The sequence below is a fragment of the Micromonospora sp. NPDC048839 genome (assembly GCF_040649915.1).
Lineage (GTDB): Bacteria > Actinomycetota > Actinomycetes > Mycobacteriales > Micromonosporaceae > Micromonospora.
Map to the genome: position 1 here is coordinate 57672 of NZ_JBEZGL010000002.1, position 57518 is coordinate 115189.

The 57518-nt window shown below is 71.2% G+C and carries 49 protein-coding genes and 1 pseudogene (1 of these 50 only partly in view); 25 read left to right on the forward strand and 25 right to left on the reverse strand.

The window, feature by feature from the left end; genetic code table 11:
• Nucleotides 1–250 precede the first annotated feature (250 nt).
• From AB0C25_RS03465 to AB0C25_RS03480, 4 genes are all read left to right on the forward strand, one after another.
• Nucleotides 251–1465 (forward strand): chitosanase, encoded by a 1215-nt coding sequence (locus AB0C25_RS03465; RefSeq protein WP_357369163.1) that lies wholly within the window; start codon nt 251–253, stop codon nt 1463–1465.
• A 129-nt stretch (nt 1466–1594) separates the two neighbouring features.
• The gene (locus tag AB0C25_RS03470; RefSeq protein WP_357369165.1) at nt 1595–1987 is read left to right on the forward strand and encodes a MerR family transcriptional regulator; all 393 of its coding nucleotides are present in this window, start codon (nt 1595–1597) and stop codon (nt 1985–1987) included.
• On the forward strand, nt 1957–2304 hold the full coding sequence (gene trxA, locus AB0C25_RS03475) for a thioredoxin (RefSeq protein ID WP_357369167.1): 348 nt from the start codon (nt 1957–1959) through the stop codon (nt 2302–2304). Before AB0C25_RS03470 ends, trxA begins: the two co-directional genes overlap by 31 nt.
• A gap of 40 nt (nt 2305–2344) precedes the next feature.
• Nucleotides 2345–3106 (forward strand): MBL fold metallo-hydrolase, encoded by a 762-nt coding sequence (locus AB0C25_RS03480; protein ID WP_357369169.1) that lies wholly within the window; start codon nt 2345–2347, stop codon nt 3104–3106.
• 248 nt (nt 3107–3354) lie between these two features.
• Here the strand turns inward: AB0C25_RS03480 and AB0C25_RS03485 are convergent, their stop codons facing one another.
• Nucleotides 3355–3993, reverse strand: coding sequence for a TetR family transcriptional regulator C-terminal domain-containing protein (locus AB0C25_RS03485; protein WP_357369171.1), 639 nt, complete (start codon nt 3991–3993; stop codon nt 3355–3357).
• A 67-nt stretch (nt 3994–4060) separates the two neighbouring features.
• Between AB0C25_RS03485 and AB0C25_RS03490 the strand changes: the two genes are divergently transcribed.
• Nucleotides 4061–4534 (forward strand): DUF1453 domain-containing protein, encoded by a 474-nt coding sequence (locus AB0C25_RS03490; protein WP_357369173.1) that lies wholly within the window; start codon nt 4061–4063, stop codon nt 4532–4534.
• 38 nt (nt 4535–4572) lie between these two features.
• On the opposite strand, the gene AB0C25_RS03495 is transcribed toward AB0C25_RS03490, so the two are convergent.
• On the reverse strand, nt 4573–5004 hold the full coding sequence (locus AB0C25_RS03495; protein ID WP_357370106.1) for a cold shock domain-containing protein: 432 nt from the start codon (nt 5002–5004) through the stop codon (nt 4573–4575).
• Between the two features lie 181 nt (nt 5005–5185).
• Here AB0C25_RS03495 and AB0C25_RS03500 point away from each other — a divergent pair, with 181 nt between their 5' ends.
• Both AB0C25_RS03500 and AB0C25_RS03505 read left to right on the forward strand, forming a co-directional pair.
• Entirely contained in the window at nt 5186–5692 is a 507-nt protein-coding gene (locus tag AB0C25_RS03500) for a nitroreductase/quinone reductase family protein (RefSeq protein WP_357369175.1), read from the forward strand.
• 252 nt (nt 5693–5944) lie between these two features.
• Nucleotides 5945–7837, forward strand: coding sequence for an ABC transporter ATP-binding protein (locus AB0C25_RS03505; RefSeq protein WP_357369177.1), 1893 nt, complete (start codon nt 5945–5947; stop codon nt 7835–7837).
• Between the two features lie 84 nt (nt 7838–7921).
• Here the strand turns inward: AB0C25_RS03505 and AB0C25_RS03510 are convergent, their stop codons facing one another.
• The gene (locus AB0C25_RS03510; protein ID WP_357369179.1) at nt 7922–8467 is read right to left on the reverse strand and encodes a PepSY domain-containing protein; all 546 of its coding nucleotides are present in this window, start codon (nt 8465–8467) and stop codon (nt 7922–7924) included.
• A 162-nt stretch (nt 8468–8629) separates the two neighbouring features.
• The gene (locus AB0C25_RS03515) at nt 8630–9079 is read right to left on the reverse strand and encodes a GNAT family N-acetyltransferase (RefSeq protein ID WP_357369181.1); all 450 of its coding nucleotides are present in this window, start codon (nt 9077–9079) and stop codon (nt 8630–8632) included.
• 100 nt (nt 9080–9179) lie between these two features.
• Here AB0C25_RS03515 and AB0C25_RS03520 point away from each other — a divergent pair, with 100 nt between their 5' ends.
• Entirely contained in the window at nt 9180–10061 is an 882-nt protein-coding gene (locus AB0C25_RS03520; RefSeq protein ID WP_357369183.1) for a LysR substrate-binding domain-containing protein, read from the forward strand.
• Nucleotides 10062–10095: 34 nt separating this feature from the next.
• On the opposite strand, the gene AB0C25_RS03525 is transcribed toward AB0C25_RS03520, so the two are convergent.
• Genes AB0C25_RS03525 through AB0C25_RS03535 form a run of 3 tightly spaced genes read right to left on the reverse strand, consistent with a single transcriptional unit; the run spans nt 10096 to nt 12660 of the window.
• Nucleotides 10096–10650 (reverse strand): DUF5872 domain-containing protein, encoded by a 555-nt coding sequence (locus AB0C25_RS03525; protein ID WP_357369185.1) that lies wholly within the window; start codon nt 10648–10650, stop codon nt 10096–10098.
• 28 nt (nt 10651–10678) lie between these two features.
• Nucleotides 10679–11968: a HAMP domain-containing sensor histidine kinase gene (locus AB0C25_RS03530; RefSeq protein WP_357369187.1), complete on the reverse strand. Its 1290-nt coding sequence runs from the start codon at nt 11966–11968 to the stop codon at nt 10679–10681.
• The gene (locus AB0C25_RS03535; protein ID WP_357369189.1) at nt 11965–12660 is read right to left on the reverse strand and encodes a response regulator transcription factor; all 696 of its coding nucleotides are present in this window, start codon (nt 12658–12660) and stop codon (nt 11965–11967) included. The genes AB0C25_RS03530 and AB0C25_RS03535 overlap by 4 nt, the downstream gene beginning before the upstream one ends.
• 102 nt (nt 12661–12762) lie before the next feature.
• Between AB0C25_RS03535 and AB0C25_RS03540 the strand changes: the two genes are divergently transcribed.
• Entirely contained in the window at nt 12763–13227 is a 465-nt protein-coding gene (locus tag AB0C25_RS03540; RefSeq protein WP_357369191.1) for a septum formation initiator, read from the forward strand.
• 92 nt (nt 13228–13319) lie between these two features.
• Here AB0C25_RS03540 and AB0C25_RS03545 read toward each other — a convergent pair whose 3' ends face one another.
• The 3 genes from AB0C25_RS03545 to AB0C25_RS03555 form a co-directional block, all read right to left on the reverse strand.
• A complete protein-coding gene (locus tag AB0C25_RS03545; protein WP_357369192.1) occupies nt 13320–17258 on the reverse strand; it encodes a polysaccharide lyase family 8 super-sandwich domain-containing protein in 3939 nt (1312 codons plus the stop codon).
• 106 nt (nt 17259–17364) lie between these two features.
• Nucleotides 17365–18441, reverse strand: coding sequence for a hypothetical protein (locus AB0C25_RS03550; RefSeq protein WP_357369194.1), 1077 nt, complete (start codon nt 18439–18441; stop codon nt 17365–17367).
• Complete coding sequence (locus tag AB0C25_RS03555) at nt 18438–18785, reverse strand: PadR family transcriptional regulator (protein WP_357369195.1); 348 nt, start codon at nt 18783–18785, stop codon at nt 18438–18440. The genes AB0C25_RS03550 and AB0C25_RS03555 overlap by 4 nt, the downstream gene beginning before the upstream one ends.
• Before the next feature lie 85 nt (nt 18786–18870).
• Between AB0C25_RS03555 and AB0C25_RS03560 the strand changes: the two genes are divergently transcribed.
• Nucleotides 18871–19275, forward strand: a complete 405-nt coding sequence (locus tag AB0C25_RS03560) for a hypothetical protein (RefSeq protein ID WP_357369197.1) — start codon at nt 18871–18873, stop codon at nt 19273–19275.
• Between the two features lie 54 nt (nt 19276–19329).
• Here AB0C25_RS03560 and AB0C25_RS03565 read toward each other — a convergent pair whose 3' ends face one another.
• Together AB0C25_RS03565 and rpsD are read right to left on the reverse strand one after the other, a co-directional pair.
• The gene (locus AB0C25_RS03565) at nt 19330–23265 is read right to left on the reverse strand and encodes a ThuA domain-containing protein (protein ID WP_357369199.1); all 3936 of its coding nucleotides are present in this window, start codon (nt 23263–23265) and stop codon (nt 19330–19332) included.
• A gap of 237 nt (nt 23266–23502) precedes the next feature.
• The gene (gene rpsD, locus AB0C25_RS03570) at nt 23503–24111 is read right to left on the reverse strand and encodes a 30S ribosomal protein S4 (RefSeq protein ID WP_357369201.1); all 609 of its coding nucleotides are present in this window, start codon (nt 24109–24111) and stop codon (nt 23503–23505) included.
• Between the two features lie 113 nt (nt 24112–24224).
• On the opposite strand from rpsD, the gene AB0C25_RS03575 reads away from it, so the two are divergent.
• A complete protein-coding gene (locus AB0C25_RS03575) occupies nt 24225–24884 on the forward strand; it encodes a DUF2470 domain-containing protein (RefSeq protein WP_357370108.1) in 660 nt (219 codons plus the stop codon).
• 141 nt (nt 24885–25025) lie between these two features.
• Here AB0C25_RS03575 and AB0C25_RS03580 read toward each other — a convergent pair whose 3' ends face one another.
• The 3 genes from AB0C25_RS03580 to AB0C25_RS03590 all read right to left on the reverse strand — a co-directional run bounded on the left by AB0C25_RS03580 (nt 25026) and on the right by AB0C25_RS03590 (nt 29333).
• A complete protein-coding gene (locus tag AB0C25_RS03580; RefSeq protein WP_357369203.1) occupies nt 25026–26486 on the reverse strand; it encodes a hypothetical protein in 1461 nt (486 codons plus the stop codon).
• A complete protein-coding gene (locus AB0C25_RS03585) occupies nt 26483–28330 on the reverse strand; it encodes a dynamin family protein (RefSeq protein WP_357369205.1) in 1848 nt (615 codons plus the stop codon). Before AB0C25_RS03585 ends, AB0C25_RS03580 begins: the two co-directional genes overlap by 4 nt.
• A gap of 115 nt (nt 28331–28445) precedes the next feature.
• Nucleotides 28446–29333 (reverse strand): IniB N-terminal domain-containing protein, encoded by an 888-nt coding sequence (locus AB0C25_RS03590; RefSeq protein ID WP_357369207.1) that lies wholly within the window; start codon nt 29331–29333, stop codon nt 28446–28448.
• A 294-nt stretch (nt 29334–29627) separates the two neighbouring features.
• Here AB0C25_RS03590 and AB0C25_RS03595 point away from each other — a divergent pair, with 294 nt between their 5' ends.
• From AB0C25_RS03595 to AB0C25_RS03620, 6 genes are all read left to right on the forward strand, one after another.
• Nucleotides 29628–30884: an Hsp70 family protein gene (locus AB0C25_RS03595; RefSeq protein ID WP_357369209.1), complete on the forward strand. Its 1257-nt coding sequence runs from the start codon at nt 29628–29630 to the stop codon at nt 30882–30884.
• Nucleotides 30885–30889: 5 nt separating this feature from the next.
• Nucleotides 30890–33454, forward strand: a complete 2565-nt coding sequence (locus AB0C25_RS03600) for a LuxR C-terminal-related transcriptional regulator (RefSeq protein ID WP_357369212.1) — start codon at nt 30890–30892, stop codon at nt 33452–33454.
• A 46-nt stretch (nt 33455–33500) separates the two neighbouring features.
• A complete protein-coding gene (locus tag AB0C25_RS03605; protein WP_357369214.1) occupies nt 33501–35417 on the forward strand; it encodes a nitrate- and nitrite sensing domain-containing protein in 1917 nt (638 codons plus the stop codon).
• Nucleotides 35414–35863, forward strand: a complete 450-nt coding sequence (locus AB0C25_RS03610; protein ID WP_357369216.1) for a roadblock/LC7 domain-containing protein — start codon at nt 35414–35416, stop codon at nt 35861–35863. The genes AB0C25_RS03605 and AB0C25_RS03610 overlap by 4 nt, the downstream gene beginning before the upstream one ends.
• Nucleotides 35841–36221, forward strand: coding sequence for a DUF742 domain-containing protein (locus tag AB0C25_RS03615; RefSeq protein ID WP_357369218.1), 381 nt, complete (start codon nt 35841–35843; stop codon nt 36219–36221). The genes AB0C25_RS03610 and AB0C25_RS03615 overlap by 23 nt, the downstream gene beginning before the upstream one ends.
• Nucleotides 36222–36295: 74 nt before the next feature.
• Nucleotides 36296–37039 (forward strand): cellulose binding domain-containing protein, encoded by a 744-nt coding sequence (locus tag AB0C25_RS03620; protein WP_357369220.1) that lies wholly within the window; start codon nt 36296–36298, stop codon nt 37037–37039.
• 73 nt (nt 37040–37112) lie between these two features.
• Here the strand turns inward: AB0C25_RS03620 and AB0C25_RS03625 are convergent, their stop codons facing one another.
• The 3 genes from AB0C25_RS03625 to AB0C25_RS03635 form a co-directional block, all read right to left on the reverse strand.
• Nucleotides 37113–38045, reverse strand: coding sequence for a DUF4394 domain-containing protein (locus AB0C25_RS03625; RefSeq protein ID WP_357369222.1), 933 nt, complete (start codon nt 38043–38045; stop codon nt 37113–37115).
• Between the two features lie 252 nt (nt 38046–38297).
• Nucleotides 38298–38894: a hypothetical protein gene (locus tag AB0C25_RS03630; protein WP_357369225.1), complete on the reverse strand. Its 597-nt coding sequence runs from the start codon at nt 38892–38894 to the stop codon at nt 38298–38300.
• Nucleotides 38895–39008: 114 nt separating this feature from the next.
• Complete coding sequence (locus AB0C25_RS03635) at nt 39009–39602, reverse strand: hypothetical protein (protein ID WP_357369227.1); 594 nt, start codon at nt 39600–39602, stop codon at nt 39009–39011.
• A 64-nt stretch (nt 39603–39666) separates the two neighbouring features.
• Here AB0C25_RS03635 and AB0C25_RS03640 point away from each other — a divergent pair, with 64 nt between their 5' ends.
• Both AB0C25_RS03640 and helR read left to right on the forward strand, forming a co-directional pair.
• The gene (locus AB0C25_RS03640) at nt 39667–40047 is read left to right on the forward strand and encodes a YccF domain-containing protein (RefSeq protein WP_357370110.1); all 381 of its coding nucleotides are present in this window, start codon (nt 39667–39669) and stop codon (nt 40045–40047) included.
• Between the two features lie 153 nt (nt 40048–40200).
• Entirely contained in the window at nt 40201–42330 is a 2130-nt protein-coding gene (gene helR / locus AB0C25_RS03645; RefSeq protein ID WP_357369229.1) for an RNA polymerase recycling motor ATPase HelR, read from the forward strand.
• Between the two features lie 19 nt (nt 42331–42349).
• Here the strand turns inward: helR and AB0C25_RS03650 are convergent, their stop codons facing one another.
• Both AB0C25_RS03650 and AB0C25_RS03655 read right to left on the reverse strand, forming a co-directional pair.
• Nucleotides 42350–44371, reverse strand: coding sequence for a PQQ-dependent sugar dehydrogenase (locus tag AB0C25_RS03650; protein WP_357369231.1), 2022 nt, complete (start codon nt 44369–44371; stop codon nt 42350–42352).
• A gap of 239 nt (nt 44372–44610) precedes the next feature.
• Nucleotides 44611–45162, reverse strand: a complete 552-nt coding sequence (locus AB0C25_RS03655; protein ID WP_357369233.1) for an RNA polymerase sigma factor — start codon at nt 45160–45162, stop codon at nt 44611–44613.
• A gap of 58 nt (nt 45163–45220) precedes the next feature.
• Here AB0C25_RS03655 and AB0C25_RS03660 point away from each other — a divergent pair, with 58 nt between their 5' ends.
• The gene (locus AB0C25_RS03660) at nt 45221–46576 is read left to right on the forward strand and encodes a serine/threonine-protein kinase (RefSeq protein WP_357369235.1); all 1356 of its coding nucleotides are present in this window, start codon (nt 45221–45223) and stop codon (nt 46574–46576) included.
• Here the strand turns inward: AB0C25_RS03660 and AB0C25_RS03665 are convergent, their stop codons facing one another.
• Nucleotides 46577–47281, reverse strand: coding sequence for a hypothetical protein (locus AB0C25_RS03665; RefSeq protein WP_357369237.1), 705 nt, complete (start codon nt 47279–47281; stop codon nt 46577–46579).
• A 296-nt stretch (nt 47282–47577) separates the two neighbouring features.
• Here AB0C25_RS03665 and AB0C25_RS03670 point away from each other — a divergent pair, with 296 nt between their 5' ends.
• The 3 genes from AB0C25_RS03670 to AB0C25_RS03680 are packed head-to-tail and all read left to right on the forward strand — an operon-like array spanning nt 47578 to nt 51545.
• Nucleotides 47578–49566, forward strand: coding sequence for a serine hydrolase domain-containing protein (locus AB0C25_RS03670; protein ID WP_357369239.1), 1989 nt, complete (start codon nt 47578–47580; stop codon nt 49564–49566).
• A 42-nt stretch (nt 49567–49608) separates the two neighbouring features.
• Nucleotides 49609–50898: a histidine kinase gene (locus AB0C25_RS03675; RefSeq protein ID WP_357369242.1), complete on the forward strand. Its 1290-nt coding sequence runs from the start codon at nt 49609–49611 to the stop codon at nt 50896–50898.
• Nucleotides 50895–51545, forward strand: a complete 651-nt coding sequence (locus AB0C25_RS03680; RefSeq protein WP_357369244.1) for a response regulator transcription factor — start codon at nt 50895–50897, stop codon at nt 51543–51545. Before AB0C25_RS03675 ends, AB0C25_RS03680 begins: the two co-directional genes overlap by 4 nt.
• A gap of 50 nt (nt 51546–51595) precedes the next feature.
• On the opposite strand, the gene AB0C25_RS03685 is transcribed toward AB0C25_RS03680, so the two are convergent.
• A complete protein-coding gene (locus tag AB0C25_RS03685; RefSeq protein WP_357369246.1) occupies nt 51596–51757 on the reverse strand; it encodes a hypothetical protein in 162 nt (53 codons plus the stop codon).
• 45 nt (nt 51758–51802) lie between these two features.
• On the opposite strand from AB0C25_RS03685, the gene AB0C25_RS03690 reads away from it, so the two are divergent.
• The gene (locus tag AB0C25_RS03690; RefSeq protein ID WP_357369248.1) at nt 51803–52600 is read left to right on the forward strand and encodes an SAM-dependent methyltransferase; all 798 of its coding nucleotides are present in this window, start codon (nt 51803–51805) and stop codon (nt 52598–52600) included.
• 56 nt (nt 52601–52656) lie between these two features.
• On the opposite strand, the gene AB0C25_RS03695 is transcribed toward AB0C25_RS03690, so the two are convergent.
• From AB0C25_RS03695 to AB0C25_RS03705, 3 genes and pseudogenes are all read right to left on the reverse strand, one after another.
• The gene (locus tag AB0C25_RS03695; protein ID WP_357369250.1) at nt 52657–53460 is read right to left on the reverse strand and encodes a cellulose binding domain-containing protein; all 804 of its coding nucleotides are present in this window, start codon (nt 53458–53460) and stop codon (nt 52657–52659) included.
• Between the two features lie 218 nt (nt 53461–53678).
• Nucleotides 53679–54020 (reverse strand): annotated as a pseudogene (locus AB0C25_RS03700) (crosslink repair DNA glycosylase YcaQ family protein); the annotation flags it as partial.
• A 33-nt stretch (nt 54021–54053) separates the two neighbouring features.
• Nucleotides 54054–55304: a phosphodiester glycosidase family protein gene (locus tag AB0C25_RS03705; RefSeq protein ID WP_357369251.1), complete on the reverse strand. Its 1251-nt coding sequence runs from the start codon at nt 55302–55304 to the stop codon at nt 54054–54056.
• A 330-nt stretch (nt 55305–55634) separates the two neighbouring features.
• On the opposite strand from AB0C25_RS03705, the gene AB0C25_RS03710 reads away from it, so the two are divergent.
• Nucleotides 55635–57518, forward strand: the beginning of a protein-coding gene (locus tag AB0C25_RS03710) for a carboxyl transferase domain-containing protein (RefSeq protein WP_357369252.1). 3579 nt of this gene lie beyond the right edge of the window; 1884 of the gene's 5463 nt are visible here — the first part of the coding sequence; its start codon is at nt 55635–55637; its stop codon lies beyond the right edge, outside the window.

A 57518-nucleotide genomic window follows, 5' to 3' on the forward strand; every position in this document is an offset into this window, starting at 1 on the left:
CGCGGCACTGCTCACGCCATCTAACTGGGTGGTCCGCGGGCCGAGCACCCCGGTGGCCGTCCTGGCGCACAACGCCCGCCGACAACGAGATGAACATGCGCCGTCACGGCCTGCGCTCGTCGATTGACGGCGACCCGACGTACTGATATCTGTTAATACAGTTTCCAATTCTCGTGGTGCCCGCCGGGGCCGATCGCCGCGCCGGGCACCTACCGGCCGGCGGCATGCCGCCCCTTCCCCGAGGAACACCATGGTGCGCAAGAGAACAGCCGCCTACGTCGTGGGCACCCTGCTGACCGGCGTCGCGGCGGTCGGCTACGGCCTGCCGTCGGCCAGCGCCGCGACCGCCGGTCCGATCACCGGCCTCGGTGGCAAGTGCATCGACGTCGCCGGGGCCAATCCGGCGAACGGCACGGCGGTCCAGCTCTACGACTGCAACGGCAGCGCGGCCCAGACGTGGACCGTCGGCAACACCGACAACTCGATCCGCGCACTCGGCAAGTGCCTGGACGTCACCGCCGCGTCGACCGCCAACGGCGCCAAGATCCAGCTGTACGACTGCAACAACACCGGCGCGCAGAAGTGGACGGCCAGCAACGGCGCCCTGGTCAACACCGCCTCGGGCAAGTGCCTCGACGTGACCGACCGGAGCACCGCGAACGGCGCCCGGTTGCAGATCTGGACCTGCGGGGGCACCAGCAACCAGCGGTGGACGCTGCCCGGCGGGGGCACACCGACCCCCACGCCGACCGCTACCGTCCCGGCCGGCACCAACCTCGACGACCCGGCGAAGAAGGACGTCGCCATGCAGCTCGTCTCGACCGCGGAGAACTCGTCGCTCGACTGGCGTGCGCAGTTCTCCTACATCGAGGACATCGGCGACGGTCGCGGCTACACCGCCGGCATCATCGGCTTCTGCTCCGGCACCGGCGACATGCTCGAACTGGTGCAGGCGTACACGAACACCAAGCCGGGCAACGTGCTGGCCGGCTACCTGCCGGCGCTGCGCGCCGTCAACGGCACCGCGTCGCACGCCGGCCTCGACCCCAACTTCCCCCGCGACTGGCGGTCCGCGGCCAACGACTCGGTGTTCCGGGCGGCCCAGGAGGCCGAGCGGGACCGGGTCTACTTCAACCCTTCGGTACGCGACGGCAAGAACGACCAGGTCCGGGCGCTCGGTCAGTTCGCCTACTACGACGCCGCGGTCATGCACGGGTACGAGGGCATGCGCCAGATCCGCAGCCGCGCCCTCGCCCGCGCGAAGCCCCCGGCGCAGGGCGGCGACGAGCGGACCTGGCTCAACGCGTTCCTCGACGAGCGGGTCATCGAGATGAAGAAGGAGGAAGCCCACTCGGACACGTCCCGCGTCGACACGGCCCAGCGGGTGTTCCTCAACAACGGCAACTTCAACCTGAACACGCCGTTGGTGTTCGCCGTCTACGGCGAGCAGTTCCGCATCGGCTAGGCCCTCCAGCACGTCCAGACGCTCAGGGCGCCGCCTCGCGGCGCCCTGAGCCGTCCCCCGGGCGCGACCTTGCCTTGACGCTGACGACAAGGTTTAGCCTGGTCGCGACGGGCTGGTCGAGGAGGTCTGATGCTGATCGGCGAGCTGGCGGAACGGGCCGGCACGAGCACCCGTACGTTGCGCTACTACGAGGCCCACGGGTTGGTACGCCCGCAGCGCTCGGCCAATGGCTACCGCGTCTACGACGAGGCGGAGCTGCGGGTGGTCCAGGAGATCCGCGCGCTGCTCGACGTCGGCTTCGGCCTCGACGACGTCCGTCCGTTCGTCGCCTGCCTCCGGGCGGGAAACGCGTCCGGCGACGTCTGCCCCGATTCCGTGCTGGTGCTGCGACGCAAGCTCGCCGAGGTCGACGACTACCTCGGTCGGCTCACAGCGGTCCGTCAGCAGTTGCGCACCCAGCTCACCCACGCCATCGCACACCGGGAGGAAACATGCCCCAGGAGACGACAGTCGGCTCCCTGACCACCGTCACCGACGACACGTTCGCCGAGTTGGTGCTCGCCAGCGATCGGCCCGTCGTGGTCGACTTCTGGGCCGAGTGGTGCCCGCCCTGCAAGATGATCGAGAAGAGCCTCGTCGAGCTGGCACAGGAGTTCGGCGAGCGAATGGTCATCGCCAAGCTCAACTCCGACGACAACCCGCAGGCCACGCGGCGCTACCGGGTCATGTCCCTGCCGACGCTGCTGGTGTTCCGTCAGGGTGAGGTCGTCGGTTCGGTCGTCGGGTCCAGGCCGAAACTGCACCTGCGGCAGAGCCTGACCACGCACGCCGGGCTGTGACCGATCGAAGCGCACACCCATCGCTGGCACAATTGTCGACATGGTCGACTGGTACGCCCGAGGTGAGGTGGGTAGTGGCGTCATCCGGCTCTCGGAACCGCACGTCAACGAGCTCCTGTCGGCGAACTTCTGGTGGTTGCGCGGCAACGATCGCGACCTGGTGATCGATGCCGGGCTCGGGGTCGTCGCCCTCCGGGAGGCGATCCCGGCGATGTTCGAGCGCGATCCGATGGTCCTGCTCACCCACGCGCACCTGGATCATGTCGGTGGGGCGGCCGAGTTCGCGGACCGGGCCGCGCACCCCGCCGAGGCGGAACTCCTGACGGCGGGCGTTCCGGCGAGCCTGTACGGCGCGGAACTCTTCGACAAGCTCGGGATCGACGCGGCGGGCGAACCCGTCCCGGAGCTGATGATCGACGTCCTGCCCGAACCGGACTACGACCCGACCAGCTACCGCATCGCACCCATGACCCTGCACCGAATGCTCGACGACGGCGACCACGTCGACCTGGGCGGGCGAACTCTCACCGTGCTGCACCTTCCCGGCCACACCCCGGGCAGCATCGCCCTGCTGGAGGAGTGCACCGGGACCTTGTATTCCGGCGACATCATCTACGAGGGCGCGCTGATCGATGACCTGGCGAACTCCGATGTGGCCGCCTATCGGCGCAGCATGGAGTTTCTCACCGATCTCGACGTGTCAGTCGTCCATCCCGGCCACGGGCGCAGCTTCGACCGGACCCGCCTACGTCAGCTGGCCGAGACCTACCTGGGCAGAGACGCCCAGACGAGTAAGTCCTGACCCTGGCTGGGGCGGTGGGCGCAGCCGGCGGCCGGCGGCGGCCGGCGGTGAGCGTCGGTGACCTCCTGAGGGCGGGTGCGGTGGTGAACGGTATACCTCAGAGTCATGAATATGACCCTGAGGTATACCGCTCGCCAGCACATCGACCTGGCCGGCAGCCCAGAGCGGATGGCGAGCGACCTTCGCCGCGACCCCAGCCCCGTCTTGAGTGAGGACTTACTCGCCTAGCTCCGGTCGCGGGCGGACCGTTACCCGGCGGCGCCGTCCGGCGCGGCGACGAGCGAGTCCAGGTGACGGCGCAGAACCTCGCGCAACAGACTGGGCGGAAAACGCCCTGGGAACATCACGGCCTGCAGCCCCAGCCCGTCGAGCAGGGCACGGAGGCGGACGCTCTCCACCTCCACGTCGAGGTCGGTGGGCAGGCCGCCGGCCTCCTGCGCACCCTGCAACGTACGCTGCACCAACTCGTCAAGGGTCTGCTGAAGGGCCTCGGCGTGGATGAGCAACGACTGACGAGTCCGGGCCGCTGTGGTGAACGTGTGCCGCAGGAGCATCTCGTCGCGGCGGAGGTCGTCGAGCGGCAGAAATTCGGCCAGGAGTTCCTCGGTACGGCATCGTCGATCCGCGCGGCTGCCGCCAGAGTCGCCGAGCAGGCGCTCGGCATGCGCCCAGACCCGCTCGCCGACGCGGCGGCCAAGCTCCTGAACGGCGAAGATCATCAGCTCTTCGTGGTCGGTGAAGTAGTGCCGAACCGATCCAATGGCCAGCCCCGCCTCGTCGGCCACATTGCGCAGCGTGGCCGCCTGCAGGCCGTCGCGTGCGACAACCGCGTAAACCGCGTCGGCCACCATACGACGACGTTGCTCGGGATCGACGATCTTTGGCACGAGAACTTTATAGCACGATCATGCCATGATAATTTGGCACGACGGTGCCAAATTCGGGGGTGCGGCAGTGAACGTCTGGGTCGTGGCGGCAATCATCGTCCTCGCGCTGATCGTCATCGTCGTGAAGCGGCTGACCGGCGAACCCCTGAACAAGCGCGATCTGTGGGCGCCACCGGTCATCCTCACCACCATCGGCCTCTACATCCTGCTCAGGACCGACGGCGTGCGCACTGCCGATTACGCTTGGCTGGTGGGCGGTTGCGCCCTGGGCCTCGCCCTCGGCTACCTACGCGGCTCGCTCGTCGTGGTCTACGAGAAGCGCGGCTTCCTCTGGCAGCGCTACCGCGGCCGAACCTTCGCGGCCGTCGTCGGCACGCTTGTCGCGATGCTCGGCTACAGCCTGCTCGCCGACCACCTCGGGATGCAGGCGGCGGCCCGTCCGATCCAACTCACCATCGGCATCAGCTTCATCGGTGAGGCTCTGGCCGTGACCCGTCGGGGCATCGAGCTCCGGGTGCCGTTCGCACCCGTTCGCCGATGACGACAGCACGGCACCGGTGAGCGGATCGGGCCAGCGGCTCAGCTCTCGACCCAGCCGTGCGATCTGGCGTGGTCGACCAGCGGCTGCCGGATCGCGGAGATCTGGGCCGCGGTAAGCGTCGGCACCCGCTCGATCAGCAACTCCGTCACCTCGTAGGTGAACTCGCGCGGCGACAGGACGTCGCACATCCCGTCATCCTCACCGGTCTGCCCGGTCCGCGTCGGCACGACGTCCGGCACCCGTTCCGGGCGGACGCCCGCGACCGGCTCGACGATCCGCAGGGCCGCCACCTTCAGACCACGGTCGCCGGCCTCCACCTCGTACTCGACACGCATGCCGGGATGCACCAGGTGCCGCTGCTCGCCGAAGTCGTTGGCGTGGACGAAAATGTCCTCGCCGCCCTTCGTCGGCGCGATGAAGCCGTATCCACGTGCGTCGTCGAACCGGATGACCTTACCTACCGCCCACACAGCCACCACCCACTCCCACCACTCAACCAGGATCTCGACAGTGTCCCCACACACACTGCCCAGCAACGGTACCGAATGCGTCGTGACCTGCCTTCCAACGATCACCACGCGCACCATTCCGCGCCGGGGGCGCGACTGGCATTCTGTTCTTACCATCGCCGCGCAGGGTGTGGAGGTCGTCGTGTCGATCGAGGATCGCGCAAAGAAGCCGAGGCTGCCGCCGCGCTGGTTCATCCGGACAGCCTGGTCCGTGCACCGGGGGCTCTATCGGGTGTTTCGCGGCCGAGTCGGGCTCTGGCGGCCCCGCCCGGACCGTTGGGGCACCCTGCGGCTGACCACGACCGGTCGCCGTACCGGTCAGCAGCGCGGCGTCATCGTCGCCTACCTGGAGGATGGGCCCAACCTGTTCACGTTGGCGATGAACGGCTGGGGTGAGGGTGAGCCGGCCTGGTGGCTCAACCTGCGGACCCATCCGGAGGCGACCGTCGACCTGGTAGACGGGCGGCGGTTGGTCCGTGGGCGCGCCGCTGCCGGGGAGGAGCGGGACCGCCTGTGGATCCGCTGGCGCGACATCGACACCAACCTGGACGCCTTCGCGGCACTGCGCCCGTCCGAAACCGCGGTGGTGGTTCTCGAGCCCCGCTCCGGCATCGAGGGCGTCGCCGGCCAGGCGCAGCCCGACGACTGACGCGGTCCGCCCGCTCCCCCACACCGCCGCTCGACCATGCCTCTGGCGACGACGCAGCGGCGCTCCCGACCGGGATGATGGATCCGGTCGGGGACGACGTCACACCGGGCACCAACTCAGTGCCGACCATTCTGGTTCACGCTGCGTCGCGACGCCCGGCGATCTCCGGTCGCGGGCCGAGGTGAAACGCCCGGCGCGGTGACTTGACCTCAATCTCGGGTGAGGTCCTAACCTCCGTATCGGAGGTGAGGCATGAGCATGGAATTTGCCGCGTGGACGTCTCTGCACCACGCGATGAACGCGCAGGAAGAACGACCACTGTCCCGTGTCACCCTGAAGCGCATCGTGGAGTTCGCGCGTCCGCACCGGTCCCTGATCGTCAGGTTCCTGCTGTTGAGCGTGGTGACGGCTGTCCTCACGGTGGCGGCACCGGTCCTCGCCGGACGGGTGGTGGAGGCCATCGTGGACGGCGCCGACAGCGGCGTCGTGATCCGGTTGGCGGTGCTGATCGCCGTGATCGCCCTGGCCGAAGCCGGCCTGGGTCTGGTGACGCGGTTCCTGTCCGCCAGCATCGGCGAGGGGCTCATCGTCCAGCTGCGGACGGCCGTCTTCGACCACGTGCAGCGCATGCCGGTGGCGTTCTTCACCCGGACGCGCACCGGTGCGCTGGTCAGCCGCCTGAACAACGACGTGATCGGCGCGCAGCGGGCCTTCAGCGACACCCTGTCCGGGGTGGTCGGCAATGCGGTCACCCTGGCACTGACGCTGGCGGTGATGCTGAGCTTCTCGTGGCAGATCACGGTGCTGGCGCTCGTGCTGCTGCCCATCTTCGTCCTCCCGGCGCGCCGGATGGGTTCGAAGCTCGCCCAGTTGCAGCGTGAGGCGGCCGAGCACAACGCGGCGATGAGCACGCGGATGACGGAACGCTTCTCGGCGCCCGGCGCGACCCTGGTCAAGCTGTACGGGCGGCCGGCCGAGGAGTCGGCCGAGTTCGCAGCGCGGGCGCGTCGGGTGCGGGACATCGGCATCCGCACCGCCATGCTCCAGTGGGTCTTCATCACCGCGCTCACCGTCGTCGGCTCGCTGGCGCTGGCCCTGGTCTACGGGCTGGGCGGAATCTACGCCCTGCGGGGCAGCCTGGACGCCGGGACCGTGGTCGCCCTCGCGCTGCTGCTGTCGCGTCTCTACGCGCCGTTGACCTCGCTGGCCAGCGCCCGGGTGGAGGTGATGAGCGCGTTGGTGAGCTTCGAGCGGGTGTTCGAGATCCTCGACATCAAGCCGCTGATCCTCGACCGACCCGACGCCCGGCCGCTCCCCGACGGGCCGGTCGCGGTGGAGTTCGACGGGGTACGGTTCGGCTACCCGTCAGCGGACAAGGTGTCGCTCGCGTCTCTCGAAGATGTGGTGAAGCTCGATGCCCGCGGCGGCGACGAGGTGCTGCACGGGGTGTCGTTCCGCGCCGAGGCGGGGCAGATGGTCGCCCTCGTCGGCTCCTCCGGGGCGGGCAAGTCGACGATAGCGCAACTCGTTCCCCGCCTGTACGACGTCGAGGACGGCGCGGTGCGGCTCGCCGACGTCGACGTACGCGACCTGTCGGCCGAGTCGATCCGGACTGCGCTGGGCGTGGTCACCCAGGACGGGCATCTCTTTCACGAGAGCATCCGCGCCAACCTGGCGTTCGCTCGACCGGACGCCACGGAGGACGAGATGTGGGAGGTGCTCGGGCGTGCCCGACTCGACGACCTGATCCGCTCCCTCCCCGATGGGCTCGACACGGTCGTCGGTGAACGCGGGTACCGGCTGTCGGGCGGGGAACGGCAACGGCTCACCATCGCGCGGCTGCTGCTGGCCCGTCCGCGCGTGGTCATCCTCGACGAGGCCACCGCGCACCTCGACTCCACCTCTGAGGCGGCGGTTCAGGAGGCCCTCGCCGAAGCCCTGACCGGCCGGACGAGTGTGGTCATCGCGCACCGGCTCTCCACCATCCGGGCGGCAGACCAGATCCTCGTCGTCGAAGACGGCCGGATCGTCGAGCGTGGGCGACACGGCGACCTGCTCGCCGCCGGTGGCCGGTATCAGGAGTTGTACCGCACCCAGTTCGACCAGGACCAGCCGACGGTCCAGGAGCAACGCGTCGCCATCTGAGGCCGCCGCACCGGGCGCCTGCGCCACGACGCGAGCCGCCGCCCGCCCCGGGGGATCCCGGTGACGGGCGGCGGCAGCGGACGGTCAGTCGTTGTCGTTGTCGTCGTCGTCCGTGTCATCGTCGTCGGTGTCGGCGTCGTTGTCGTCGTTGTCGTCGTTGTCGTCGTTGTCGACCGGCTCCTGCTCGGCCTTCACCACCGAGCCGTTGTCCCGGTCGACGTCCACCTCGTGCTCGGTCTCGCCAGCGACGATCTCGACGCTCCACACCGGCCGGCCGTTCTCCTGCTCGGATTCGACCTCGACGATCTGGCCGCCACCGGCCTTGGCGAGTGCGATCTCACCGGCGCGCTTCTCGTCGACCGCGCTGCCTGCCGGCGCGGTGCCGGTGGTCGGCGTACCGCTGGGCGTACCCGACGAGGCACCTGCCGACGGCGTACCGCTGGTTCCCGGCGCGGCGGTGGTCGTGCCGGCCTCCGGCGCGTCCGTGGCCGTCGGGGCGACGGTGGCCGCGGCGAGTGCCGTGCCGCCGGCCCGCGTGTCGCTCACGGCGTTGACGCCGAGCGCGACCCCGGTCACCGCCAGCACCGCCGACCCGCCGACCGTCGCCAGAAGCAGGTTGGTGCGCTTCATCGTGGTGTCCACCTTTCCTCGGATGTCAACTCCTGTGTTGTCGACTCCGAGGATCGGCTGAAGTGGGATAGCACCGCGCTGTCCGAACGCTAAGGCCGGGTTAAGCCGGCGCTGGCGTCGGCCGCGCACCGAGCCCGAAGGCTGCGCCTCGACCGGAAGTGATCAGAGCGCCATTCGCATGAAGACGTCGGCGCGGGCGTACGGCGGCAGCGGGATCTGTTCCGGACTGACGTGCTGGAAGCCGGCAGCCTCGTAGAGGTGCACGGCGTTCGCAAGTTTGGTGCTGCTGCCCAGGAACAAGGTGGTCGCGCCGAGCTGGCGGGCCCGCTCGATCGCCGCCCCGATGAGCTGGCGGCCGAGGCCCTTGCCGCGCGCCGCCGGGACCACCGTCATCTTCGACAGTTCGAAGACGTCGTCGGAGTTGCGGACCAGGGCGACACAGCCGACGATCTCCCCGCCGTCGCGGACGATCAGCACGTCGCCGCCCGGGTCGACGATGGCGGCGAACGGGTCGCCGAGCGTCTTGCGGTCCGACTCCTCGATGGTGAAGAAGTGGGAGATCCATTCTTCGTTCAGCGTCCGGAAGGCCTCGGCCTCCGCAGCGGTCGTCATGGACGTGACGGTGAGCGTGCTCGGGTTCATGGTTCGATTCTCCGGCCACCGCTATTCGAACGTCCAATATCTTGTTCGGGGTCATTCGTATCCTTGAGGTATGGAACCCGAGTTGCGCCACCTGCGCTACTTCGTCGCGGTCGCCGAGGAGCTGCACTTCGGCCGCGCCGCAGTGCGGTTGCGGATGGCCCAGCCGCCGCTGTCGCAGCAGATCCGTCAGCTCGAGGCGATGATCGGTACGCCGCTGTTCGTCCGCACCTCCCGGTCGGTGGCACTCACGCCCGCGGGCGAGGCGTATCTGGACCGGTGCCGGCGGGTGTTGGCCGCCGTGGCCGACGACGTGCACGAGGCGGGGCGCATCGGGCGCGGGGAGCAGGGGCGCTTCGACATCGGCTTCGTCAGTTCGGCGATCCCGCTCGGGCTGGCCGGGCCGATCCGTCGTTTCCGCGAACGCCATCCGGCCGTCCACCTGCGGCTGCACGAGGCGTACACGGCGCACATCGTCGACCGGTTGTTGAACGGCGAGGTCGATCTCGGCGTGGTCCGGGACGCGGACGACCACGACGACCTGGTCGGCACCACGTTCGCCACCGAGTCCTTCGTCGCCGTCCTGCCGCCCGACCACCCGCACGCGGGAAGCCTCGCGATCAACGCCGTGGTGCTGCGCGACGACCCGTTCGTCTTCTTCCCACGGGTGGCCGGCGAGCGGGCCTACCAGCGCAATCTCCGGCCGTGCCTGGAAGCCGGCTACACCCCGCGCATCGTCCAGGACGCCACCAGTTGGGCCACTGTGGCGCACCTGGTCGCGGCCGGCCTCGGGGTGACGATCGCGCCGGCGAGCATCTCCGCCGTGGTGCCCGCCTCGGTGGCAGTGCTGCCGTTGACCGACACCGAGGCGACCACCGAGGTGCAGATCCTGCGCCGCCGAGACGACGACCGGATCACCTCGGCGGGCTTCGAGGCCGCAGGTCGGGCATCCTGACCTGCGCGGTGCAGCGCCAGCAGTGCCGGCGCGGCTAGCCGCGCCTGTTGAGTTCCGCTTCGAGCCGCTGGACGAGCGTCTTGCGGTCCTTGCCGGCGTGCTCGTTGCGCAACGCGGTTTTGAGCTGCCGCTTGTCGAGGCCACGGACCAGCTTGGCGGCCTCGGCGACCGACATCTCCGACATCCGGCCGGCCGTGGTGGCGTCTCGACGCGCCCGTTTCGCCGGGCCGGTGTTGGCGACGTACTGCTTGCCGGACCGGGAGGCGGCACGCTTCTTGGTGTCGGTCGCCCGTTTCTGGCTGTCCGACATCTCGTCCCAGGCCTTCTTGGGCAGGTAACGGCTCGTCGTGTCGCCCTTGCGCGCGCGGGTGTCGCCCTCTTTCGTCTGCCACTTCTCGTTGCCCCAGCGCTGGAGCGACTTCTGTCGCTCGTCCTTTTCGCCCAGGAATCCCCCGCCGCGCTTCTTGTACTCCTGAGTCACCAGCTGTGACTTGCGCGCCGACCACTGCCCCGGCCTGCCACCCTTGTCGGAGGCCTTGACCTCTTCCTTGATCTGCTCTCTGAGCTCGGGTTTCGTATACCGCGCCATAGCTGGCAGCTACCCCACGGCACCGCGCCTAACCCTCCCGCTGGGTCGTCGGTGGGCGCAGCCGCAGCAGCACCCGAGCCCCGCCAGTCGGACCGGCCCGCAACTCCAGGCTGCCGCCGCCGGCCTGCGCGGCACGCCGGGCGATGTCCAGGCCGAGACCCGTCGACCCGGCCGCGCTGGCGCCCCGCCGGACCGCCCCGACCGGCAGGCCGGGGCCGGCGTCCGCCACGGTGAGGACCACCTCCCCCGCGTCACGGGTGAGGTGGACGGCGAACGGCGTTCCGTCGGGGGTGTGCGCGAAGACGTTTCCGAGCAGGGCGTCCACGGCCGCCGTCAGGTCGTCGGCGGGCACACCCACCGGCAGCGGGCCGGGAACCAGGTCGAGGGTGGCGGCCCGGCCGGTGTCCTCGGCCAGCACCGACCAGAACGCGACCCGGTCGGCGACGATCGCCGCCGCGTCCGAGGTGGCCGGCTGCGCCGACGGCGAGTGACGCCACCGGGCCTGCCGGATCAACCCGGTGACCGCGCGTTCGAGCCCGTCGGCCGCGGTGGTGATCCGGGCGGCGTCGTCCGGGTCGCGCAGCGACTCCGCCTCCAGCCGCAACGCCGTCAACGGGGTACGCAGCCGGTGCGACAGGTCGGCGACCTGCTCACGCTCCTGCACCAGGAGCACCTGGATCCGGGTGGCGAGATGGTTGAGCGCACCGGCCACCTCGCGCAGCTCGGCCGGACCGGCCGGGGTGACCCGGGCGTCCAGCTCGGCGTTGGCCAGCCGGTGCGACACGGCCGACAGGTCGCTGATCGGGCGAACCAGATTACGGGCCAGCCGGTCGGCGACCAACAGGCCGATCAGCACCAGCAGCACACCGAGCAGGGCCAGCACCAACCAAGCCCGGGTGACCCCGGCGGTCAGCTCGTGTCGCGGCACCACGATCCGGATCACCCCGGTCCCGTCCGTTCGACCCTGCACGGCGATGACCACCTCCCGGCCGGCCGCCGACTCCCCGGTCAGGCTCTGCCCGCGCGCGGCCAGGGCCACCGCCGGCGTACGGGGGGTCTGCGCGCCGAGCACCGACCCGTCCGGCAGGAAGACACTCACCGGTCGCCCGGACTCGGCGGCGAGTTGCTCGACGGTGAGTCGGATCGTCGTCGCGTCGGCGGTGCCGACCACCGGCACCAGACTCTGCGCGTCGGCGGTGGCCGCGACCGTCGCCCGGTCCTCCGCGACGGTGCGGACCAGCAGCGCCAACGGCACCAGGAACGCGATGAGGGTGAGCACGCTGACGGCGGCGACCAGCAGCGCGAGCCGGGCCCTCACGGCTGCGCCGCCGGTGCCTCGAGACGCACCCCGACCCCGCGCACGGTGTGCAGGTAACGCGGCTGTTGGGCGTTCTCCCCCAGCTTGCGGCGCAGCCAGGACAGGTGCACGTCGACGGTCTTGTCGGCGCCGCCGTACGGGATCTGCCAGACCTCGGTGAGCAGTTCACGTTTGGTGACCACCTGGCCGGGGCGGCCGGCCAGGTGGTGCAGCAGGTCGAACTCGCGCGGCGTCAACTCCACCGCCGTACCGTCCAGGGTGACCTGTCGGGACCGGGGGTCGACGCGCAGCCCGCCCACGACGAGCGACGGGGCCTGCCCGTCCGTGCCCGCCGGGCCCCGTCGCAACACCGCTCGGACGCGGGCGTCGAGCTGCGCGGCGGTGAACGGCTTGACCACGTAGTCGTCGGCGCCCGCGTCGAGCACCCGGACGATCTCGGCCTCGTCGTCCCGGGCGGTGGCCACGATGACCGGCACCGAGCTGACCGCGCGCAGCATCCGCAGCAGCTCGCGGCCGTCCAGGTCGGGTAGGCCCAGGTCGAGCACGACGAGGTCGGGCCGATCTTCCAGGGCGTCCCGCAGGCCGGCCATCGCGGTCGAGGCGGCGGCCACCGCGTGGCCGCGTTCCCGCAACGCCCGGATCAGCGGTGTACGGATCGTCAGGTCGTCCTCGATGAGCAGCAGGCGGGCCACAGCTGGCAGGTTAACCGCTACCGCCGGCGGCTAGGCCCACGTTAACCATGCCTTAGCGTCGGGATGTGCCAACGACAAGGGCGGATCGGGGATAGTCAGGGAATGGGCCGTCGTTCGCTTCTCGTCGCCGCCGGGTGGGTGGCCACGGTCGCCGTGGCGACCCTGATCGGGTTGGGCGCGATCCAACTGGTCGGGGAGAGCATCACCGGCACCCCGGGTGGGGTGCGCAGCGAGGCGGAGATCGAACGGGCGCTCGCCTCGCCGGAGCCCGTGCCCAGCGGCACGACGGGCACCGGCTCGGCCGCTCCGGGCACGACGGGCGCCGCACCCAGCGCCAGCCCCGGGGTCCGTCGGGGGTTCGCCACCGAGGGCGGCACGGCCGTGGCCGAGTGCGGCGCCGACGGCGTACGCCTCGTCTCCTGGGCGCCCGCGCAGGGCTACCGGGTCCGGGACGTGGACCGGGGACCGGACGATGACGTCGAGGTCACCTTCGCGGGGTCGACCCGCGAGTACGAGTTGAAGGTGCGCTGCATCGGCTCGGAGCCGGTGGCCGTCGCCGACGACTGAGCCGGATGTACCGCGTCGGGGCGCCTAGGGCGACCATGGTCGGTGTCTCCTCCCGGCGATGGACGAGCGGGGCACCGCCAGCGGGGGTCGGATCAACTGGTCTTGATGGTCAGCGTAGGCGGGTTGGCCGACTCCCTGCTCCCGATGGTGACGGAGCGGTCTGCGGTGACCTGCAGGCTCAAACTCTGATCACCGAACCACTGCGCTATCGCGAAGCCAGTGACATCAATGGATACATACGGACTGTCGCCAGTGCACGTCACCTCTCGCACCGACGTGAACGTCGCCGACGGCCGGGTGTTCCAGGACGTACCACTCTCTGTCCATCCACCATCCGCGCCGCCGTTGACCCTGAGCGTCACCGGCTGCGTAGCGCACTGACTGACGTACAGGTTGACGGCAGCCCGGTTCATATCGGCCACCGCTGCGAGGCTGTACCGCAGGAGAGCCAGCCGATTGCCGGTATCGGCTGCCAGCGTGGTGCCGCTGCCATGCGCCGCCGCCGGGCTGGCAGCGTCGACGTACGTGTCCGCGAGCGCCGGCCGGTCGGTGTGCTCGGCCCGGATGATCAGTTCCGGCGGGTTCACCGCACTCTCCCGTGAGGTGATGCCGATGTACTTGTGGCTTCCCGCCGGATCGCCGGTAATCGCGAACGAGGCCCGCCCGTCGGCGGCGTTGCGCCGTAGATAGTCGGTCACGTCCAGCTCGACCATGCCGCCCTCAGCGGACACGTTCACCGTTTTCAGGGCCGCGCCGGGAGCGGGCCTGCTGTTCCAGCTGACCAGACCCTCGTTCCAGGCATCGCCGACCTCGGAGACGACCACCCTGTCCGCGCCTGGGACGGCGTCGGTCACCCGCGCGTGGAACTGCAGCTTGGCGTACTCGATCTCGCCGTACTGCGCGATGTCGAAGGTCAAGTAGCTGGCCCGCTGCCGAGTGGTGGTGTTTTTGACGGCGTTCACCGGCGACTGGCCGTAGGCGGCGCCGGGTACGCCTGAATCGACCCACGTGTCGCCGATGGGGATGCTGCTGGCATTTGGCTGCTGCCAGTTGTCGAGCTGTGGTCCCCGCAGAGTCAGGATGAGTTCCGGCTGACCGGTCGGGGCCTCCCTGTTGTTGAGCAGCACGAAGTCGCCGGTCCGCGCTGGATCGCTCAACACGAAGGTGACCTTGCCGTCACCGGTTGCCTGCTCCCGGACATGGCTGGTGACGTCGCCGCTGGCGTACGCGGGCGCCGTGCCGACCGTGAGGTTGCCGACCGGGCCCCCATCGGGCAGGGGAGCGTTGTTCCAGGTCAGCTCCTTCTCGCTCCACTTGTCGCCAGCCGCTTGGACAACCAGGTCCGTGGTGCATCCGGTACAGGTCGTGTTGCTGCCGTACATCCGCAAGGTGGCACTGGCGATGTCGGTCGGGTCCACACCGGCCAGGTCGAACTTGAGGTAGCTGTGCCGCGTCCAGCCGTCGCCGGTGCCCTTCACGACCAGACCGGTGCCGCCGTAGTTCACGTCGCCGTTGTCCTTCCAGACCATCGCATCGTCCGTCGGACGCAGTACCCGCGGGTCGGTCGCCACCACCGCGGTCTCGGTCGCGCCACCGGTCTGGAACGAGGTCACGCTCAGGATCGCCGGCACCGTCTGCACCAGCCGTACGCCGGGCGACCCGGACACCAGGCCCCCGCTGGGGGTGTTCAGCTTCACGTGCAGCGCGCCCGTACGGCGCTGGGTGGGATCAGCCGCGGCAACCCTGATGGTGGTGGGCGTACGCAGCAGCACCACCGAAGCAGCGTCATCGACCGTGAGGAACGCAGCCTCGCCCCACGCGTCCAACCGCTGGGTCACCCGGGGCTGCCAGAAGTTGACGCCGATGACATCGAGCGGGTTCTGCTGGACCGACTGGATCGTCTTCTCGTTGCGCAGCACGCGAATCTGCGGATTCGCGGCGTACTCGGCGGTCTGCTGTGCGCCCGCCCCGGGCAGCAGCGCGTAGCTGTAGGAGGCGTTCGACGGGTTTGTGCCGTGGTCGATCCAGAGGGACACGTACGCACGCTGGTGCGGCGTCGTGCTGCCACCCGGGTCGATCGCGTTCCAGGCGCCACTTCGGATCTCACGCTTGCAGTGCAGCGTCACCGCGCCCGGGAAGTAGTAGCCGATGTTCTGGCCACTCAGGTGAGCGTTCGTCACGCCACTGATGACCTCGGTGCTGCCGTTGGTGGCGCAGCGCGCTGTCCCGTTGATGGTCAGCGCCTCGGCACCACTCACTCGTCGCTGGTCCACGGTGGTGATGATGGTGCCGGTGCCGGTGATGCCCGCGCCGAGCGCGACGATCTCGTTGTCGTAGAGGAACCAGGACTTCTTCGCCGTGAGGTCCGAGAACGGGTCGCGCAGCTCCATGCCAACCGAGGCGTACCGGTCGTCGAGCGACGCGCCGCCGACCCAACTCGCGGTGGATGGCACGCCACTGGGGTGCGTCGTGGACCGGGCTGCGGTGGAGACGGTCGTGCCGGGCAGACGGGTTGCGTCCACCGTCGGCCAGTAGGCGTCGTCGTACTGACCCAGGTCGTTTGGCAGGCTCAGCTGCGTCATGCCGTACCGGGTGAACCATCCGCGCGGGTTCTGGCCGAGGGTCTCGTAGTCGAGGATTCGGTTGGAGAACATGCTCACCCCGGCCAGGTAACCGGGCCGCTGGTGGGTGACCTGGTCCATGCCGGCGTACACCTTGGTGGCGACGAGATCCACCTCGCCGACCACAGCGACCGCGTCGATCACCGCGTAGGCCCGCGCGAGCGTGAACAGCGACAGGAAATAGGTGTCCGGGTAAGGCGCGAAGGTGTCGCCGCTGATCAGCCCCTTGGCCATACGGCGCAGGCGCAGCGCCTCGGTCGCGGGCACGACCTCGGCCAGGATGAGCGCAGCCCGCGTAAGACCGTGCCCGGACTGGTGGTTGCTGATGCTGGTCCCGGCGGGATCGCCGCGCCTCCCCGTCCCGGCCCGCGCGATCTCCCTCCCCCGCACGCCGGGCGTGCCGGCACCTCGGTACACCAGGGGCCGCAGGCCGTCTCGCAGCCAACCAGCGAACGCGGTGCTGGCGGCGCCGTCGATCGCCCAGGGCGAGCCACTCAGGGCGTAGATCAGCTCCGCGTACGTCTGGGCCATCGAGGTGCCGTAACCGCCGCTGTACGGGTGCCGGCCGTGCTGGATGAAAGAACCGTCGCCATAGATGCCCTCGCCGACCTGCACGGTCGCCATCGTCTCCAGGGCGTTGTCCCGTGCCGTGGCGATGGCCGCGACGTCGTTGGCCAGGACACCCATCATGACTTCGGTGGCGCATTTCCAGGTGCGGTTCGCGCCACGGGTCGGTTCGGCGTAGTCGTCGCCGTTGGTGCTGCGGCCGGACCGCGTGCAGGTGGGCGTGAGCACCTCGATGGCCGAGAGGTAGTCCCGCACGGCAAGTCTCGGATGCCCCCACATCATCACCGCGATGTTGACGATTTGCTTGGGGATGGCGATTTCCCAGTCGTACCACTCCGCGGAGGGATGCGGCAGCGGCAGCTCGGCAGCACTGTTCGGGAACGTGTCGACGAGTGCGTTGAGCCCGCCGACCGTCCTATCGGCCAGCGCCGCGTTGCCGGTGAGAATGGTCCCCGGCGTGGCGTAGGCGGTGGCCATCTGCGCCAGCCGATCGACCGACCTGGACAAGCCCGTCGTGCTGTCGTAGTCGAACTCGATCGGCCACAGCCGGCCGTGCTCGGGATTGTCCGCATCTGAGACGGCCAGCGGGTCGATGCTGGCGGCGTACCCCTGAATTTGGGGGACATCGGGGAGGCGGCCGGCGTAGCGGGCATCACCGGCGTGGTTGGTGTCGCTGTCGGTCAACAGTTGTAGCCAGCGGTGGCGAACGGTCTCCACGTCGCTCACCGCACGCGCAGGCACCGCCACCGCCTGGGCCGCGCCGGTTACCAGCAGGATGAGGACGAGCAGCAGCACCCTGGGGTGCCGGTAGCCCTTCCGCGATTGTCGAAAGCGGACACCCATGATCTTCTCCCCCGTGAAAATTGGGCGGAGCCTAGCAAGGGTGTGGCCGGCACGCAGACCCCCGTCGCCGACGACTGACGTCGCCACGAGTCCGCAACCGGTCGCCCTACTGCCCCGCCGGCTGCTCGCGGTCTGCGGCGCGGCCGAGGGCGACCATGCGCAGCGTCTCCTCTCGGCGTTGGACGAGCAGCGCTCCGACCAGGAAGGTCACCGGTGGGACGAGCACCAGCATCGCCCACTGCGCCGGCACCAGCGGGATGACGTGCGCCATGTTCATGGTGGAGGTGGCCCAACCGGCGAGAGCGCTGTCGATCACCAGGGCGAGCGCCGCGACCGGGAGGAGCATGACGACGATCCGTCGGCGTACCCCGGAGTCGAGCCCGGCCAGCGCGACGAGCATGGCCAGCGCGGCGGCCGCCAGTGCCGCGACGTAGAGCCACACGACCAGTTCGCTTGTCGCCTCGATGCCGTACAGGACCTGGTAGGACGTGCCGCTCACCGGGTCGAACGTGGGGCGGTTCAGCCGGTTGATCTCCAACAGCACGACCATGACGATCGGTGCGAGCAGCAGGGCCGTCAACCGGCGTACGCCCAGCAGCGCGACTATCCGGTGACGCGGCACCGACAGGGTCAGCGCGGCGCCCGCCACGACGGCGAGAGCGACCTGCGGCAGGGTGTCCACCACGTAGGTGAGATCGTCAGCGGCCTGGGGAGCGACAAGCGCGGCCCATCCGAGCACGCCAGCCCAGGCCAGACCGGCGGCCAACCAGCGCCAGCCGACAAGCGCGGCCACGCAGACCCCCGCCCAGCCGGCCACCCGCAGCCAGTCGACGAGGTCGACGCCACCCGGCCCGAACCGCGGTGGCAGGCTTGGATCCCGGAGGAGCTGGTCGAGCAGTGACTTGCCGGCCAGGGCGAACAGGACGAGGCTGACCAGCAGACCCGTCACCGCCGCCGCGTCCGCCCAGACCGGCTCGGTGAACCCCCGTGCGCTCACCCGCAGCCGAGCCCGCAGTCCGGCGCCGACCAGATTTCGCACGTCGGCGGCGGCGGGTCGCCGCTGACCCGGCCGCGCGCCGGCGAGAAGCACGGCCAGCATCTCGTCCTCGTACGCCCGGCGGTGCTCCCACGGATACACGGCCAGCAGTCGCCGGTAGCGGCGTTCCAGATCGTCGCTGCTCACGCCGCACCCCCGTCGGTCAGTAGGCCACCGCGGCGCAGCCGCGTGCGAGCGGCTTCCGCGTTGAGTCGGAGGCGGGACGCGTCTTCGGCGAGCCGACGCGCGCCCAGGGCGGTGAGCCGGTAGTAGCGGCGCAGTCGCGACTGCACGACCTCCTCCCGCTCGACCTCGATGAGGCCTTCGGCGCGGAGCCGGTCGAGGACCGCGTAGAGGGTGCCGGCGCGCAGGCGCACCCGGCCGTCGGAGATACGCAGCACGTCCTCGATGACTGCGTACCCGTGTTGGGGAGCCTCGGCGAGTGCGGTGAGCACCAGGAACGTCGGTTCCCGAAGTGGACTGTCGGTCACACCGAGAAGCATATACCGATGATCGGTATATGCAAGAAGATGACAACGACAGGTGCGCAAATCTGAAGATCGCTAAGCTCCTGCCGTGATCCGCACCCTCGTCGTCGCCTCCCTGCTGCTGACCGGTTGCTCCGCGACCGAAGCACCCGCCCCCACATCGACCACGCCCTCGGACAAGTCCGCGGCCTCCGCGTGCACGCGGGTGGTCTACACCCTGGAGAAGAACAAACCACCCTTCGAGGACACGGGCACCGCGATGCGCGCCATCGAGTCGACCGATCCCGGTATCCGGGAGGCCGGTCAGCGGCTGGGATCGGCCGCCCAGGAAGCCGGCGACCTCTGGGTGCTGGACGACCCCACCGTCGACAAGGGGCCGGCCGACAAACGTGTGGCCGACGCGCGCCAGGGCCTGCTGACGGCGTGCACCAGCCTGTTCGGTGAGTACCCGTGGCCGTTCACCCGGACGCCCACACCGACGCCCAGCACATGAGCGACGGACGGGACCGGCACGGAACACCGTGCCGGCCCCGTCAGCGGTGGTGGTTCAGCTGGTGTACGCCTCCACCTCCCAGAGCGAATGGCCGTATCCGGTCCCCCGGGCGGTGCCGTGGATCCGCAGGTAGCGGCCGTTGGCACCGAGCCCGGTGTGCTCGTCCACGCCGCCGTCGGCACCGGTCACCGTCTTCGCGGTGGTCCACGTGGTGCCGTCGTTCGAGGTCTGGATCTGGTACGCGCTGCTGTACGCCGCCTCCCAGCTCAGCTTGACCCGGCCGATCGCGGTGGGACTGCCGAGGTCGACGCGGATCCACTGCGGATCGGAGAACGTGCTCGACCAGCGGGTGGTGAGGCTGCCGTCGACCGCCTGGGCGCCGGACACGTCGGCCCCCTCGTTGCTGGACGTCGACGTGGGCTTGTTCAGCAGCAGGTTCCCGCCGGTCGGGGTGCCGGTGCCGCCGTACACCTCGAACTCGAACAGCGAGTAGCCCCAGGCGGTGCCCCGGGTGGTGCCGAGCAGCCGGACGTACCGGCCGGAGCCGGTGAGCCCGGTCAGGTCGTCCACGCCGCCGTCGCCGCCGGTCACCGTGCGGATCGTGGTGAAGGTGACCCCGTCCGGTGAGGTCTGGATCTGGTACCCGCTGCCGTACGCCGCCTCCCAGGTCAGCTTGACCCGGTTGATGGCGGACGAGGCTCCCAGGTCCACGTCGATCCACTGTGGGTCACTGAACGCGCTGCTCCAGCGGGTGCCGGCCGCGCCGTCGAACGCGTTGGCCGCGGTGAACGCCCCCTCGAAGCTGGACGCCCGCGCCGGCTTGCCCCGGGCCAGGTTGGCACCCGGCTCGGGGTCCGGGTCCGGGTCGGGGCCTGGTCCACCGGGGCTGGTGGAGAGGGTGAACTCGTCGATGTCGAAGTACGGGCCGGTGCCCTTGAAGACCAGGAACAGGGTCCGGGTGCCGGTCGGGGCGGTGACCCCGCCGGTGACCGTGGCGAAGGTGGCGTACCCGCCGGTGGGGACCACGGCGGCCGAGCCGACCAACGGACCGGTGGGCGAGTCGACCCGCAGTTCGAGGGTGCCACCGCCGCCGGCCGGGGCGCCGACCCGGGCGCTGAACGACTGCACGCCGCTCAGGTTGTACGGACGGAACGAGATCCAGTCGTTGTTGTCGATGTAGCCGACCGCCGCTCCACCGTGCCCGGCCGCCCCGGAGACGATCTGGACGCCGGACGAGTCACCGAAGTGCTCGGCCTGCCGTACCCGGGGTTGCAGGACGGCCTGGGTGTGCGTGGTCAGCGCCGGTTGGCCGCCCCCGCCCAGGTCGGTGTACTCGGCGTCGATGATGCCGAAGATGTTCGCCGCGGTGTCGTGCTCACCGTCGGCGGTGGTCTGGATGACCCCGGTGCAGCCCTGCGCGCTGCCGAGCTGGTGGCCGTGCGAGTCGTGGCCGAGGACGTAGTTCACCTTGACCCGCGCGCAGTTGATCGCACCGTCCTGGGCGTCGGTGACCGTGACGCTGAACGGCACGGCGTCGCCGAAGGAGAACGTCCGCCCGTTCAGCGGGGTGTTCACGGTGACCACCGGGGCGCTGTTGCCGACCGTGACGACCACGCTCGCGGTGGCCGTCTTGCCGGTGGTGTCCCGGACCGTCAGCGTCGGGCTGCGGGTCCCGTTCGTGGTGTACGTGAAGCTCGGGTTGGCGGCCGTCGAGTCGGTGGTGCCGTTGTTGTCGAAGTCCCAGGCGTAGGTGAACGGGTCCCCGTCCGGGTCGAGGGTGCCGGCCGAGGAGAAGGCGACGGTCAGCGGCGCGCTGCCGCTGGTCGGGGTGGCCGACACCTTGGCGACCGGCGCTCTGCCCTCGCGGGCGTACTCGATGCGGTAGAGCGCCGAGTTGGCGTCGCCGTTGAACCAGCCGGTGCCGTAGTCGAGCACGTAGAGCGCGCCGTCCGGGCCGAACTCCATATCCATGACCTGCGTGCCGGTCCACGGGAACGGGTTGATCTTCAGTGGTTGACCGGACGCGTCGAGCTTGATGTTCTTGATCCAGCGACGACCGAACTCACCGGCGAAGTAGGTCCCGTCGTAGTACTCGGGGAACGCCACCGGTGAGGTGTTGTTCGGGTCGTACCGGTAGACCGGGCCGCCCATCGGCGACAGGCCGCCGCCGGTGAACTCCGGCGGCGAGCCGGAGCCGCCGTACGGCAACCAGGCCGGAATGGCCGGCGGCAGTTGGGTGATGCCCGTGTTGTTCGGCGAGTTGTTCACCGGCCCACCGGCGCAGTTGAACTTCGCCCCGGACGGGCCGGACGGGAAGGTGTAGTCGTTGTAGGCGTCGTTGCGGGCGGTGCAGTACGGCCAGCCGTAGAAGCCGGGCCGGTCGATACGGGCGAACTCCACGTTGCCCGCCGGTCCCCGGTTCGGGTCGGCGGTGCCCGCGTCCGGACCGTAGTCGCCGAGGTAGACGATGCCGGTGGCCTTGTCCACGCTCATCCGGAACGGGTTGCGGAAGCCCATCGCGTAGACCTCCGGGCGGGTCCGCGCGGTGCCCGGGGCGAACATGTTGCCGGCCGGGATGGTGTACCCGCCGGCCGCGCTCGGCTTGATCCGGAGCACCTTGCCGCGCAGGTCGTTGCTGTTCGCCGAGGTGCGCTGCGCGTCGGAGGCGGGGTTGCGCCCGGCCCGCTCGTCGATCGGGGTGAACCCGGCCGAGTCGAACGGGTTGGTGTCGTCGCCGGTGGACAGGTAGAGGTTGCCGGCCGCGTCGAAGTCCATGTCACCGCCGACGTGGCAGCACATGCCCCGACTGGTGGGCACGTTCAGGATCAACGTCTCGCTGGCCAGGTTGATGGTGTTGTCCGCGTTCACGGTGAACCGGGCCAGCCGGTTGACGCCGTCCCAGGGGGCGAAGTCCGCCGGGGTGCCGGTGGCCGGGGGGCCGCCGCCGGGAGTGTTCAGCGGTGGGGCGTAGTAGGCGTACACCCAGCGGTTGGTGGCGAAGTTCGGGTCGGCCTTGATGCCCTGCAGGCCCTCCTCGTCACCCGTGTAGACCGGCAGGGTGGCAGCGATCCTGGTGTTGCCGGCGGCATCGGTGTGCCGGATCACGCCGTTGCGGGAGGTGTGCAGCACGCCCCGGTCCGGCAGGACGGTGAGGCTCATCGGCTCGCCGGTCTCGGCCGCGCCCTTGGCCAGCTCCACCTGTTGGAAGCTGCTGGTGACGGTGGGGCCGCAGTCCGCGTCGACCGCGCCGGCGGCCATCTGGATGCCGCCGAGCAGGTGCTGACGGAAGCTCGCCTCGGCGTACGACGCGTCGGTGTGGCCCAGGCCCGTGTACCAGGCTCGGCCGCCGGAGTAGTTCTGGCACCAGGAGATCGGGTGGTCGGCGCCCATGCTCCCGCCGGTGTAGGTGCTCTCGTCCAGGGTGGCCAGCACGTGCGCGGTGCCCCGCGGGTTGGTGCGGTAGTTGTACAGCTCGTCGAACCGGTTCCACCGCTGCGGCAGGGTCGCGGTGGACGGGTGTACCTGGTCGGCAACCTTGACGGTGACGTTCTGCTCGGCCGGGTGCGAGGCGAAGTACGCCCCGACCAGGCCGCCGTACCAGGGCCAGTCGTACTCGGTGTCGGAGGCGGCGTGCACGCCCACGTACCCGCCGCCGCCGGTGATGTAGCGCTCGAACGCGGCCTGCTGGGCGGCGTTGAGCACGTCGCCGGTGGTGGACAGCCAGATCACCGCGGCGAACCGGTCCAGATTGGCGTCGGTGAACTGGGCGGCGTCCTCGGTGGCCTCGACGGTGAAGCCGTTGGCGGCGCCGAGTTGCTGGATGGCGGTGATGCCCGGGGTGATGGATCCGTGCCGGAATCCGGCGGTCTTGCTGAAGACCAGCACGGTGAACGGTGCGGCGCTGGCCGTGGGTGGCGCGGCGACGATGCCGCCGGCCACGAGGATCGCGCTCAGGGCGACGCCGAGCCACGATCTCAGGGATCTGCGCACGATTGTCCTTTCGTGGTACGAGGACGGCGTGCGCCGATCACGCCTGGCAGTGAAACGAGGAATGTGAATGCATCGTTGCGTCCGGATCACGGCCGCGTCAAGTCTCTTCCACTATCCGTGAGAGCGTTATCTCCGCAGGTCAGGCGCGACTCTCCGAAGCAAGATCAGATAACCGTTTTCCGACCCGCGTGGGGCCCCGCCGCGCTCGGGACCCCACCCGACGGCCATCGCCCGACGTCAGCGCGAGTAGTACTCGACGACGAGTTGCTCGTCGCAGACCACCGGGACCTCCGAACGAAGCGGGAGCCGGGTCAGCCGAGCGGTCAGGCCGGGCAGGCTGACCTCGAGGTAGGGGGCGAGACGTTCCGGGGCGTGCGCCCCGGCCGCCGCGACGACGAACGGCGCCTTGCCCCGACTGCGCTCCGTCACCTCGATGACGTCACCGGGTTGCAGCCGCGCGGACGGGCGGTCCAGGCGGCGGCCGTTCACCGTGACGTGCTGATGGGTGACGACCTGGCGGGCCTGGTAGATGGTGCGGGCGAAGCCGGCTCGCAGCACCAGCGCGTCCAGCCGACTCTCCAGCTCGACGATCAGTTCCTCACCGGTCTTGCCGGGCCGACGCACGGCCCGGTCGAACGCGCGCCGGAGCTGCCCCTCGTGCAGGTCGTACTGCGCCTTGAGCCGCTGCTTCTCCAGCAGCCGAACCTTGTAGTCGCTGGTGGTGCGTCGGGCCCGGCCGTGCTGCCCCGGCGGGAACGGGCGGCGTTCGAAGTAGCGCACGCACTTCGGGGTCAGCGCGATGCCGAGGGCACGGGAACGCTTGACCTTGGGACGGGTCTGATTCATCCTTCACCTCTCAAGTAAGGTAAGGCTAACCTTATTAGGAGATGATCGCCTTGAGCAAGCCCTCGACCAGGACGACGGACTCCACGGACGACGCGGGTGTCCGAATCCGATCGATGCTCGTCGCCGCCGACTCCCTCACCCTGCACATCCCGGGCGTCGAGGCGTACGTCGTCGGACGACACGTCGTGACGAGCGACGGTCGGCTGCGGATCGACCTACCGGCCGGTTGCGACCTGGCCGAACACCTCGCACACCAGCGGGAGACCGTCGCGATGGTCGAGGTGACCGACCTGGCGCCCACTCCGGTACGCGACCGGGTGCGCGGGCGCGCCACACTCACGGGTTGGTTGGTGACCGAGACCGCCACGACCGGGATCGATCAGGAGCTGCTGACGGTCCTCGACCTCGCCACCGCCGAACTGACAGTCGACGGTCGCACGGCGTGCGTCGACGCGGACGAGTTCGCGGCCGCCCAACCCGATCCGCTGGCCGCCGTCGAGGCCGATCTGTTGTGCCACCTCGACCACCACCACCCACGCACCGTCGAAGGGCTGAGCCGGCTGATACCCGCCCGCCACCTTCAGGGTGTTCGCCAGGTCCGGCCGGTACGCCTGGACCGCCACGGTGTCGTACTCCGGTTGGAGCTGAGCAGGGGTGACCGGGACGTCCGGTTGACCTTCCGGACGCCACTGCGGCATCCGGACGAACTCGGCGCGCAGATCGAGGCACTGCTTCGGCACTCGGGCGTCTGCCGAGCCCGACACGCCCGCTGACGATCGCCGCCTCGCCGGCGGTAGGCAGGCTGGTCTTCGCAAATAACCTGAAGGGGCGGCTGATAGGGGCCGCGTTCGCCATCACCAGCCCGGCGCGGACATCGGTGGGGGCGGGGCCGTGCGGGGCGCCCCCACCGCCCGTCAGCGACCGCCCGCCACCAACTCGGCGATCATCCCCTCGCAGCTACGGACGACAACCTGGGCGCCGCGCCGCTGCGCCAACGGGAGCAGGGGGTCCTCCGCCCGGTCCCGCCACCGCCACTGCGCATCGGTGGCAACCTCCCAGAGCCGCTGCACGGTCGCCTCGTGCTCGACCCCCAGTCGGGCCGCGAGGCCCACCCCGTCGCCCCCGACGAGCCGTTGCGCCTCGGCGGCCAACTCCGCGTCGAAACCGAGCCGGGCGTTGCGCAGCGCCACCAGCAGGCGTAGCTCCCGGAACTCGTGCGCGCCGGCGAGGATCCGTTCGACCGCGCCGGCCAACTCCGCAGAACCCGGGGTCGGCTCGGCCCGCAGCAGCGTCTCGACCGCGGCCAGCGCGGACCGGGCCTTGAGGGCGTCGCCGCGGTCGATGAAACAGCGGGTCACCGACTCACGCAGCTCGGTGAGGCCACTGCGCCGAATGAGCTCCGCCGAGAGTTTCACCCGGCTGTCGAACCCACTGCGCACCAGGGTGGTCGCGAGCCGGACGCCGAAGAGCCCGAACCGGTCCAGCAACGCGGCCCGCGCCGCGGTTTCCAGCCGTACCGGCAGCTCGCCGTGGAGGAACCGATCGGCGGAGATCAGATGGGCGTCCAGCTCGACCCGAGGCACCTGGGCGATGGCGGCGAGCGCGGCGAAGTCCGACTCGCCGAGCATCCGGCCCGCCAGGCCGAGCATCCCACTGCACGCCACCACGTTCACGCTGAGCGCGCTCACCCGCGGATCGCGGTGGTGCCGACGAGCGAGCTGCCGGGCGGTGAGCAGGCCGTCGATCCGACCTCCGCCGATCTCGTCCGCGCGGGACAACACCATGATGACGTTGACCGGCGCGACCTGCCCCACCACGCTGTCCCGGCCGGACTCCAGCACCCGCAGATCACTGTCGCGAGCGTCGCGGGTCAGATACAACACCGCGTCCGAGTCCCGTAGCACCCGCTCCCACACGGGCGCCCGATCCTGCTCGACGGTGCTGGTGACCGCGGGTGTGTCGATGAGCGTGACCTGCCGCAGCGCCCGCGTCGGCCACCGCACCACGATGTCGCGCACGTCGCCCGCGCCCCAGCCGAGATCCACCCGCAGTCCGGTCGCCGACTTGACCACCGTCAACTCCTGCGGAGGCTGACCGGCCGGATACGCGGTCGCGTGCGGCTCGGCGCCATCCTCGTACCAGGTGAACGCCCCGTCCGCCCGCTCGACGGGCGCGACCTCCTCCCCCATCAGGGCGTTGAGCACCGTCGACTTGCCGGAACGCCAGGGGCCGGCGACCGCGATCCGCAGCGGTTGCTCCAACCGGGCGACCTGGTGCCGCAGCTGCCCGACGGCCCGCGGATGGTCCCGGTAGAGGTCGATGGCCTGGTGCAACAACCCCCAGGCCGCCTCTTCCAGGCGCAGACCCACGGTCATGCCTGCGGCTCCAACAGCAGCGGGGCGGCCCGGGTGCCGGTCAACTGCTGAGCCTGTTCGTAGAGCGCGGCCAACCGGGTCATCTTCAGCCGAATCTCGCGCTGTCGCTGTTCGCGCAGCGACGCATCCGTGTCGGCCTCCTGCTTGGCGCTGCGGAACGACTGGACGATCGCCTCCTGAAGCTCCTCGGTCAGCCCGGTGAAGTGGTCCCGCAGCATCCGCTGCACCTGCCGGGCGGTGTCCCGGCAGTCGCGGATCATCCGGACGAAGAAGTCGTCGACGTGTCGCTGGATAGCCGTCTTGACCGTCGCCTGACGGCGACGGAGCAACTGCTTGCTCTCGTCGCGGATGCTCTTGCCACCGAACAGCGCCCCGATGCCGACCGAGACCGGGTTGATCATCGGCATGCCGGCCAGGGTGGTCGCCAGACCAAACATCAGCATGCCGCCGTACGAGCCCTTCATGCCGGTGAACAGCTTCTGGCTCGGGGTGAACCGGTCGATCGTCGGCATCTGCAACTCGGGCAGCCGCTGCCCGATGTCCTCCGGCATGGTCATCGACCAGGGCGGCAGCACGTCGTAGCCGTACCTGTCGAAGTTGGCGGCCACCCGCCGGGCGATCCAGTCACAGCGCTGGATCAGCCACTCGTGGTTCGCCTCCGCCGCCTCCACCAGGCTCCGCTCCAGCCAGTCCTGGAAGGTGTCCCAGGCGACCAGCGGATCGGCCGTGTCGAACGCCTCGTCGACCGTACGCAGGATCTCCCGGGTCCGGTCGCGCAGGTCGTACTCGATGTCGGACAGCAGGTCGGCGATCTCGTCGCTGAGGGTGTTCTGCCAGCGGGTGGAGCACCGGCGCAGCTCGTCGACCTCACGCTGCGCCGCATGCAGGCGGGAGATCGGCCCGGATTGCTCCTCTGCCTCCTGGGTCGCCAACTCGGCGCGCAGCGGTGCGGCCAACTGCTCCACCACCGTCCGGGCCACCTTCTGCACCGACGATCGGGCCAGTCGGTCGGCCTTGCCGGCCAGGTCCCGCTGCAGTCTGGCGATCAGCACGGGAAAGCCGGACTCGGCGTTGAGACCCCGGTCGTCGGCCCCGGCGGCGCGCAGTCGCAATGTCGCCGAGACCGGGATCAGCGTCGCCGGGATGCCCGCCTCGGCCAGGTGCTGCCGGTTGCGTTCGGCCACCGCGCGCCAGTCCGCCACCAGATCGGTCTTGCTCTGCACCACGACCACGTTGGGATGTGCACGCATGACGTGCAGCAGCATGTTCAGCTCGGCGACCGACAGGTCCCGGGTGGAGTCGGAGACCAGCAGCACGGTGTCCGCACGGGCGGGTGCGGCGACCGAGGTCGCGCCGCCGATACCGGAGACCTCGTCGGCGCCGGGAGTGTCCACGAGCACCAACCCGGCGCCGAGCAGGGCGCGGGGCACTCCGATCTCGACGTACGCCGGGCCGCCACCCGGCCGGCGTCCGATCAGGCCGGCCACGCTCTCCGCGACCTGGTTCAGTGCCACCGGGGTCCGCTCGACGGCCGCCGCGACGGCGGCGCCGCCCCGGGCGGGTGCCGGCGCCTGGGCGACCGCGACGGTCGGGGCCTCGGCATGTTGCACCACTGTCGGTAGGACCGTCGTGCGGCCGTCGCCGACCGGACAGGCCGGCGCGTTGATGATCGCGTTGATGAGCTGACTCTTGCCCTGGTTCGGCTCACCGATGACCAGGACGCGCAGCGTCGGATCCAGCAGTTGGGCACGCTTCTGCCGGACCGTCTGGAGCAGGTCACCACGACCGTGTGCACTGCACGTACGGGCGATGTCGTCCAGCACGTCCAACCAGATCCCGGCCATCACCGCACCAAGTGTGCTGATTTCAGCTCAATTAGCAAGAGGCAGCGGACATCGAAGCGGAGAGGGCCGGACCGCCCGAGACGATCCGACCCTCCGCTCCGCCCGGAGATCCGGGTCAGAGCAGGCCGCCGGTGATACCCAGCAGCCCGTGATCGGACGAGGCGTGTGAGTCGCCGCCGAGCACACCATCGGTGACCCCGCCGGTCACGTCACCGACCGTGTCGGTGACACCGGGGAGGAGGCTGTCCACCTGGTGCGTCACGCCGCCCACCGCCGACGGCACGTCGAGCGGCGGGACCAAGCCGCCGACGACACCGTCGCCGTGCCCGAGGCCCAGCCCACCGAGGGTGTCGTCGACACCCAGGGAGCTGACGACCCCACCGACCTGGCCGTGGGCGCCGGAGAGGACGCCACCGGTCAGGTCGCCGCCGATCAGATTCGGGTCGGTGCCGTCGAGCAGACCGCTCGCGTCGCCGACGGTGCCGGTGACGTCACCCAGCACCGGGTCCGCGATCGCGTCCACCGGCTGCACCACGTCGGCGTCGAGGGTGTACGCCACGTCGGAGGCACCGGCGAAGTCGGCGTCGAGGCCGGACGGGCCGACGCCCAGGCCGATCCCCGGCAGCACGGTCACCCCGGCGGCGGCCGTCGACGAGTCGACCGCGATGGCACCGAGCACGCCGGCCTTGACGTCCACGCCGGTGGGCGAACTCGTGACGCTGATCTGCTGCGCCACACTCTGCAACTGACCCACCACATCGGTGCTGTCGGTGACCAGTGGGTCCAGCCCGAGCTGCCCGACCGGCGAGGCCAACGGCGTGAGACCCGCACCCGGCGCGTAGTCGACGACCAGCGGGACGACATCCTGCACATCCGCCGCGGTGATGTCGGTGAGCCCCGCGCCCCGCAGCGCGCCCTCGGGGTCGAGGTCGAATGCCGACCGTGCGTCGGGGTTCGTCAGCAGGTCGAGCACGAAGTCGTGGAGGGTCTGGTGCGAGTCCATGTGCCGGGTCTCCTCGGAAGTGGCGGCGGGTGTCGTACGTCGACAGTGACGCTATTGCCGGGGCCCGGTCCCGGGCATCGGGGCTCAACCCGCATCCGGCCCGGTTGAACTAGGGGCTCCGCGACCTCGTACGTTAGGGGGACAGGGGGAAACCGTCCCGGCGAGATTAGGGTCCCGACCAGGGGCTGATCTCTGGTACGAACGTAGGAGCCCGCGGGGTTCGCCGGGGGTGGGTCGTCGGCAGCACCGACACCATCGCCACCGGCCGGCCAACTCACGGGGGGAGAAGAGACGATGCCGTACGTCCTGGGGATAGACATCGGGAGCACCAACACGGCCGCCGCGGTCGCACGGCGCACCGGTGCGTCCTGGACGCGTCCCGAGCCCGTCGCGCTGCACGTCGGCTCCCCTCTCGTACCGACGGTGCTGTGCCTGGCCGAGGACGGCTCGCTGCACGTCGGCGAGCCCGAGACCGACGACGGCAGCCGCACCACCCGCGACTTCGTCCACCGCATCGGTGATGACGTGCCCCTGCTGCTGGGCGGCGAGGCGTGCACACCGCAGACGTTGACCGCGGAACTCGCGGCCTGGGTGGTCGAGCGGGTGCACGCCCTGGAGGGCGGCCCGGCCGAGGCGGTCGTGCTCAGCCACCCGGCCGGGTGGCGTCCGTACCGGCGGGAGGTGCTGCACCGGGCACTGTCGCACTTCGGCCTGCGGCACGTGACGTTGCTGCCGCGCACGGTCACGGTGGCCGAGAGCCACGCGGCCCGTGGGTTCGCGGGCACCACCGCCGCCGTCTACGCCCTGGGGGGCAACAGCTTCGAGGCCGCGCTGGTGCGTCGCACCACGCGCGGCACCTACGAGACGTTCGGCACGCCCCAGGGGCTCGACTCGGTTGGCGGCGTCGACTTCGACGAGGCGCTGGCCGGACACACCCGTACGATGCTGGCCCGGGAACTGGCCAGCACCGCACGCCGCGGCACCCAGACCGCACTGCGCGGGCTGCGCGCGGAGTGTGACCGGGCCAAGCGGGCGCTGACCGTCGACCTGACGGCCGACGTGGTGGTGACCCTGCCGAGCGGCCCGGCACGGATACCGGTGACCCGGGCGCAGTTCGAGCACATGATCCGCCCGATGGTGCAGACCACCGTCGACCTGCTGCTGCGGGCCGTGCGCAGCGCCGACCTGACGTCGGCGCAGCTCGACGGCGTCCTGCTGGCGGGCGGCTCGACCCGCGTGCCGCTCGTCATCGAGCTGATCAGCGCGGCCCTCCCGGTGCCCGTAGAGGTCGAACCGGACTCGCAACTGACCGCCGCCGCCGGGGCGGCGCTGGCCGCCGCCCAGGTGGTGTCACCGCGCCCCCGCCAGCCGGCACCGGCCCGCGACTCCGGGCGCGGCACCGGGCGGGCCACCGTCCCCGCGCCGCGCCGCCCGCACCACGACACCGTTCCGGGCGATCCGCCACCGCGGCCCCCGGTCCGGGTCCTCCCACTGGACCTGCCGAAACCGTCCCGCCTGGCGCTGGCCCGCAGCCGGGGACGCGAAGGATGACCCCAATGATCATGAATGACATCGCCGTGCCAGGGCTGACGCTGGACCGGGGGCCACAGGCCCTGCTGGACACCGTCGCCCAGGACCCGACCGGTCCACTGGCCGTCGGCATCGCCGGCCCCGGCGGGCACGGCAAGACCGCGCTCCTCGCCGAGCTGGCGCGGGTCCACCAGCGGGCCGGGATCACCGTACGTACGGCCACCCCGGAGCCCGACGAGCCGGTCGACCCCGGCACGCTGGTGCTCGTCGACGACGCGCACCTGCTCGACGACGCACGGATCGAGGTGCTCCTGCACCTGCTCGGCACCCGCCGGCACCGCCTGGTGGTCGCCCATCGCCCGTGGCCCCGGTCGGCGGCGCTCAGCGAGCTTGTCGACTCCCTACGGCGGGACGGGCAGGCCGTGCTCCTCACCCCGTTCACCCGGGAGCAGACCGCCAGCTACCTCACCGCCACGCCGGAACTGGGCCGCCGCGACGACCTGGTCGACTTCGTCCACACGCAGACCTCCGGCGTACCCCGGGACGTCGAACGGCTGGCCCGCGGCCTGGCCGGCGCGGAGACCCGGACCGGCGCGGTGGTCAACCCACCCCGGTCCGCCGTCGCGGAGTTCGGGCCGGACCTGGACGTACAGCCCGCCGCCGTACGACGGCTGCTGCTCGCCGTCGCGGCCGGCGGGTCGCTGCCGGCGAACATGCTCGCCGCGCTCCTGGGCGTGGACCCCGCGACAGTGGACGAACTGATCGCCACCACGCGGGCGGCCGGGCTGCTCGGCGCCGACGGCCGGCTCGCGCCGATCGTCCGGCGGGCGGTCACGACGCTCAGCCCCACCACCGACCGGACCGCGGTCTGGCGCCGGCTCACCGAGGTGCAGCTCGCCCGGGGCGGCGCGGTGCTGCCACTGGTCCGTTCCCTGCTCGCGGTCGGCGCGCTCGGCGACTGCCCGGCCTCGACCCTGGCCGCCGCGGCGGGTGAGGCCCTGGCCGACGAGCCGGCGTTCGCCGCCGAACTGTTCGCCGCCGCCACCGCGGCCGGACAACCGGCCAGCGCACAGCAGGCGCTCGCCGCCGCGCTCGCCGGCAACCTCGACGACGCCCTGCGGTTGGCGGACCGACTGCTGGCCACCGCCGCACCGCCCGACCGGTCCGAGGCGGCCGTGGTGGCGGCGACCGCCCTCGCGCACCGTGGCCACGTCGGCCGCAGCGTGGAGCTGTACCGGTGGTCGGGCACCGCCTCGGCGCTGGCCTTCGCCGTCGTCGGCGGGCTCGCCAGCGGAGACCTGGACGCCGCCGCCGCGTCACCGGCGGGTGACCCGCTGGACGAACCGCCGACCCTGCACGCCAGCGCCGCCCGGCTGATGGCCGACGGGGTACGCGAGACCGTGGGCGGCCCGCCGACCGCCGCGCTCTCCGCGCTCGTGCAGGCCGCCGCGCTGCTGGAACCGGACGGGCGGGCGGCCCTCCTCCCGGACAGCCCGGCGGCGCTCGCCGCGCTGACCGCCGTGCACTGCGGTGAGTTGGAGATCGCCGAGCAGGTGCTGCACCGCGCCCTGGGCGCCGGTGTCGGTGGTCCACTGATGGCTCGCCGCCACCGACTGTTGCAGGCCTGGATCCTGATGGTCCGGGGCGAGACACGCGCCGCGACCGAGCAGCTCGCCGCGGTGACGCTCGACGGGCGGCAGTTGGAGTCCCGCGACGCGCTCTTCGCCGCCGCGATCCGGATGGGCGTCGGCCGCCGCACCAGCGACATCGGGGCACTCAAGCGTGGCTGGGGACAGGCGCTGGAGGCGGTGGTCCGGCACCCCGTCGACCTGTTCACGCTCCTGCCGCTGGGTGAGCTGGCCATCGCCGGCGCGCGCCTCGGTGACCTGGCCCGACTCGAACCGTACCTGCGGGAGGCGCGCGCGTTGCTCGGCCGGCTCGACGATCCACCCCTGTGGAGTGTGCCGTTGCGCTGGAGCGGTCTGCACGCCGCGATCCTCACCGGCGCGCCGGACGTCGCCGACGAACACGTCGCGGCCCTGCTGGCCGCGGCCGACCACAGCCGGTACGCCGCTGTGGTCGCCGCCGCCGCGGAGTGCTGGGTGGAGGTGCTGCGGGGTGTCGTCGACCCGGCCCGCGTGGAGGCTGCCGCCCGGGCGCTGCACGACACCGGGCTGCGCTGGGACGGTGCTCGCCTCGCCGGCCAGGCCGCCATCCGAACCGCGGACCGCCGGGCGATGACCACCCTGCTGGAGTGCGCGCGGGCACTCCAGGGGCGACCACCCGGCGGCCACGGCGAGCTGGCGTCGGCGAGCACCACCGAGACCGCCACGCGGGTCGCCGGTCCCACCCAACAGGGGCTCAGCGACCGTGAGTACGAGGTGGCCGAGCTGGTGCTGGCCGGGTTGACCTACCGCGAGATCGGCGACCGGCTGTTCATCTCGGCGAAGACCGTGGAACACCACGTGGCGCGGATGCGCAACCGGCTGAACTGCGCCAACCGCACCGAGTTGCTGGCTCTGCTGCGCACCGTCGTCGCCGACCGGGCCAGCGACACGGCCGGGCAGCCCTGGCCGCAGCGGACGACCTGATGGAGTGCCCCCGCCGGGGACGCCCCCGCACCGAGCGGAGCGAGGCGTGACGCCCGGCGAGATCCGGCTGATCCGGACGAGACTCGTCGTGCTGGCCGCCGTCCTGGTCACACTCTGGTCGTACGCGGCCTACCTGACCAGCCAGGACGCCCTCGACCTGGTGCGGGTGCGGGCCCTGGCGGACACCCTGGGCCAGCCCATCGACCGCCTGATCCTGAGCCTGCAGGCCGAACGCCGGGCCAGCGCCGAGGCGCTCGCCGGAGCCGGGCCGACGGCGACCCCAGTGGGCGGGACGCGCGAGGTCACCGACCGGGCCGCCGCCGAGCTCCGCAGGTTCAGCGCCGGCCGCGACATTCGGCTCCTCAGCGCCGGCGAGGTGCGCGACCGGGCCGACGAACTCGTCCGCCGGCTCGACGGCCTGAGCACGATCCGGTCCCAGGTGGACGCCGGGCAACTCGACCAGGCCGAGGCGGTCGACGGGTACGACCAGGTCGTCGACGTCGCCTTCCGGGTGTACGGCCCAGAGTGGGGCGCGTACGAGAGCACGTTGGCCGCCGACAGCCGCGCGGTGATCGCGCTGGCCCGCGCCCGGGAACTGCTCGCCCGGGAGGACACCCTGGTCAGCGCGGCCCTCACCGCCCAACGGCTCGGCCTGGACGACCGCCGCCGGCTGACCGAACTCGTCGACAACCAGCGGTTCGCGCGGACCGAGGCGGCGGCCGGGCTGCCCGCCGACGGCCCGGCAGAGCACCGGCGGATCGCGAGCGGCCCCGAGTTCGCGGGGCTGCTCGCCCTGGAGGACAGGCTGGTGCGGGCGGACACCGCCAACGCGCTGACCGGAACCACCCTGGCGGACTGGCGGGCCGCCGCGGACCCTGCCCTCGGCGCGCTGCAGACCCTGGTGACGAGCACCGCCCGCAGCAGTGTCGAACGGGCCACGCCGGGTGCCGCCGCGCTCGTCGCCCGGACCGGCGCCGTGGTGGGGCTGGGCCTCATCGTCGTGCTCGTGCTCCTGGTGAGCTGGGCGAGCACCATCCGACGGCTGACCGACCAGCTGATCCGTCCGGTCGTCGACGCGCCGGTCCCGACACCGGACGTGGTGGCGGCGCCCGACGGTCCCGACCGGGAGCTGTTCCTGCGGGTCACCCGCCGCAACCAGGTCCTGCTGCGCGCTCAGCTCGACCTGCTGGACGGGATGCAGCGCCGGGAGCGGCCCGCCGAGGAGAGCAGCGAGCTGTTCCAGCTCGACCACCTGACCACCCGCGTCCGGCGCAACGTGGAGAAGCTGATCGCCCTCGCCGGCGCGCGGCCCGCCCGCCGCTGGCGGCGCGCGGTGCCGATGCTCGACGTCGTACGCGGTGCCGTCGCCGAGGTGCCGGACTACCAGCGGGTCCTGATCGGGCCGCACTGGCCGTGGTCGCTCGCCGGCTCGGCCGTCACCGACGTCGTCCACCTGCTGGCGGAGTTGATCGAGAACGCTCTCGCCTTCTCCCCGGCGGAGACCACCGTCCGGGTCAGCGGCGAGCACCGGCCACCGGGGTACGCCATCCTGGTCGTCGACGACGGACCCGGCCTGGACGCCGCCACGCTGGCCGACGCGAGCCACCTGCTCACCAGCCCGCCCGCGAATCCACCACCGGGTCCCAGCGGTCTGTACACCGTCGCCGTGCTGGCCCACCGATGTGGCGCCCACGTCTCGCTGCAACCCAGCCGGCGCGGTGGGACGGCGGCGGTCGTGCTCCTGCCGGCCCACCTGGTCCCGGCACCCGACACCGGCCGCAGACCCTCCACCGCGCCGCCACCCACCCCGTACCCGCCGGCGCACCACGGCACCGACCCGAGCGGCGACGGCGCGCTGCCGACACGGGTCCGTCAGATCGGGCCACCCGGCCCCGAACACGGCAGGGCCGGCCTCGACACGGTCGAGATGCCGGTCGCCAGAACAGCGAGGAGACACCCATGACCTCCGCAGTGGTCACCGATGACGGCCTGACCGGCGCCCTGGACCGCCTGGTCGACCGAGTGCACGGCGCGGAGTTCGCCGTCGTGCTCTCCCCGGACGGGTTGCTCCTCGGCGGCTCCCGGCAGGTGGAGACGAAGCTCGCCGAGCAGATCTCCGGCGTCGTCGCCGGTCTGACCGCGTTGGGGCTGGCCGCCACCCGGACCTGCGAAGCGGGCGGTCTGCGTCAGGTCGTGGTGCAGATGGCGCGAGCCTTCCTGTTCGTCGCCACCATCCCGAACGGGACCATCCTCACCGTGCGGATCGCCGGTGACGACGTCAAGGTCGGCGACATGGCGTACGAGGTGGCGCTCTTCGTGGGGCAGGCCGAGCGGCACCTGCCGATCACACTGGGGCCGGCCTCCTCGGCGACGATCGGGGACAAGGGTGCACAGCACCGACACCTCTGACGAGGCGTGGTACGACGACGACGCTGGCCCGGTCGCCCGGCCCTACACGATGACCGGCGGGCGTACCTCTCCCGTGGGCGGTCAGTTCGACCTGATCTCACTCGTCGTCGCCCGGCGGGCGGCCACGCCTCCCACACCGCTCTTTCCCGAACAGGCGCGGATCGTCGAGCTGTGCCACCATCCGGTGTCGGTTGCCGAGGTCGGCGCCGAGCTGGACCTCCCGCTCGGGACCGTGCGGGTGCTGCTCGGCGACCTGGTCGCGGCCGGACTGGTCGAGACGCACGACCCGCCGATGCTGTCGGAGCTGCCGACCGAGGATCTGCTTCAGGCGATCCTCGTCGGGCTCCGCACCCTGTGACAGGGCAGGGGCCATCCGCGACCCGGACGGATCGCGGGCGGGCATCCGGCGACGAACTGAACGGGAGACAGGCAGTGCCGGCGACACCACCCCAGCCACGCCGTACCGTGGCGATCATCCTGCTGGACCGGATCGTGGCCCTCGCCACGACTGCCCGGCGGGTGCTCAGCGGTCGCGACGACGCCTCGCGGATCACCTGGGTTGCCGTGCTCGGGGTGCTCGGGGTGCTCGCGGTGACAGCGGTTCTCGTCGCCGGGGTGCTCCGTACGCCGGAGAAGCTGGCGCCGGTGACTCTCGACCCGCCGCTGTCGGTGGATCCGGTGGGCACACAACCGGGCGGCACTCCCCGGGCGCGGGCACAACCGGCGGCGACCAGCCCGGCGGTGGCCGCTCCCCCGCCAGCCGCCTCGGTCACCGCGGTCCCCGCACCGACCGTCGAGGCCACGACCAGCCCCGCGCCGACGGGCTCGACCGCCGCACCCACGCCGGCCGCCCTGATCGCCGACTTCGCCGTCGAGGACACCGCACTGCTCAGCTATGGCGCGGCCGTGACCATCACCAACCCGGGGCCGGTGCCGACACCACGGTGGACGTTGGTGCTCATCCTGCCCCGGGAGTCGCTGCGGGTCAGCGCGGTCGAGGGCGCGCAGGCCAGCCGCGATGGCGCGGTGTGGACGTTCGTGCCGGACGGCAGCGCCGGTGCGGTGCCCGGCAGCGCGTCGGTCCGGGTGACGTTCCGGGTCAACGGCGCGCCCACCGGCGCCGCCCCCGAGGCGTGCGCCATCGACGGGGTCGCCTGCACCGGCCTGCCGAGCTGACCGGCACACCCCTGGCGGAATGCGGCCAGGGGTGACCCGCCCGAAGGTGGGCCACCCTGTCAGACACCGGGAGCTATTGCTGGTTGAGCTGCAGCGCGAGATCGATGACCAGATATTTCACGGTGAACGCACCGGTCAGCTGAGCGGTGCCACTGAGCAGGTCGATCTGGTACACCTGGCTGGGGAAGCCACCGTTGAGGATGGCGTAGGCGTTGTTGCTCACCGCTCGTCCGTTGCGCAGGGTGCTGTGGATGTCGAAGCCGGCCCGTGGGTTGGCGGCCACGCCCAGGCTGCCGGTGGCGACGAGTTGGCCAGCGTTTGCCGGGGACTGCAGCGCGACCTGGTCGAGGTTGGTATCGACATCGAACAACGTGGTCGCGGTGCTCGGATCGAGGTCGACGTTCGTGTAGGCCGCCGCGGTCAGCCCGGGGGCGGCGGTGACCGCAGGCGGGTAGGTGAGGGTGCTGTCGGCGATGGTGACGCCGCCGACGTTGACGTTGTGCCGCAGATTCTGGCCCACGTCGCTGATGATGCGCAGGCGATCGGCGGCCGGGTTGAAGTCGACGCCGAAGAACGACCCGCTGAGGGGGATGGTCAGCTGGCTGACCTTCGTGGCAGCGGCATTGGTGGTGGACAGGGTGAAGATGCCGCCGCTGTTGCCGACGCCGTAGAGCCGGCCGTCCTGGACCCGGTAGTCGATGCCCACGAGGTTCTCGGCGCCGGGCAGGTCCACTGTGCCGATCACGCAGGCCAACCCTGGTCGGTTGGCGGCGAACTTCAGGAGCTGCTGGTCCTCGGTCAGACCGACCGCCACCCGACCGTTACGGCCGCCGGCGTTGAGCAGGTCCCAGAGAATGGTGCAGGAGCCGGCGTTCAACGATGCCGGACCGGCGGATGAGGTAGACCTCGACGGGATGCTGTCCGGCCGGGCTGCCGCACCCACCGAGGTGGTCAGCATTCCGATGACGACGGCCGTGCCGGTCAGGAGCAGTCCTCGATGGATCATGCGATGCATGGACGGGCCTTCCTTGCGAGATACGGGGAATGCCCGGCAGTGGCATCGAAACAGGGCGTCCCGATCGATTCATTCGGAACGTTCGCCCAGCTCAGACGCTATATGGCCCGCTCAGAAGTTGCTGTCGGATCACGTACTATCCGAATCGTCCTCACCGGCACGACGGGGTGCGGTGCGGCATACCGTCGCTGTCGCGACCACGCTGGTCGCCGCCGTCGCCACGACGGCGGGGACCAGCGCAGCTCAGCGCACGGCCAGGGGCGGCTCGGCACGCTCGCCCTGCTGACGCAGGGCCGGCAGCGCCGGCGCGAGCGCCACCAGCATGGCCAGACCGGCGACGGGAAGCAGGTTGAGAGTGACCACCGGCAGGACGATGCCGACGATCAGGAGCGGCACGCTCCACCACGGCAGCCGGCGTTTCGCGGCAAGCATGCCCGCGAGGACGACCAGGCCGAGGAAGAAGAACTGGGGTACGACGTCGTAGACGGCCAGCTCGACGCCGGGGATGTCCTTGAAGTCCGCGCCGAGAGCCGACATCTCCGCCCGGTCCACTGCCAGGAGACCCTGCACGATGTCGGCGCCGAACTGCACCACCGTCGCGGCGAGACCCACCATCGTGAGGATCACCACCCCGGTGCGCCAGGGGCTGCGGGGCAGGAGGCGGGACAGCGCGAGCACCCCCGGGACGAAGCACACCATGCCGGCGAGCGCGACCAGATGCGCGGCCTGCCAGTCGAACCCCGGGCCGTACACACCATCGGACTTCGCCCACAGGCGGATCAGGCCGTAGGCGGCGACACCGACGGGTCCGGCGAGGACATACAGCTCAGCGCGTTTCATGCCGACCATCATCTGGTCTTCGGCGTCGCGGCCGGCTCCGGGAAGATCCTCGCCCGGCCCCCGATTTCCGTCTCAGGTTTTCCACCGAGCCGACCCTCGGTCGGTGCTTCGTCGTCAGGCGCGCCAGATCGGTTGAGCGGCGGCCAGCGCGGCCTCCTGGTACGGCGTCCGCGGGGAGTCTGCGGCAATGACCTCCACCGGCCACCTCTGCCCCAGCGCGACCCAGAGCGTCGACAGCACGCCCGAGTACGTCGAAGGCTCGTCCTCGCCCTCGGCCACCAGCAGCACGTACGTCCACGCCGCCGCGTCCGGCGCGCCGTCCAGCGGCGTCCGCCAGGCGCGGTGCAGGCTGCGCCCGTGGCGGCGGGGCGCGTCGGCGGACAGGAGGGCGTCGGCCGGAGCCGGGTGGGGAGCGTCCGGCGGACCGTCGACGCTGAACCGGTACGACAGTGGCGGCACCTCCGCGACGGCCGGCACGTCGGCCAGGTCGCAGCCGTCGGGCTCACCGACGAAGGCGCGCAGCAGTGCCCGTTCCTCGCTGGTTATCCCGACGCCGTGCAGCGCCAGGCTGAGCAGGAGGGCGGCGTCGGCCAGGTCGAACTCACCTGCGGCGTAGTGCTCCCGCACGGTGCCGAGGACATCGTCGGGGAGCCGGCCCGCGAGCCGCCGGCACACGTCGGCGACCTCCGCGTACGTCTTCGCGTCCATGCTGATCATTCTCGTGGTGGTCGCCCAGCGCGGGCGGGTGGCGAGCGTCGCTCATGCTGGAGTGGTGATTCGTTTCGTGCTGAATGTGCTGTGGCTCATCTTCGGCGGTGGCATCGTACTGGCGGTCGGGTACGGCGTCGCCGCGCTGGTCTGCTTCGTCCTGGTCGTGACGATCCCGTTCGGGGTCGCGTCGCTCCGCCTCGCCGTCTACTCGCTGTGGCCCTTCGGCCGCACCCTGGTGCCGAAGCCCGGCGCGGGCGTGGCCTCCGGGTTGGCGAACATCCTCTGGCTGGTGCTGGCGGGCTGGTGGCTCGCGCTGTCCCACATCGTCGCGGGCATCGCCCTCTGCGTGACGATCATCGGGATCCCGTTCGGCATCGCCAACTTCAAGCTCGTGCCGGCGGCGGTCTGGCCCCTCGGCCGCGAGGTCGTGGACGCGCCCTGAGCTCGGAAAACGGGGACACCTACTCCCCCGCCACTTCTAACTTATAGCGCACTGGGGGGCTTGCGGCAAGACCCGGGTCGTGCCGCAAAATCGTCGGCCGAGGCCAGAATCTGCCGAAATGGAAGTCGTCATTTGAATTCCCTGCCTACCTCCGTGTTCGATCTCCCCGCGCGCCTCTCCCCCAAGACCGACCCAACGCTCATCGCCCTGGACGAGCAGCATTTCGCGACGATGGCGCAGAGCCTCGACCGGCTGAACACCGAGCTGTCCGAGCGCCTTGCCGCCGAGCGCCTGGCGCCCGGCGGCAAGGGCCGGCAGGCCATGGACCGGGACGAGGAGATCCGCCGGCTGACCGGCCGCCTGCGTGCGCTGAGTCGCTACGGCCTGGACCTGTGCCTCGGCCACGTGGTCGGCGCGGACGACCCCGAGCCCGTGTACATCGGGCGGCGCGGCCTCACCGACAGCACCGGTCGGCGGCTGCTGCTCGACTGGCGCTCTCCCGCCGCCGAGCCGTTCTTCGGCGCCACCCACGCCAACCCGATGGGTCTGGCCAGCCGTCGCCGTTACCGGTGGACTCGCGGCCGGATCAGCGACTACTGGGACGAGGTCTTCACCCCGGACGGGTTCGTGGGGCACGCCGTCGCGCTCGACGACCAGTCCGCGTTCATCGCCAGCCTGGGCGCTGCCCGATCCGCCCGGATGCGGGACGTGCTCAGCACCATCCAGGCCGACCAGGACGCCATCATCCGGGCGGGATCGGCCGGCGCTCTCGTCGTGGACGGCGGTCCGGGCACCGGGAAGACGGTCGTCGCGCTGCACCGCACCGCCTACCTGCTCTACTCCGAACCCCGCCTGGGTCAACGCCGGGGCGGAGTGCTCTTCGTCGGGCCGCACCAGCCCTACCTGGCCTACGTCGCCGACGTCCTACCCAGCCTCGGCGAGGAGGACGTGCAGACCTGCACCCTGCGGGACCTCGTCGAAGAGGGCGGTACGGCGACCGTCGAACCCGACCCGGACGTGGCCCGGCTGAAGTCGTCGGCGGACCTGGTCGGGGCGATCGACGCGGCGGTCCGGTTCTACGAGGACCCACCGGTCAAGCCGATGACTGTCACCACCGACGAGGGCGACAGCTGGCTGGGCGCCGACGACTGGGCCGACGCGTTCCAGGCGCCGGGGCCGGGCACCCCACACAACGAGGCGCGCGACGAGATCTGGGCGGAGTTGCTCACGATCCTCGTCGACAGGTACGACGGCGACGAGCCGGACGACGTGCTGCTCCGGTCGCTGTCGCGCAACCGGGAGCTGCGCGCCGCCTTCAACCGCGCCTGGCCGTTGCTCGACCCGGCCGACCTGGTGGGAGACCTGTGGTCGGTGCCCGCGTACCTGCGCACGTGCGCGCCCTGGCTCAGCCCGGCGGAGATCCGGACGCTGCAGCGCGACGAGCCCCGGGCCTGGACCGTGTCCGACCTGCCGCTGCTGGACGCGGCCCGGCGGCGGCTCGGCGTCGCGTCGGGGCGTTCGCAGCGGCACGACCCCGCCGCCGCCGTGGAACGCGAGCACCGGGCCCGGGTCGTCGACGAACTCCTCGCGGCCGACGCCTACGACGACGGCGAGGGTCTGCTGACGATGCTGCGCCAGCCCGACCTGCGCGACGCCCTGGCCGACGAGTCCGGGTCGCTCACCGCCGACCCGGACCTGCTGGCCGGCCCGTTCGCGCACATCGTCGTGGACGAGGCCCAGGAGCTGACCGACGCGGAGTGGCAGATGCTGCTGGCCCGGTGCCCGTCGCGCAGTTTCACGATCGTCGGGGACCGCGCCCAGGCCCGACACGGGTTCACCGAGTCGTGGCGGGAACGTCTGGAGCGGATCGGGCTCGACCGGATCACCCTGGCCTCGCTGAGCATCAACTACCGGACCCCGGAGGAGGTCATGGCGGAGGCCGAGCCGGTCATCCGGGCCATGCTCCCGGACGCCAACGTGCCGACCTCCATCCGCGGCAACGGGCTCCCCGTCGTACACGGCTCGACGGCCGAGCTGGACGCGATCCTCGACGCCTGGCTCACCGAGCACACCGACGGGACCGCCTGTGTGATCGGCGACCCGGCGTTCCCAGCGGCGTCGCGCGTCCGATCGCTGAGCCCGGAGCAGGCCAAGGGCCTCGAATTCGACCTGGTCGTCCTGATCGACCCGGACGCGTTCGGCACGGGCATCGAGGGCGCGGTGGACCGCTACGTGGCGATGACCCGGGCGACCCAGCAACTCGTCATCCTGACGAGGCGCTGAGCCGCCCGGCCCACAGCTGTCAGTTGCCGAGCGTGACGTGCAGGATCCTCTCGTTGCTGTTGTTCGGGGTGCTGTCCTTGTCACCGGTGTTGGTGGTGGTCAACCACAACCCGCCGTCGGGAGCCGGCTCCACCGTCCGCAGGCGGCCGTAGGTGCCGCTGAAGTACGTCTGCACGTTCGTCAGGCTGCTGCCGCTGATCACCGCGCGATACATCCGGGCACCCCGTGCACAGGCCACGTAGAGCGCGTCCCGCACGATCGTGATCCCGGAGCAGGACCCCTCCGCGGTCGGATAGGTACGCGCCGGCGCGATGAACCCGGCCGTCCCGCAGGTGCCGCTGGTGCCCTCGCACGCCGGCCAGCCGTAGTTGCCGCCCTTCGTGATCAGGTTGGTCTCATCCATGATCGAGTTGCCGAATTCCTGCTCCCACAGCCGACCCTGCGAGTCGAACGCCAACCCCTGCGGGTTGCGGTGGCCGTAGCTCCAGACGTAGTTGCCGAACGGGTTGTCCGAGGGGACCGTGCCGTCCGGGTTGAGACGCAGGATCTTGCCTTCGAGGGCCGACCGGTCCTGCGCGTAGTTGCCGTTCTGCGCGTCGCCCGTGCTGGCGTACAGCTTGCCGTCCGGGCCGAAGCGCAGCCGGCCACCGTCGTGGTACTTGTTCCGCCGGATGCCACTGACCAGCACCTGCTCGCTGGAGGTGTTGAGGCGGCCGTTCTCGAACTTGATCCGCACGATCCGGTTGTCGCTGGGCGAGGTGTGCATGATGTACAACCAGCGGTCGCTGGCGAAACTGGCCGAGACGGCGAGCCCGAGCAGGCCGCCCTCACCGTCGGTGCTCTGCACGTTCGGCACCGTGCCCAGGTTGGTCTTGGCCCCGGTGGTGGGGTTGAGCTGGATGATGTCGTGCGCGTCGCGGCGGTTGTAGAGCACGGTGCCGTCCGACAACGTGACAAGCCCCCACGGGACGTCGGTGTCGGTGGTGACCTGACGCACCCCGCACACCGGGTTGCCGCAGCCCGCGCCGGTGGTCACCGTCGCGGTGGCGCTGCGTGACGAGGCGTTGTCCTGCGCGTCCCGGGCCACCACGTAGTACTGGTACGCGGTGTTCGCCGCCAGCCCGCTGTCGGTGAAGGTGGTCACCGGCGGCGTTCCGCTGACCGTGCCGACCTTCACACCACCCCGGAAGATGTCGTACGCCCGGACGCCGATGTTGTCGGTCGACGCGGTCCAGCGCAGGGTCACCGTGGTGCCCGACGCGGTGCCGGAGAGCTGTTGCGGCGCGGTCGGCTCCTGGGTGTCGGCCTGACACTGCGGGGGCGTGATCGACACGGTGGTGCTCGCCTGGGACACGTTGCCGGCGGCGTCCCGGGCGTTGACGTACAGGCCCCAGGTCGCTCCGGCGACCACCGTGAGGCTGGTGGACAGCGTCGAGCCGCTCACCGACTTCATCAACTGGCCGTCGTGGTAGACGTCGTAGAAGGCCACCGCGGCGTTGTCCGTCGAGGCGTTCCACGCGAAGGTCACCGAGTTGCACGTAAGGCCGCTCACCCGCGGGCTGCCGGGAGCCGTGGGCGGCTGGGTGTCGGAGCTGCCCAGCGCCGTCGTCCACCGCTGGTTGGCCTGCCCGTTGCAGGTCCAGAGACCCACCAGGGTGCTGTTGGCGGTGGCACCGCCGTTGACGTCCAGGCACAGGCTGGACTGGACGCCGACGATGGTCCCGTTGGTGTTGATCCGCCAGCGCTGGTTGGCGCCGCCGGTGCAGGAGTTGATCTGCAACGTGGCCGGCGCGGTGGTGTCCTGGCCGACCACGTCCAGGCACATCGTCTCGTCGTAGACCCGCAGCTCACCGGCCGAGGTCAGCGCCCAGGACTGGTTGGCCTGACCGTTGCAGTCGTAGATGTTGATGCCGGCGCCGGCCGTCCGGACGTTGCCGACGACGTCCAGGCAGCGGCCCGATGCCGCGCTCACCACTGTGGAGGCCGGCGCGGCCGACGCTGGTACGCCGATCGCGACGCTCAGCAGCGTCACCGCTGCCATCGCCGCCGGCAGTAGCCGTCGTCGTCGTGCGTGACGTGGGTTGGGCCGCGCGAAAGCTGACATCCGTCCTCCAGGATCGGGGTGTCGACCGGACCGATCCGGCGCCGGACGACCGGCACCCGACCAAGTCGAACTGTGAACATCGAATATCAAAGATGGGTCGACGTCGCATGTCAAACGATGTCACTCGATCGGCGACAAAACCCCAGATCGATACGATGTCCGGCAGGCCCGCCGCCCTACTCCCCGCCCCGCAACGACTCGCGGACGTGCCGACGGGCGTGGTGGATCCGGGACTTCAGCGTGCCGACCGGGATGCCCAGTTGCTCGGCGATCTCCTGGTAGTCCAACTGGCACAGGTCCCGCAACACCAGTGCCGTCACCAGCTCCGGCCGGTGGGCCTCCAGCCGGTCCAACGCGTCGAGCAGGTCGAGGCGCGACCCGGCGATGACGCTCGTCGTACGAGGGTCGGCCACCTCGACGGGCAGCAGCGGGCTGGGCTGCTCGGCCGCCCGTCGCCGCAGGGACCGATAGGTCTGGCGGGCACAGTTGGCGACCACGACGTGCAACCAGGTCGAGAAGAGCGACCTGCCCTCGAATCGCTCGATGTGCCTGGCCACCTGCACCAACGCGTCCTGGGCCGCCTCCTCGGCGTCCTGCCGACAGGGCAGGATTCGACCACACTGCTCAAGTACCCGCGGGCCGATCGCCGCCAGCAACGCGTCCCGGGCCGCGCGGTCGCCGGTCGACGCCCGGCGCGCCAGTTCCTCGATCGACGACCCGTCCACCACCGGCGCTCCCCCCGCTCGTCTGCGACACCCGCAGATCCGGTTGCCGGATAATACGGTCGTGTCCATCCCGTCGCAGGTCGGTCGGTACCGAATCGCGCACCCCGTCGGCAGCGGTGCGTTCGCCACCGTCTGGCTGGCATACGACGACGAGTTGGGATCCCCGGTGGCCATCAAGGTGCTCGCCGACAACTGGTCGCAACGCGCCGACATCCGGGCGCGTTTCCGCCAGGAGGCCCGGTTCATGCGGCAGGTCGACTCCGACCACCTGGTGCGTGTGTTGGACATCGGGGAGCTACCCGACGGTCGGCCGTACCTGGTGATGACGTACGCCGGAGGCGGCACACTCGCGGACCGGCTGGCCAACGGGCCGATGCCGGTGCACGAGGCGCTGCGCGTCGCCGCCGACATCGCCAGGGCGGTGGCCGTGCTGCACGACAACGGTGTGCTGCACCGCGACCTCAAACCGTCAAACGTCCTCTTCGACACCACCACCGCCGGAGGTCGGGTGCTGGTCGCCGACCTGGGGCTGGCGAAGACACTCGCGCATGCCTCCGGGTTCACGGTGACCGCCGGCACGCCCGGTTACATGGCACCGGAGCAGCTGGTCCCGGGCGGCACGCTGGACGCACGCGCCGACGTCTACGCGATCGGCGCCCTGACCCAGCACATGATGACCGGCCTGCCGCCGGGGCAGGCCGCGTCGGGCGTACCCGCCGTGGTCGAGCGCGTCGTCCGTCGGGCGCTGCATCGTGATCCGGACCGCCGCTGGCCCACCGCCGCCGCGTACGCCGCGGCTCTGGAGGGTCTGCTGGCCGCACTGACGGGTCCGGCCCGGCCCTCGCCGCGACGGGTCCGCCGGACCCTCACCACCGTCGGCGCGGTGGCCACGACACTGGTCCTGGCCGGTTCGTCCGCCGCCTCCGCCACGCCTGCGGGCTGGACCCGGGTGCGCGACGCGACCGGTACCGTCTCCGTCGCCGTGCCCGACGACTGGGCCCGGCAGCTGCGCGACGGCGGCTGGCAACCGGCTGGGCTCGGCCTGCCCGAAGGCCACGCCCCCGGCCTGGTCGTCGGGCCCGATCTCACCGTGTGGTCCAACGCGAACAGTCCCACGCCTGGCGTTTTCGTCGGGGTGAGCCGGACCCGCACAGCCGCGACGGTCCAGCCCACCCTGACCGGCCACAACCGTTGCATCCGTGCCGCCGACCGCGCGATCACGGTCGGCAGCCTCAGCGGGAGCGTCCGGCGCTGGACGCGGTGCGCCAACACCACGACGTCCTTCAGCGAGGCCATCCTGACCGCGGCCAACGGCACCCTCGACGTCCACGTCCAGGTCAAACAGACCGGGGGCGCGGATCGCACCGACGAGATCCTGGACACGCTGCGCGTGACCGGCACCGCGGCCGCACCCTAGCTAGTACCGCGCCCAGTTGCCGCTGCCGTCGGCCTTGCGCCACCGGCGGGTCTCGGTGCCGCCGTCGATCGTGCGGACGGTGGCCTCCACGTTCTCGCCCACCAGCCGGTACGAGACGAACGTCATGACCTGGTCAACTCCGGAACCGGGCTGGTCTCCCCTGATGGCCGGCCACGCCTGCCGCCCCCGGCCGTTGTCCGAGAGCTGCACGGGCACGAGCGCCTGGCGTCGTGCGGCGTTCGCGTTGCCCAGTTCGACGAGAACGAGCGCGTCCTCGGTCGACGGAGCGTTCGCCGGCTCCTCGACGATGAACTCGCCGTACACCGGCTGTGCGCCGCCGGGCAGGATCCGGCACGGCACGTCGAGCCCGTTCGACCCGTCGCGGAACGCCACGGCGTCGTCGGACTCGCTACAGAAGGTCAGCGTGCGGATCACCGCGTTGGGCCAGTCGGTCCGCCTGATCTCGCTCACCTGAGCGGCCGGCCCGGAGGTGCGGGCATCCGGAGCACCCTGGGTGGCGCTGCCGGTGGCCGGCGTACCCGGGCCGGAGCTGGCGGTCGTCGGTGTGCTCGACGCCGACGGGCTCACGCTGCTGATGAAAGGGCCGGCGGGCGCCGCCTCACCGCCCTGCCGGTCGACCGATGGGGTGCAGCCGGCGCCGACCGTGACGCTGAGCGCCACACCGACGAGCAGTTTGCGGTGCATGGGTGGTCCTTTCCTCTGCGGGATCTGTCACCACATTCGATGCCCCGGCACGAGCGGTGGTTCACGGCAACGAGCGTGGATCTTTCCACCGTCGGTACGCATGCCTCTCCTCCTCAGGTCGCAAGGGCATTGCCGTCCTGCGCCAGATGGCTCGGCGCGCCCGGTCGAACAGGCTTGTGCCATGGCATCGGGTGACGCCGTACGGACCAGTTCCGGACACCCGGTCGCCGGGGAAGGCACCGGCAGACATGCGCTTTCGTCAGATTCTTCGACCCCACTCACGCCGGCCGGCGGTGATGATCGCCCGACTCGGCGCGATGCTGGCGGCCACGGCCCTCGTCGCGGTGACCACCGCGGGCTGCGGGGCGTCGCCCGGCAGTCCGGCCCCGCCCGTCGACACTCCGGCCGCTCCCGCCGGTCCGGGCGGCACCGGCCCCGCCCTGACCGGCACCGACGCCAACGCCTGGCTCGACGGTCTGCTGCCGGCGGCGCTCGACCGCACCGGCATCGCCGGGGCCACGGTGGCCGTCGTGGACGACGGCAGGATCATCACGACCCGGGGGTACGGCCACGCCGACACCGGGAACGGTGGCACCGGGACCGTGCCGGTCGACCCGGACCGGCATCTCTTCCGGATGGGTTCGGTGTCGAAACTCGCCACCGCCACCGCCGTCCTGCAACTCGTGCAGAGCGGCAGACTCGACCTCGACGCCGACGTCGAGACCTACCTCGACTTCGACCTGCCCCGCCACTACGAGCGGGCCGTCACCCTGCGGCACCTGCTGACGCACACCGCCGGTTTCGAGGAGCGCATCGCCGGTCTCATCGGCACGGCCGGTGGCGACGTCGATCTGCGTAAGGCCCTGGTGACCGACCCGCCGGAGCAGATCTACGAGCCGGGGACCGTCCCGGCGTACTCGAACTACGGCAACTCGCTCGCGGGCTACATCGTCCAACGCGTCAGTGGGACGCGCTTCGAGGAGTACGTCCAGCGCAACATCCTGGATCGGGCGGGCATGCCGTCGTCGAGCTTCGAGCAGCCCCTTCCGGCGGCACTGCGCGACCGGATGTCCAAGGGGTACGACACCTCGGCCGCACCCGCCGGACCCTTCGAGATCGTCGGCACTCCCCCGGCCGGCGCGTTGAGCGCCCCGGCGACCGACATGGCGCGGTTCATGCTCGCCCAACTCGGCGAGCCTGTCGGTTTCGGACCCCTGCTCGACAAGCCGACCCGCGAGCTGATGCAGCGGCCCGCGCTCGACGCGACGTCGCTCGGCACACTTGCCGACGGACCCCGGATGACGCTCGGCTTCTTCGACGAGAGCCGCAACGGCCACCGGATCCTCGGCCACGGCGGCGACACCACGTACTTCCACACCCACCTGCAGATCTATCCCGAGGACCGGGCCGGCATCTTCGTCTCGCTCAACAGCAACGGCTCCGGCGCCCTCGCCAGCCACGACCTTCGTCAGTCGGTCGTGAACGGGTTCGCCGACCGCTACTTTCCGGCCCGCGACGGACAGCCGAACGCCGGCGTCGATTCGGCGACCGCGGCCAAGCACGCCGCGCTGGCGGCCGGCACGTACGAGTCCTCGCGGGCGATACGCAGCAACTTCCTCACGACGATCGGCCTGGTCGGTCGTACCACGGTCAGTGTCGCCGACGGCGGCCGACTGCTGTTCGAGCCGGGTCCACTGTCCGACTCCCCGGCCCTCTACGAGGAGGTGGCGCCCTGGGTCTGGCGTGAGGTCGGTGGACAGCGCACGCTCGCCATGCGGGCGACCGACGACCGGGTCGAGGCGATCGGTTTCGACTCCGCGTTCGCGCTGCTGCCGGTCGAGCCCGCACGCGGTTCCGCACTGGCCCTCCCGGTGCTCGTCGGGTCGACGGTCGTGCTGCTGCTCACCGTCCTGTCCTGGCCGATCGGCGCGTACGTCCGACGCCGGCTCGGCCGCACCCCACGCGAGCGGGCCGGGCGCACCGCGCGGATCCTGAGCCGCGTCGCCGTCGCCGGCACGCTCCTCGCCTTCGCCGGTTGGGTGCTGGCCCTCAGCAGCATCATGAGCCTGCGGGACGTCCCCGGTGGGGTCCTGCGCATCGTGCAGGTGCTGCAACTGGTCGGCCTGCTCGGTGTGCTGCCCGCCGCCGTCCGGCTGGTCGACGACGTCCGACGCCACGTCGGCTGGCGGAGGATCGCCGGCAGCGCGCTGCTCCTGCTCGCTCTCGCCGGTGCGGGCTGGTTCGCCGTGGAGTTCCGGCTGCTCGCACCTAGCATCTCCTACTGACCCGCCCGACCCGGGACGATCCGGAGCAAGGATGCGCGCCGCATGAGGGACCACACCGAACCCGGCTCACCGCGACTGACGAGATGGCTCGACGGACGGCTCACCCGACTCGGCGTGACGGGGGTGTTCCCCCGGGACTGTCTGCTCGCGGTGGCGCTGACCGTAACGACGTTCGTCCTGCTGACAGTGCTTGTGTGGTTCGTGGCACCGGAGGAAGGGGTGTCCTTCGACCCGGCGCGGGCGTGGCTGCTCATCGCCCTGTGCTGCGTCCAGGCGATGCTGCTGTGCCTGCGTCGGGTCCGCCCACTGCTCTGCCTCGCGCTCGTCGTCGGCCTCCAACTGCCCGTCATCGGCGCCTCCCTGCCCGAGGCGACAGTCCGGGGTGTCGCACCGTTCGTCGTGGCGTACACGATCGGATCGGTGCTGCCGTCTCGGCACGCGCTGCTGGCCGTCGGCGCGGCCGTGCTGGTGGAGTCGGTCGGGGCGGCCGTCGTGGTGACCCCCAATCTCCTGACCGCCGTCGCGTACGTCACCGCGGGCGCTCTGACCTACCTCAGCGCGACCTTCGTCGGCAGGTACGTGGCCACGTCCCGGCGCTACGTCGAGTTGGTCCAGGTGCGGGCGGAGGAGGCGATCCGGGAACAGCACACGAAGATCCAGGGGGCGATCGGCGCGGAACGCGCCCGGATGGCCCGGGAGTTGCACGACGTGGCGGCGCACCACCTCTCCGGCATGGTCGTGCAGGCGGCGGCGGTCGAGCGGTTGATCGACCGGGACCCGGCCGCCGCGAAGGCCGGGGTGGCCTGGATCCGGAGCCAGGGCAAGGAGACCCTGGACAACCTGCGACTGGTCGTCGGTGTGCTGCGCGGACGCCCGGGACACGAGGGTGGCGACGGTGGCGCACCGGTGCCGGGCCTGGGCATGCTCGACGACCTGGTCCGCACCGTCGGCACCCTCGCCGGTCCGGTCGAGTTCGTCCGCGAGGGGCAGCAACGCGAGGTGGCGCCGATCGCCGACGTCGCGCTCTACCGGATCGCGCAGGAGTCGCTCAGCAACGCCCGCCAGCACGCCCCGGGCGCGGCGGCGCGGGTGGTGCTCCGCTTCCTGCCCCGCTCGGTGTCCCTGGAGGTGGTGAACGAACCCGCCATCCGGCGTACCGTGCCGGCGGCACGGACCGGCGGTGTCGGCCTGGTCGGCATGCGCGAGCGGGCGCAACTGATCGGAGCGACGTTCGCGGCCGGCCCGACCGCGGCCGGTGGTTGGTCGGTCACCGCGACGCTACCGACGAACGATCCCGTCGCGTCGCAGCCCAAGGGAGAGGCCCCGGCATGATCAGAGTGATGCTCGTCGACGACCAGGCGGTCGTCCGCGCCGGCTTCCGCGTCATCCTCGAGGAGGCCGGGGACATCGAGGTCGTGGCGGAGGCGTCCAGCGGTACGGCCGCCGTCGAGCTGGCCCGGCGGCTGCAACCGGACGTGATCTGCATGGACGTCCGGATGCCGCACGGCGACGGGCTCACCGCGACCCGAGAGATCGTCGCCACGGCAACGCCACCGGCGGTGCTGGTGGTGACGACCTTCGACCTCGACGAGTACGTCTTCGGCGCCCTGGAGGCCGGTGCCAGCGGGTTCATCCTCAAGGACTGCGAGCCGGAGGACCTGATCGAGGCGGTCCGTCGCCTCGCCGAAGGGTACGGCCTCGTCGATCAGGCCGTCACCCGCCGGGTGATCTCGGAGTTCGCCAGGCGTACCCCCGCGCCCCGCTCGGACGCCGCGGCGGCCCACCAGCTGACCGCCCGGGAGACCGAGATCGTCGAGTTGCTCGCGCAGGGGCTGTCCAACGTCGAGATCGCCGACCGGCTCTTCATCGAGACCAGCACGGTGAAGTCGCACCTCGGGCGCGCCATGGGCAAGATCGGCGCACGGGACCGGCTGCAGACCGTCGTGTGGGCCTACCAGAACGGTGTGGTCCGTCACTGAGGGGCACAGTCGCTCCACTCCTGGCCAGCGGCTCGTAGGAGCTGACCCGGTCAGGCGGCGGGACGGCGGGACAGTCCGGGCTGGTCGCCGGCCAGACCGGCGTAGCGTCCCCGGTGGTAGAGCAGCGGCGAGCCGACGTCGGTGTGCCGAAGCACCTCCGGTTCGGCCAGCGTCGACAGTGGACCGCGGCGGAGTACGATCCCGCTGCGCACCGCAGTGGTGATCTCCCGCCGACGACCCCTCGATAGGAGCCTGGCATGGCCGGTCCGGACGCCGAACTCGCCGCGAAACTTCAGCCGGACGTGCCGCACGCGGCTCGGATCTGGAACTACTGGATGGGCGGCAAGGACAACTTCCAGTCCGACCGGGCGGCCGGCGACGCGGTCGCCGAGGTCTACCCGGAGATCGTCCTCATGGCGCAGCAGTCGCGCGTGTTCCTGGTGCGGACCGTGCGTCACCTCGCGGCCGAGGCGGGCATCCGGCAGTTCCTGGACATCGGCACCGGCCTGCCCACCATGCAGAACACGCACGCGGTCGCGCAGAGCGTCGCGCCCGAGTCGCGGGTCGTCTACGTGGACAACGACCCGATGGTGCTGGTGCACGCCCGGGCACTGCTGGCCAGCACGACCTCGGAGGGTGTCACCACCTACGTCCCGGCCGACTATCACGACCCGGAGAGGATCCTCGCCGAGGCGGCGCAGACGCTCGACTTCGACAAGCCCATCGCCGTCATGTACATGGGTGTGCTCGGCTACGAGCCGGACCTGGACGTGGTGCGTTCCATCGTCGGGCGGACGATGGACGCGATGCCCTCCGGCTCGCACCTGGTGCTGTGGGACGGCACGAACACCAGCCCGGCGGTGGTCTCCGGCGCGGAGCGGCTGGCGCAGAGCGGCGGGGTCCCGTACATCCTGCGCAGCCCGGATGAGCTCGCGAGTTGCTTCGACGGGCTGACGGTGGTGGAGCCGGGCCTGGTGCCGATCCCTCTCTGGCGACCGGAGGATCCCGACGCGGTCGGGATCGACGCCTACGGCGCGGTGGCGCGCAAGGCCTGACCGACCGGACGTCCGTCCCGCCGCCGCCGTGGTCGCGACAGCGGGACGGACGTCGCTCACCCGTTACACGTCAGCGTCAACCCGTCGGGCACGGCGCTTGTCGACACGAGCAGGCCGAACCTCGCCACACCACCCGGCGCCAGCGTCCCGTTGTACGTGGCGTTGCGGACCGTGAGGTCGTCACCGACTGCCTCCAACACTCCACCCCAGACGTTCTCGACCCGCTCGTCTCCGGACCACCGCCAGGAGACGCGCCACCGGTCCAGCGGTTGGCTTCCGATGTTCTGCACGGTGGCCGTGACGACGAAGCCGCTGCCCCACTGGGCGTCGATCGAGGCCGTCGCGCGGCACGAGGTCAGCGCCGCGGTCCGGGCCGACCCGAAGATGAACGGATCCCGCTTGCCGTCGGGGGCGCTGAACCGGTACCAGTACTCGGTGTTGGGCGTCAGCCCGTCGACTGTCACCGCGCCGAAGCGCTCCGGCCCGGAGACGGCCGCCGCCACTGGCGCCCGCCACTGCTGGGCGTCCTCGCGGCTGGCGAAGAGGCTGACGGTCAGCGGCGGGTCGTAGCCGCAGGGCGGCCGGAAGAATATCGAGTACGAGATGGTCACGCTCGTGGTGGTGACGGCGGTGACGCCGGCGCTGATCGGCAGCGCCGGCGGGCAGGCGATCGTGGGCGTGGGTATCGGCGTGGGCGTTGGTGCCGCAGTGGGCGTGGGCGTGGCTATCGGAGTGGGTGTGGGCGCCGCCGTGGGTGACGATGTGGCCGACGGCGTCGGTTCTGGTGCCGCCTCGGCGACGGCGGTCCCGGCCCAGGCGGCCAGCGCCATGGTCGTGACGGCGAGGAACGTGCGAAGCATCGGTGCCTCCGTGGTCTGGCAGGCACCGAGGACCGAGGTGGTGGCCGGTGCCGCGCTCGGGTGTCCGACCGCCAACGAGGGCTGCCCGGCACGGGTGACTCAGCCACCTCGTGCGCCCTGCGGGCCGGAGAAGATGCGGTACGCGCTGGCTCCCGAGCACGACCGAACACCAGCATGGCAGCCGGCGAGCATCGATACAACCCGATCCCGCTGGCCCGTCACCGGGGAGACGAACCGACCCGCACCCGGTCGCTCTCGTTGTCGGAGAGGAAGGACGCCAGCGCCTGCCCCTGCTCGGTCACGGCGGCCCGATCCGCCCGGGATATGCCGCGTAGTGGGCTGACGGTCACCGTGCCCGACTCGACGGTCCAGGTCGCCGCGACCCGCCCGTCGACGAGCACCACACGTTCGCCGGCCACCGAGAGGCCACGGTGGACGTCGTCGATGATCCGGCTGCGATCGTCGTAGCCGAGGATCGCGTTGTCGAACGCCGGCAGGAACCGCGCCGGGGCGGGTGTCTCCGGGTCGGGGCGCGGCGCGTCGGCAAGGTCGATCAGCTTGCGGCCACGCGCGCATTCGAGTGCGGGCGTTGCTCAGTGCTTACCCACGAAGATCCCGATGCCGTTGGCGACCAGACGCTCCGTACCGTCGGATGGGCTGTTGCGGGCGGTGGCCACGGCCTGGCCCGGCTCGCGGACGGCGACCGTGCTCGAACCGCCGCCGTCCAGGTTCACCGCGTCGTGGGCGCCGAGCGAGCGCATCAGGTCGGCCAGCTCGGCGATCGTGAAGCCGGCGCTGGCCGGGGCGCGCCCGGCCAGGACGACGAGGTAGACCGTCCGGCCGTCCGGGCTGACACCGGCCGAGCTGCGGACCGCGGCGGTCTTGGTGTCCAGGCCGGCCAGCGGCGCACCGTCGCGCAGGATGGGCGCGCCGCCGACGGCGAACGTCAGCTTGGGCTCGCCGGCGGAGTCGAGCTTCTCCCGCACCTGCACGCGGTCGCCGACGGCGAGGTCGTCGAGCATGTCCGCGCCACCCTCCCGGCCGACCAGCACCTGGGTGTCGGCCGGGATCGCGCCCGCGCCGGGCGTCGAGCCCGCGGCGGTCACCGCGCCACCACGTACGGTCACCTCGTAGGTGTGGGTGCTGCACGGGTCGCTGCGGCTGGTGTCGGTGCCACAGGTCGACCGGATCCGGGAGGCGGCACCCCACTCGGAGGTGAACAGGCCGACGCCGCCGACCGGCAGCGCGTACTGGTTGAGCCCGCTGAGGGCGATCGTGCCCTTGCTGCTGCGTACCTCGCCGTTCAGGCTCAGGGTGTCGACGCGCGCCTTGCCGTTGACGCCCACGCCGAACACGTCCCGGGTCGAGGTGCCGGGGGCGAGACCGGGGCCGAAGCGCTGCGCGGTCGGGACCGCGAACTTCAACCCCTCGCCGTCGGCGATCTCCGGACCGGACGACGAGTAGGTCGGCGTGACGCCGGCGTGGGTCTCGCTGTTGTTGAAGAAGTCCCCGTTCACGCCGGCGATCGCGCCCTGGTCGTTGGCCATCGACGAGATGACCTTGCGCTGCGCGACCGCGTCGGGGTGCAGCAGGTCCAGGGAGACCTTGTTCTTCTTCAGGTCGGCCGTGAGCAGGTAGCCGACGGTGACGCCCCGGGGCGTGGTGACCTGGAACGAGCCGTACGTGACGCCCGGGGCGAGTTGCTCGGTCGAGGTGACGGTGATCGGCGTGCCGGATACGGTTGCCGCCGAGGCGGGGGCTGCGCGGGCGGGCGTCACGAGCGCGCTCAGCCCTGCGGCGAGCAGCAGGGCCAGACTCGGGCGCACGAGGTTGAAGGGCCGCACTGCGCTCCTTTCATGGTGCGTTTTTCCTGGCCTACGCCGGGATGGTCGAGCCGGACCGGCGCTTGGCCGGACCGACGATGATCGTCTCGACCAGCCGATCAGGCGAGGGTGAACGGCGGAGGCGGGCGACGTGAACCCAACGCACCGCCTTGATCAACTGCGAGAGCCGGCCCGGGGCGCCAAAAACTTTTGTGCACTTCCTACAACTGAGCGACGGTGGGTTCGGTGGTTGCGCCATAGCGCTGGCCGCCGCCAGCCGGAAGGGTGATCACTACTGGGCGCCGTCGTCTCGCGGCACCCGGTTCGAGGTCTAGCTAAGGGGTCGGTCGGGTGTTCAACCGTGTCGCCATCGTCAACCGAGGTGAAGCCGCCATGCGGCTCATCCACGCGGTCCGCGAGCTGGCTGCGGAAACCGGCAGACGGCTCGAAACCGTTGCTCTTTACACCGACGTCGACCGTACCGCCACCTTCGTCCGCGAAGCGGACATCGCCTACGACCTCGGTCCGGCATCCGCCCGCCCGTACCTCAACCTGGCGGTGCTCGAACGCGCGCTGATCGAGACCGGGGCCGACGCCGCCTGGGTCGGCTGGGGTTTCGTCGCCGAGGATCCGGCCTTCGCGGAGCTGTGCGAGAAGATCGGCGTCACGTTCGTCGGGCCGAGCGCGGACGCCATGCGCCAACTCGGCGACAAGATCGGCTCGAAGCTGATCGCGGAGAAGGTCGGTGTGCCGGTCGCGCCGTGGAGCCGTGGAGCCGTCGAAACCCTGGACGCCGCACGCGCCTCGGCGGCCAAGGTCGGCTACCCGCTGATGCTGAAGGCGACCGCGGGCGGCGGCGGACGCGGCATCCGCGTGATCCGCAACGAGGCCGAACTCGACGACGCGTACGAGCGCACCAGCCAGGAAGCGGCGCGGGCGTTCGGCAGTGGCATCGTGTTCCTGGAGCGCCTGGTCACCGGAGCCCGGCACGTCGAGGTCCAGGTGATCGCCGACGGGCAGGGCACGGCATGGGCGCTCGGCGTCCGCGACTGCTCGGTGCAGCGACGCAACCAGAAGGTCATCGAGGAGTCGGCCTCGCCGGTGCTCGACGCGGCACAGGCGGCCGAGCTCAAGTCGTCGGCCGAGCGACTGGCCGTCGCGGTCGGTTACCGGGGCGCGGCGACCGTCGAGTTCCTGTACCACCCGGGCGATCGACTGTTCGCGTTCCTCGAGGTCAACACCCGCCTCCAGGTCGAGCACCCGATCACCGAGTTGACCACCGGGTTCGACCTGGTCAAGGCGCAACTGCACGTCGCCTCCGGTGGACGCCTCGAGGGCACGCCGCCGGCCGAGCGCGGGCACGCCATCGAGGCGCGGCTGAACGCCGAGGATCCCGACCGTGACTTCGCGCCGTCGCCCGGCCGCATCGCGCGGCTGGACCTGCCCAGCGGCCCGGGCATCCGGGTGGACACCGGCGTCAGCGAGGGCGACACCATCCCGGCCGACTTCGACTCCATGATCGCAAAGATCATCGCGTACGGGCGCGACCGCGACGAGGCGCTCGGCAAGCTGCGTCGGGCGATGGCGAACACCACGGTGATCATCGAGGGCGGCGCGACGAACAAGAGCTTCGTGCTCGACCTGCTCGACCAGCCCGAGGTGATCGACGCCAGCGCGGACACCGGCTGGATCGACCGGGTCCGCGGTGAGGGCCGGCTCGTCACGCACCGCCACTCCGCGGTCGCCCTGGCGGCCGCCGCCATCGAGTCGTACGAGGAGGAGGAGCGCGTCGAGCGGCAGCGGCTGCTGTCGACGGCGTCCGGTGGGCGCCCGCAGGTGCAGCACGCCAGCGGCCGGCCGTTGGACCTCAAACTGCGCGGTGTCGGCTACCGCACGCGCGTGGCGCGGGTCGGTGCGCACCGGTTCCGGGTCGGCATCGAGGCGGGCGCCGCCGTGCGCACCGCCGACGTCGAGCTGGACCGCTTCGACCGGCACACCGGTCAGATCGTCGTCAACGGCATCCGGTACCGCCTGCTCACCGGCACCCACGGGCCGACCCACCTGGTCGAGGTGGACGGGGTGACCCACCGGGTCAGCCGCGACGAGGGCGGTGTCCTGCGCTCCCCGATGCCGGCGCTCGTCGTCGCCACGCCGCTGGAGGTCGGCGCCGAGGTCGAGGCGGGCGCACCGGTGCTGGTGCTGGAAGCGATGAAGATGGAGACGGTGCTGCGGGCG

Coding starts and splice junctions, on each gene's coding strand:
- AB0C25_RS03465 (WP_357369163.1), top strand. CDS start 251: ATGGTGCGCAAGAGAACAGCCGCCTACGTCGTGGGCACCCTGCTGACC.
- AB0C25_RS03470 (WP_357369165.1), top strand. CDS start 1,595: ATGCTGATCGGCGAGCTGGCGGAACGGGCCGGCACGAGCACCCGTACG.
- trxA (WP_357369167.1), top strand. CDS start 1,957: ATGCCCCAGGAGACGACAGTCGGCTCCCTGACCACCGTCACCGACGAC.
- AB0C25_RS03480 (WP_357369169.1), top strand. CDS start 2,345: ATGGTCGACTGGTACGCCCGAGGTGAGGTGGGTAGTGGCGTCATCCGG.
- AB0C25_RS03505 (WP_357369177.1), top strand. CDS start 5,945: ATGAGCATGGAATTTGCCGCGTGGACGTCTCTGCACCACGCGATGAAC.
- AB0C25_RS03510 (WP_357369179.1), bottom strand. CDS start 8,467: ATGAAGCGCACCAACCTGCTTCTGGCGACGGTCGGCGGGTCGGCGGTG.
- AB0C25_RS03515 (WP_357369181.1), bottom strand. CDS start 9,079: ATGACGACCGCTGCGGAGGCCGAGGCCTTCCGGACGCTGAACGAAGAA.
- AB0C25_RS03520 (WP_357369183.1), top strand. CDS start 9,180: ATGGAACCCGAGTTGCGCCACCTGCGCTACTTCGTCGCGGTCGCCGAG.
- AB0C25_RS03525 (WP_357369185.1), bottom strand. CDS start 10,650: ATGGCGCGGTATACGAAACCCGAGCTCAGAGAGCAGATCAAGGAAGAG.
- AB0C25_RS03540 (WP_357369191.1), top strand. CDS start 12,763: ATGGGCCGTCGTTCGCTTCTCGTCGCCGCCGGGTGGGTGGCCACGGTC.
- AB0C25_RS03545 (WP_357369192.1), bottom strand. CDS start 17,258: ATGGGTGTCCGCTTTCGACAATCGCGGAAGGGCTACCGGCACCCCAGG.
- rpsD (WP_357369201.1), bottom strand. CDS start 24,111: ATGAATCAGACCCGTCCCAAGGTCAAGCGTTCCCGTGCCCTCGGCATC.
- AB0C25_RS03575 (WP_357370108.1), top strand. CDS start 24,225: ATGCTCGTCGCCGCCGACTCCCTCACCCTGCACATCCCGGGCGTCGAG.
- AB0C25_RS03580 (WP_357369203.1), bottom strand. CDS start 26,486: ATGACCGTGGGTCTGCGCCTGGAAGAGGCGGCCTGGGGGTTGTTGCAC.
- AB0C25_RS03585 (WP_357369205.1), bottom strand. CDS start 28,330: ATGGCCGGGATCTGGTTGGACGTGCTGGACGACATCGCCCGTACGTGC.
- AB0C25_RS03590 (WP_357369207.1), bottom strand. CDS start 29,333: ATGGACTCGCACCAGACCCTCCACGACTTCGTGCTCGACCTGCTGACG.
- AB0C25_RS03595 (WP_357369209.1), top strand. CDS start 29,628: ATGCCGTACGTCCTGGGGATAGACATCGGGAGCACCAACACGGCCGCC.
- AB0C25_RS03600 (WP_357369212.1), top strand. CDS start 30,890: ATGATCATGAATGACATCGCCGTGCCAGGGCTGACGCTGGACCGGGGG.
- AB0C25_RS03610 (WP_357369216.1), top strand. CDS start 35,414: ATGACCTCCGCAGTGGTCACCGATGACGGCCTGACCGGCGCCCTGGAC.
- AB0C25_RS03625 (WP_357369222.1), bottom strand. CDS start 38,045: ATGATCCATCGAGGACTGCTCCTGACCGGCACGGCCGTCGTCATCGGA.
- AB0C25_RS03630 (WP_357369225.1), bottom strand. CDS start 38,894: ATGAAACGCGCTGAGCTGTATGTCCTCGCCGGACCCGTCGGTGTCGCC.
- AB0C25_RS03635 (WP_357369227.1), bottom strand. CDS start 39,602: ATGGACGCGAAGACGTACGCGGAGGTCGCCGACGTGTGCCGGCGGCTC.
- AB0C25_RS03650 (WP_357369231.1), bottom strand. CDS start 44,371: ATGGCAGCGGTGACGCTGCTGAGCGTCGCGATCGGCGTACCAGCGTCG.
- AB0C25_RS03665 (WP_357369237.1), bottom strand. CDS start 47,281: ATGCACCGCAAACTGCTCGTCGGTGTGGCGCTCAGCGTCACGGTCGGC.
- AB0C25_RS03670 (WP_357369239.1), top strand. CDS start 47,578: ATGATCGCCCGACTCGGCGCGATGCTGGCGGCCACGGCCCTCGTCGCG.
- AB0C25_RS03675 (WP_357369242.1), top strand. CDS start 49,609: ATGAGGGACCACACCGAACCCGGCTCACCGCGACTGACGAGATGGCTC.
- AB0C25_RS03680 (WP_357369244.1), top strand. CDS start 50,895: ATGATCAGAGTGATGCTCGTCGACGACCAGGCGGTCGTCCGCGCCGGC.
- AB0C25_RS03690 (WP_357369248.1), top strand. CDS start 51,803: ATGGCCGGTCCGGACGCCGAACTCGCCGCGAAACTTCAGCCGGACGTG.
- AB0C25_RS03695 (WP_357369250.1), bottom strand. CDS start 53,460: ATGCTTCGCACGTTCCTCGCCGTCACGACCATGGCGCTGGCCGCCTGG.